Origin of the sequence: Pedobacter sp., from assembly GCF_965279535.1 — a bacterium.
Classification (GTDB): domain Bacteria; phylum Bacteroidota; class Bacteroidia; order Sphingobacteriales; family Sphingobacteriaceae; genus Pedobacter.
Genome location: NZ_OZ257244.1, coordinates 2,998,914 through 3,056,584 on the forward strand (window position 1 = coordinate 2,998,914; position 57,671 = coordinate 3,056,584).

The 57,671-nt window shown below is 38.6% G+C and carries 58 protein-coding genes and 1 pseudogene (2 of these 59 cut by a window edge); 32 read left to right on the forward strand and 27 right to left on the reverse strand.

The annotated features are described in order from the left end of the window. Positions 1-685, reverse strand: partial view of a PSP1 domain-containing protein gene (locus ACQY77_RS12040; protein WP_421941898.1) — the beginning only. Its footprint begins 827 nt before the window's first position; 685 of the gene's 1,512 nt are visible here — the first part of the coding sequence; its start codon is at positions 683-685; its stop codon lies beyond the left edge, outside the window. Between the two features lie 2 nt (positions 686-687). Beyond that, positions 688-1,836 (reverse strand): ATP-binding protein, encoded by a 1,149-nt coding sequence (locus ACQY77_RS12045; protein WP_421941897.1) that lies wholly within the window; start codon positions 1,834-1,836, stop codon positions 688-690. A 231-nt stretch (positions 1,837-2,067) separates the two neighbouring features. Between ACQY77_RS12045 and ACQY77_RS12050 the strand changes: the two genes are divergently transcribed. The 8 genes from ACQY77_RS12050 to ACQY77_RS12085 all read left to right on the forward strand — a co-directional run bounded on the left by ACQY77_RS12050 (position 2,068) and on the right by ACQY77_RS12085 (position 9,520). Further along, positions 2,068-4,485 (forward strand): outer membrane beta-barrel protein, encoded by a 2,418-nt coding sequence (locus ACQY77_RS12050; protein WP_421941896.1) that lies wholly within the window; start codon positions 2,068-2,070, stop codon positions 4,483-4,485. Between the two features lie 115 nt (positions 4,486-4,600). Then, complete coding sequence (gene ruvX / locus ACQY77_RS12055) at positions 4,601-5,017, forward strand: Holliday junction resolvase RuvX (RefSeq protein ID WP_421941895.1); 417 nt, start codon at positions 4,601-4,603, stop codon at positions 5,015-5,017. Between the two features lie 8 nt (positions 5,018-5,025). After that, entirely contained in the window at positions 5,026-5,667 is a 642-nt protein-coding gene (locus ACQY77_RS12060) for an O-methyltransferase (protein ID WP_421941894.1), read from the forward strand. 60 nt (positions 5,668-5,727) lie between these two features. Continuing rightward, complete coding sequence (locus ACQY77_RS12065; RefSeq protein ID WP_421941893.1) at positions 5,728-6,399, forward strand: glucosaminidase domain-containing protein; 672 nt, start codon at positions 5,728-5,730, stop codon at positions 6,397-6,399. 104 nt (positions 6,400-6,503) lie between these two features. Continuing rightward, a complete protein-coding gene (locus tag ACQY77_RS12070; protein ID WP_421941892.1) occupies positions 6,504-7,307 on the forward strand; it encodes a glucosaminidase domain-containing protein in 804 nt (267 codons plus the stop codon). 48 nt (positions 7,308-7,355) lie between these two features. Then, positions 7,356-8,108, forward strand: coding sequence for a hypothetical protein (locus ACQY77_RS12075; protein ID WP_421941891.1), 753 nt, complete (start codon positions 7,356-7,358; stop codon positions 8,106-8,108). Continuing rightward, positions 8,105-8,455 (forward strand): hypothetical protein, encoded by a 351-nt coding sequence (locus ACQY77_RS12080; RefSeq protein WP_421941890.1) that lies wholly within the window; start codon positions 8,105-8,107, stop codon positions 8,453-8,455. The genes ACQY77_RS12075 and ACQY77_RS12080 overlap by 4 nt, the downstream gene beginning before the upstream one ends. A gap of 42 nt (positions 8,456-8,497) precedes the next feature. Further along, positions 8,498-9,520 carry a DUF3078 domain-containing protein gene (locus ACQY77_RS12085; RefSeq protein ID WP_421941889.1) on the forward strand — a complete coding sequence of 341 codons (1,023 nt, stop codon included), beginning with the start codon at positions 8,498-8,500 and terminating at the stop codon, positions 9,518-9,520. A gap of 3 nt (positions 9,521-9,523) precedes the next feature. Here ACQY77_RS12085 and ACQY77_RS12090 read toward each other — a convergent pair whose 3' ends face one another. Further along, positions 9,524-10,255 (reverse strand): siderophore-interacting protein, encoded by a 732-nt coding sequence (locus tag ACQY77_RS12090; RefSeq protein WP_421941888.1) that lies wholly within the window; start codon positions 10,253-10,255, stop codon positions 9,524-9,526. A gap of 96 nt (positions 10,256-10,351) precedes the next feature. Between ACQY77_RS12090 and ACQY77_RS12095 the strand changes: the two genes are divergently transcribed. Next, positions 10,352-11,341 carry a helix-turn-helix transcriptional regulator gene (locus ACQY77_RS12095; RefSeq protein WP_421941887.1) on the forward strand — a complete coding sequence of 330 codons (990 nt, stop codon included), beginning with the start codon at positions 10,352-10,354 and terminating at the stop codon, positions 11,339-11,341. Between the two features lie 11 nt (positions 11,342-11,352). On the opposite strand, the gene ACQY77_RS12100 is transcribed toward ACQY77_RS12095, so the two are convergent. Next, a complete protein-coding gene (locus ACQY77_RS12100; RefSeq protein WP_421941886.1) occupies positions 11,353-13,773 on the reverse strand; it encodes a DUF5916 domain-containing protein in 2,421 nt (806 codons plus the stop codon). Positions 13,774-13,963: 190 nt separating this feature from the next. Between ACQY77_RS12100 and ffh the strand changes: the two genes are divergently transcribed. The 3 genes from ffh (at position 13,964) to ACQY77_RS12115 (ending at position 17,732) form a co-directional block, all read left to right on the forward strand. Beyond that, a complete protein-coding gene (gene ffh, locus ACQY77_RS12105) occupies positions 13,964-15,304 on the forward strand; it encodes a signal recognition particle protein (protein WP_421941885.1) in 1,341 nt (446 codons plus the stop codon). Positions 15,305-15,462: 158 nt separating this feature from the next. Continuing rightward, positions 15,463-17,001 carry a YifB family Mg chelatase-like AAA ATPase gene (locus tag ACQY77_RS12110; RefSeq protein ID WP_421941884.1) on the forward strand — a complete coding sequence of 513 codons (1,539 nt, stop codon included), beginning with the start codon at positions 15,463-15,465 and terminating at the stop codon, positions 16,999-17,001. Positions 17,002-17,357: 356 nt separating this feature from the next. Continuing rightward, a complete protein-coding gene (locus tag ACQY77_RS12115) occupies positions 17,358-17,732 on the forward strand; it encodes a hypothetical protein (protein WP_421941883.1) in 375 nt (124 codons plus the stop codon). A gap of 34 nt (positions 17,733-17,766) precedes the next feature. On the opposite strand, the gene ACQY77_RS12120 is transcribed toward ACQY77_RS12115, so the two are convergent. Next, positions 17,767-18,018 (reverse strand): hypothetical protein, encoded by a 252-nt coding sequence (locus ACQY77_RS12120; RefSeq protein WP_421941882.1) that lies wholly within the window; start codon positions 18,016-18,018, stop codon positions 17,767-17,769. Between the two features lie 136 nt (positions 18,019-18,154). Here ACQY77_RS12120 and ACQY77_RS12125 point away from each other — a divergent pair, with 136 nt between their 5' ends. Then, positions 18,155-19,537 carry an MBL fold metallo-hydrolase RNA specificity domain-containing protein gene (locus ACQY77_RS12125; protein WP_421941881.1) on the forward strand — a complete coding sequence of 461 codons (1,383 nt, stop codon included), beginning with the start codon at positions 18,155-18,157 and terminating at the stop codon, positions 19,535-19,537. Between the two features lie 54 nt (positions 19,538-19,591). Here the strand turns inward: ACQY77_RS12125 and ACQY77_RS12130 are convergent, their stop codons facing one another. Continuing rightward, positions 19,592-20,839, reverse strand: a complete 1,248-nt coding sequence (locus ACQY77_RS12130; RefSeq protein WP_421941880.1) for a glutamate-5-semialdehyde dehydrogenase — start codon at positions 20,837-20,839, stop codon at positions 19,592-19,594. A gap of 97 nt (positions 20,840-20,936) precedes the next feature. Beyond that, positions 20,937-22,016, reverse strand: a complete 1,080-nt coding sequence (gene proB, locus ACQY77_RS12135) for a glutamate 5-kinase (RefSeq protein WP_421941879.1) — start codon at positions 22,014-22,016, stop codon at positions 20,937-20,939. Positions 22,017-22,247: 231 nt separating this feature from the next. On the opposite strand from proB, the gene ACQY77_RS12140 reads away from it, so the two are divergent. The 4 genes from ACQY77_RS12140 (at position 22,248) to def (ending at position 26,890) form a co-directional block, all read left to right on the forward strand. Further along, positions 22,248-24,398 carry a S9 family peptidase gene (locus ACQY77_RS12140; RefSeq protein WP_421941878.1) on the forward strand — a complete coding sequence of 717 codons (2,151 nt, stop codon included), beginning with the start codon at positions 22,248-22,250 and terminating at the stop codon, positions 24,396-24,398. A gap of 11 nt (positions 24,399-24,409) precedes the next feature. Then, complete coding sequence (locus ACQY77_RS12145; RefSeq protein ID WP_421941877.1) at positions 24,410-24,862, forward strand: hypothetical protein; 453 nt, start codon at positions 24,410-24,412, stop codon at positions 24,860-24,862. A gap of 82 nt (positions 24,863-24,944) precedes the next feature. After that, positions 24,945-26,177 (forward strand): M16 family metallopeptidase, encoded by a 1,233-nt coding sequence (locus ACQY77_RS12150; protein ID WP_421941876.1) that lies wholly within the window; start codon positions 24,945-24,947, stop codon positions 26,175-26,177. Between the two features lie 152 nt (positions 26,178-26,329). Continuing rightward, positions 26,330-26,890, forward strand: a complete 561-nt coding sequence (gene def, locus ACQY77_RS12155; RefSeq protein WP_421941875.1) for a peptide deformylase — start codon at positions 26,330-26,332, stop codon at positions 26,888-26,890. Between the two features lie 135 nt (positions 26,891-27,025). On the opposite strand, the gene ACQY77_RS12160 is transcribed toward def, so the two are convergent. The 3 genes from ACQY77_RS12160 to ACQY77_RS12170 are packed head-to-tail and all read right to left on the reverse strand — an operon-like array spanning position 27,026 to position 29,072. Further along, a complete protein-coding gene (locus tag ACQY77_RS12160; protein WP_421941874.1) occupies positions 27,026-27,664 on the reverse strand; it encodes a hypothetical protein in 639 nt (212 codons plus the stop codon). Positions 27,665-27,715: 51 nt separating this feature from the next. Then, the gene (locus tag ACQY77_RS12165) at positions 27,716-27,961 is read right to left on the reverse strand and encodes a NifU family protein (protein WP_421941873.1); all 246 of its coding nucleotides are present in this window, start codon (positions 27,959-27,961) and stop codon (positions 27,716-27,718) included. A gap of 34 nt (positions 27,962-27,995) precedes the next feature. Then, positions 27,996-29,072 (reverse strand): Mrp/NBP35 family ATP-binding protein, encoded by a 1,077-nt coding sequence (locus ACQY77_RS12170; protein WP_421941872.1) that lies wholly within the window; start codon positions 29,070-29,072, stop codon positions 27,996-27,998. 131 nt (positions 29,073-29,203) lie between these two features. Between ACQY77_RS12170 and ACQY77_RS12175 the strand changes: the two genes are divergently transcribed. The 3 genes from ACQY77_RS12175 to ACQY77_RS12185 are packed head-to-tail and all read left to right on the forward strand — an operon-like array spanning position 29,204 to position 32,651. Next, positions 29,204-31,372 carry a transglycosylase domain-containing protein gene (locus ACQY77_RS12175; RefSeq protein ID WP_421941871.1) on the forward strand — a complete coding sequence of 723 codons (2,169 nt, stop codon included), beginning with the start codon at positions 29,204-29,206 and terminating at the stop codon, positions 31,370-31,372. Between the two features lie 21 nt (positions 31,373-31,393). Then, positions 31,394-31,936, forward strand: a complete 543-nt coding sequence (gene hpt, locus ACQY77_RS12180; protein ID WP_421941870.1) for a hypoxanthine phosphoribosyltransferase — start codon at positions 31,394-31,396, stop codon at positions 31,934-31,936. Between the two features lie 55 nt (positions 31,937-31,991). Further along, on the forward strand, positions 31,992-32,651 hold the full coding sequence (locus ACQY77_RS12185; RefSeq protein ID WP_421941869.1) for a phosphatidylserine decarboxylase family protein: 660 nt from the start codon (positions 31,992-31,994) through the stop codon (positions 32,649-32,651). Between the two features lie 83 nt (positions 32,652-32,734). Here ACQY77_RS12185 and ACQY77_RS12190 read toward each other — a convergent pair whose 3' ends face one another. From ACQY77_RS12190 to ACQY77_RS12220, 7 genes are all read right to left on the reverse strand, one after another. Further along, a complete protein-coding gene (locus tag ACQY77_RS12190; RefSeq protein WP_421941868.1) occupies positions 32,735-33,910 on the reverse strand; it encodes a mechanosensitive ion channel family protein in 1,176 nt (391 codons plus the stop codon). Between the two features lie 88 nt (positions 33,911-33,998). Next, on the reverse strand, positions 33,999-34,346 hold the full coding sequence (gene rplS / locus ACQY77_RS12195) for a 50S ribosomal protein L19 (RefSeq protein WP_090879585.1): 348 nt from the start codon (positions 34,344-34,346) through the stop codon (positions 33,999-34,001). A gap of 138 nt (positions 34,347-34,484) precedes the next feature. Next, positions 34,485-35,159 carry a tRNA (guanosine(37)-N1)-methyltransferase TrmD gene (gene trmD / locus ACQY77_RS12200; protein WP_421941867.1) on the reverse strand — a complete coding sequence of 225 codons (675 nt, stop codon included), beginning with the start codon at positions 35,157-35,159 and terminating at the stop codon, positions 34,485-34,487. 62 nt (positions 35,160-35,221) lie between these two features. Further along, positions 35,222-35,422 (reverse strand): helix-turn-helix transcriptional regulator, encoded by a 201-nt coding sequence (locus ACQY77_RS12205; protein ID WP_421941866.1) that lies wholly within the window; start codon positions 35,420-35,422, stop codon positions 35,222-35,224. After that, positions 35,412-35,876, reverse strand: coding sequence for a hypothetical protein (locus tag ACQY77_RS12210; RefSeq protein WP_421941865.1), 465 nt, complete (start codon positions 35,874-35,876; stop codon positions 35,412-35,414). The genes ACQY77_RS12205 and ACQY77_RS12210 overlap by 11 nt, the downstream gene beginning before the upstream one ends. 121 nt (positions 35,877-35,997) lie before the next feature. After that, positions 35,998-36,525, reverse strand: coding sequence for a ribosome maturation factor RimM (gene rimM, locus ACQY77_RS12215; protein WP_421941864.1), 528 nt, complete (start codon positions 36,523-36,525; stop codon positions 35,998-36,000). A 175-nt stretch (positions 36,526-36,700) separates the two neighbouring features. After that, a complete protein-coding gene (locus ACQY77_RS12220; RefSeq protein WP_421941863.1) occupies positions 36,701-37,261 on the reverse strand; it encodes a 30S ribosomal protein S16 in 561 nt (186 codons plus the stop codon). A 146-nt stretch (positions 37,262-37,407) separates the two neighbouring features. Between ACQY77_RS12220 and ACQY77_RS12225 the strand changes: the two genes are divergently transcribed. Both ACQY77_RS12225 and ACQY77_RS12230 read left to right on the forward strand, forming a co-directional pair. Then, on the forward strand, positions 37,408-37,929 hold the full coding sequence (locus tag ACQY77_RS12225; RefSeq protein WP_421941862.1) for a 5' nucleotidase, NT5C type: 522 nt from the start codon (positions 37,408-37,410) through the stop codon (positions 37,927-37,929). Between the two features lie 104 nt (positions 37,930-38,033). After that, entirely contained in the window at positions 38,034-38,360 is a 327-nt protein-coding gene (locus tag ACQY77_RS12230; protein ID WP_090879621.1) for a heavy metal-binding domain-containing protein, read from the forward strand. Positions 38,361-38,729: 369 nt separating this feature from the next. Here the strand turns inward: ACQY77_RS12230 and pfkA are convergent, their stop codons facing one another. From pfkA to ACQY77_RS12250, 4 genes are all read right to left on the reverse strand, one after another. Beyond that, a complete protein-coding gene (gene pfkA / locus ACQY77_RS12235; protein ID WP_421941861.1) occupies positions 38,730-39,713 on the reverse strand; it encodes a 6-phosphofructokinase in 984 nt (327 codons plus the stop codon). Further along, a complete protein-coding gene (locus ACQY77_RS12240) occupies positions 39,706-41,400 on the reverse strand; it encodes a protein-disulfide reductase DsbD family protein (protein ID WP_421941860.1) in 1,695 nt (564 codons plus the stop codon). The genes pfkA and ACQY77_RS12240 overlap by 8 nt, the downstream gene beginning before the upstream one ends. Before the next feature lie 147 nt (positions 41,401-41,547). Next, positions 41,548-41,997 (reverse strand): protein-disulfide reductase DsbD domain-containing protein, encoded by a 450-nt coding sequence (locus ACQY77_RS12245; RefSeq protein WP_421941859.1) that lies wholly within the window; start codon positions 41,995-41,997, stop codon positions 41,548-41,550. 7 nt (positions 41,998-42,004) lie between these two features. After that, positions 42,005-42,781, reverse strand: a complete 777-nt coding sequence (locus ACQY77_RS12250) for a biotin--[acetyl-CoA-carboxylase] ligase (RefSeq protein WP_421941858.1) — start codon at positions 42,779-42,781, stop codon at positions 42,005-42,007. A gap of 44 nt (positions 42,782-42,825) precedes the next feature. On the opposite strand from ACQY77_RS12250, the gene rsfS reads away from it, so the two are divergent. The 7 genes and pseudogenes from rsfS (at position 42,826) to ACQY77_RS12285 (ending at position 48,225) form a co-directional block, all read left to right on the forward strand. Beyond that, positions 42,826-43,200 (forward strand): ribosome silencing factor, encoded by a 375-nt coding sequence (gene rsfS / locus ACQY77_RS12255; RefSeq protein WP_421941857.1) that lies wholly within the window; start codon positions 42,826-42,828, stop codon positions 43,198-43,200. Positions 43,201-43,228: 28 nt separating this feature from the next. Then, positions 43,229-45,328 (forward strand): ATP-dependent zinc metalloprotease FtsH, encoded by a 2,100-nt coding sequence (ftsH, locus tag ACQY77_RS12260; RefSeq protein WP_421941856.1) that lies wholly within the window; start codon positions 43,229-43,231, stop codon positions 45,326-45,328. An 84-nt stretch (positions 45,329-45,412) separates the two neighbouring features. Next, complete coding sequence (locus ACQY77_RS12265) at positions 45,413-46,057, forward strand: LutC/YkgG family protein (RefSeq protein WP_421941855.1); 645 nt, start codon at positions 45,413-45,415, stop codon at positions 46,055-46,057. Between the two features lie 66 nt (positions 46,058-46,123). Continuing rightward, a complete protein-coding gene (locus ACQY77_RS12270; RefSeq protein WP_421941854.1) occupies positions 46,124-46,432 on the forward strand; it encodes a nucleotidyltransferase family protein in 309 nt (102 codons plus the stop codon). Then, positions 46,419-46,760, forward strand: coding sequence for a DUF86 domain-containing protein (locus ACQY77_RS12275; protein ID WP_421941853.1), 342 nt, complete (start codon positions 46,419-46,421; stop codon positions 46,758-46,760). The genes ACQY77_RS12270 and ACQY77_RS12275 overlap by 14 nt, the downstream gene beginning before the upstream one ends. Before the next feature lie 76 nt (positions 46,761-46,836). Further along, positions 46,837-46,950, forward strand: a pseudogene (locus ACQY77_RS12280) (LUD domain-containing protein); the annotation flags it as partial. Between the two features lie 198 nt (positions 46,951-47,148). Next, entirely contained in the window at positions 47,149-48,225 is a 1,077-nt protein-coding gene (locus tag ACQY77_RS12285; protein ID WP_421941852.1) for a 3-oxoacyl-ACP synthase III family protein, read from the forward strand. Here the strand turns inward: ACQY77_RS12285 and ACQY77_RS12290 are convergent, their stop codons facing one another. From ACQY77_RS12290 to ACQY77_RS12310, 5 genes are all read right to left on the reverse strand, one after another. Continuing rightward, positions 48,226-49,710 (reverse strand): tetratricopeptide repeat protein, encoded by a 1,485-nt coding sequence (locus tag ACQY77_RS12290; protein WP_421941851.1) that lies wholly within the window; start codon positions 49,708-49,710, stop codon positions 48,226-48,228. 205 nt (positions 49,711-49,915) lie between these two features. Beyond that, a complete protein-coding gene (locus ACQY77_RS12295) occupies positions 49,916-50,662 on the reverse strand; it encodes a zinc ribbon domain-containing protein (protein ID WP_421941850.1) in 747 nt (248 codons plus the stop codon). Further along, positions 50,662-51,759 (reverse strand): Nif3-like dinuclear metal center hexameric protein, encoded by a 1,098-nt coding sequence (locus ACQY77_RS12300; RefSeq protein ID WP_421941849.1) that lies wholly within the window; start codon positions 51,757-51,759, stop codon positions 50,662-50,664. Before ACQY77_RS12300 ends, ACQY77_RS12295 begins: the two co-directional genes overlap by 1 nt. Positions 51,760-51,998: 239 nt before the next feature. Continuing rightward, positions 51,999-52,367 (reverse strand): TM2 domain-containing protein, encoded by a 369-nt coding sequence (locus tag ACQY77_RS12305; protein ID WP_421941848.1) that lies wholly within the window; start codon positions 52,365-52,367, stop codon positions 51,999-52,001. Positions 52,368-52,371: 4 nt separating this feature from the next. Then, positions 52,372-52,674: a DUF2752 domain-containing protein gene (locus ACQY77_RS12310; protein WP_421941847.1), complete on the reverse strand. Its 303-nt coding sequence runs from the start codon at positions 52,672-52,674 to the stop codon at positions 52,372-52,374. Positions 52,675-52,925: 251 nt separating this feature from the next. On the opposite strand from ACQY77_RS12310, the gene mfd reads away from it, so the two are divergent. Both mfd and ACQY77_RS12320 read left to right on the forward strand, forming a co-directional pair. Next, a complete protein-coding gene (mfd, locus tag ACQY77_RS12315; protein WP_421941846.1) occupies positions 52,926-56,264 on the forward strand; it encodes a transcription-repair coupling factor in 3,339 nt (1,112 codons plus the stop codon). Between the two features lie 105 nt (positions 56,265-56,369). Then, positions 56,370-56,582 (forward strand): DUF3820 family protein, encoded by a 213-nt coding sequence (locus ACQY77_RS12320; RefSeq protein ID WP_421941845.1) that lies wholly within the window; start codon positions 56,370-56,372, stop codon positions 56,580-56,582. 60 nt (positions 56,583-56,642) lie between these two features. Here ACQY77_RS12320 and ACQY77_RS12325 read toward each other — a convergent pair whose 3' ends face one another. After that, positions 56,643-57,359, reverse strand: a complete 717-nt coding sequence (locus ACQY77_RS12325) for a DsbA family oxidoreductase (RefSeq protein ID WP_421941844.1) — start codon at positions 57,357-57,359, stop codon at positions 56,643-56,645. A gap of 131 nt (positions 57,360-57,490) precedes the next feature. Here ACQY77_RS12325 and ACQY77_RS12330 point away from each other — a divergent pair, with 131 nt between their 5' ends. Next, on the forward strand, positions 57,491-57,671 hold the 5' portion of the coding sequence (locus ACQY77_RS12330; protein WP_421941843.1) for a hypothetical protein. The gene runs 467 nt beyond the window's last position; only the first 181 of its 648 coding nucleotides appear in the window; the start codon lies at positions 57,491-57,493; the stop codon falls past the right edge of the window.

Genomic DNA, 57,671 nt, shown 5'->3' on the forward strand with positions numbered 1-57,671 from the left:
TAAAGTTGGTTAGCCAGGTTGAGCAGCAAAGCTCGCGCCCACAAGAGCCAATTCCACCTAAACGGCCGGCTTCCTGGCGCATTCCAATCTGGCGCATTTCGATCCGAATCCGGAAACTTTCTGCCATTTTCTTAATCAGCTCCCTGAAATCGACACGTCCATCTGCTGTGTAAAAGAAAGTTGCTTTGGTTTTATCTGCCTGATAATCAACATCGCTGATTTTCATCGATAAACGTAAGTCTAATGCCAGTTTACGGGCTTTGTGCATGGTTTCCCATTCCATTCCCTTGGCTGCATTCCATTTTTCTACATCAGCTTCTGTTGCCTTACGGTATATTTTTTTGGTTACCTGCTCCAGGGTTGTTTTCCTGCGCTTCATCTGAATCCGAACCAGCTCTCCTGTTAACGACACATGACCAACGTCATAACCGCCGGTAGGACCTTCTACCGCTACCAGTTCGCCAATTTCAAGGTAAATGTTGTCGCTATTTAAGAAAAACTCTTTACGTGAGCCTTTGAATTTTACTTCGGTAACCTGAAAAGGTTTATAATTGGATGGCATATCTAAATTAGATAGCCAATCATGAACTTCCATTGTTTGACACCCGCCTGTGCCGCATGAGCCATTACTTTTGCATCCATTGGGGGTGCAACCACCGCCCGTAGAACAACTTCCACATCCCATAATTAGTTGTATATATATTGAGTCCCCGCAGGGAGCGTTTTAAACTTGATAATTTTTACCAACTGTAAAGATACATCTAAAAACAGAATTTTCGGGTTCGCGTTCCGTTCTATATGATAATGTGCCTTTTCCAGTTCGGCAATAATGGCTTCTGCCATTGGTAAGCTAAGCACGTGCTCGCTAAGCTTTTTTGCGGTTTCTAAGGTTAGTGGGGGTAGTTTTACCAGGACTTCTGCTCCGCTTAAAATGAGACAGCATTCCCTTAAATAATTAACGCCATACCTTAAAAAATTCTTTTGATTTTCTCTTCCCCATTTAGCCGCCTCATCTGTAAAATCGATCAAATCTGGCACTTTATTTCCAAATCCCATCCTTAACCAACTGGTAAATGTACCCGAGCTATCGCTTTGGGTATCGGCCGCTAAAGCCTTTGCCTCAATTAAATTCCCATCTGCCAAAAAAGCATAATCAATAGCCTGATGATCGTTCAGGCCATTATTCTCCATTAAGTAGCCGGAAATTTCCTCACCCGTGAGTTTTGGGATTTTAACAATTTGGGTCCTGGATAAGATTGTACTGAGTATTTGGTCCTGACTCTGCGCAATTAACAGGAAGAGCGTATTTGCAGGCGGCTCTTCGATAAGCTTCAACAGGGCATTACCCGCTTTATCTAAATATTCGGGCAACCACATAATTAAAACTTTTGTACCAGCCTCAAATGCTTTATAACTTAGTTTTTTAATGATATCGTGACATTCAGCAATATTAATATTAGCCTGTTTATTTGCGGCATCCAACTTAGAACGCCAAACATCCATATCGAAATAAGGATCTTGGGTAAGCATACTCCGCCATTCTTCTAGAACATCAACTGCTGTTTTAACGCTTGCAGAGGCAAAGAAAGGGTAGGAAAAATGCAAATCGGGATGAATGTAGCGCTCGTATTTTCTGCAGCTTGCACATACACCACAGCTATCTGTTTCTCCTTTATCTAAACAATTGATGTATTGCGCATAAGCTATAGCAAGCGGTACTGCGCCTGAACCAGCAGGCGACAAAAAAAGCTGCGCATGGCTAATCCGGTTTTCCTTAACCGTTTGCACCAATTGTTGCTTTATCCTCTCTTGTCCGATGATTTCTTTAAACTGCATTTGGTGCAAAATAAGAAATACATATGATATTCATAGCTTCATATCGCAGAATCATCTTTTTTTAGACATTCGCAAGATGTAAGCTATCGCGTAACATTTCTACTCCATGCCCGGAAAAAGTGATTTTCGCATAATTTTAAGTCTGTCTGAAATTTACTTTAGGCTATTATCGCTTTGGCCTAAATATGCCAGGCGTTTGATATATTTACCCGGCATTAACTAACTGAACCAATGAACTTTCTGAAATATGCACTAAGCGTTTTACTTCTGGGCTTATCTTTTTTTGCTTTTAGCCAAAATAAGCGTATCCAGGTAACAGTTTTTGATGAGCAGCAACTCCCGGTTCCCAATGCAACCGTTCAGTTATTTTTAGCAGAAAATGAAGCACTGATTAAAACTGACATAACCGATAAAGGAGGCAAAGTGTACTTCAATGAACCAATAAAAGGAAATTATACCTTTAAAGTTGTGGCGTTAGGATTTACAGCTTCAAAAACAACCCCAATTAAAAGTCCCTTCCAGCAAGATAGCCTGACCATCAGGCTGGTGTCGGGAAGCAAAAATTTAGGCGATGTGACCATCGCTGGGAAAAAACAGCTCATCCAGCGCACGCAGGGAAAAACAATTGTAAATGTTGATGCAGCGGTTACCAATGCAGGAACTACTGTTTTAGAAGTCTTGGAAAAATCGCCTGGCGTGATGGTCGATAGGAACGGGGGCATCAGCTTACAGGGGAAATCTAATGTGCTGGTTATGATTGATGACAAGCAAACCTATCTCTCCGGCACAGAACTTAACAACTTGCTAAGCAATATGAGTTCGTCACAAGTCAATCAAATCGAACTCATTACCAATCCTTCAGCCAAATATGATGCAAGTGGAAATGCAGGAATCATTAATATTAAAACGAAAAAGAACAAGCAGGAGGGATTTAACGGCTCTATTATGACCGCTGTAGGGCAAGGGAAATATTATAAAAACAATAACAACCTGCTGTTAAATTATCGCAGTGGGCGAATAAATGTTTTCGCTAACTATAGTTTAAACCTGAACAAGAGCTTTACAGATATTTATGCCTATCGACAATATTTTTCTGGAAATGGTGCTGTTGACGCCATTCTGGATCAACCCACTTCATTTTTCAGCAAAAACAACGGGCATCTGCTTAAAACCGGACTTGATATTTATGCATCAGACAAAACCACTATCGGTTTAACCCTCACCGGAAACCTGGCTGGCCGCTTAGGAAGCAGCGAAGCTACGGCGACCTGGAAAAACGCTTCAGCCCAGGTTGATTCGGCTATTGCTACTTACAGCAACACGGATTTCGAACTTAAAAATGGTGCGATCAATTTAAACCTCAGACAATCCTTAAGCAAAATGCAGGATTTATCCATTGATCTGGACGCCTTGAAATATGACATTAACAACGATCAGGTGTTTACCAATAAACTTTTAGCTGCGGGCGGTTACAGCAGAGGGTCGGTTGCAGCCATTCCTTCATCCTTAAAAATATTTGCTGCTAAAATTGATCACACCCTTCGATTTGGCAAGAAACACAAATTAGAATCCGGCTTCAAATCTTCATCCATCAGCACCGATAACATTGCTGATTATCAACTGTTTGATGGCACGTCTTTTTCAGAAGATTTGAATAAAAGCAACCACTTTTTATACAAGGAAAATATCAATGCCGTATACAGTAGCCTCGAAACCAAGTTTGGAAAATTCAATATCCAGGCGGGCTTGCGCTATGAAAACACTTATTATGATGCACACCAGCTTGGGAATAGCATTAAACCTGATTCTGCATTTTCAAGAACTTATAGCAACCTGTTTCCTTCCGGCTACATCAGCTATGAAGTGGATTCTTTAAATACATTCAGTTTCACAGCCAGCAGAAGAATAGACCGGCCTGCCTACCAAAAACTCAATCCTTTTGTCTTTATCATTAACAAATACACTTATCAGCGTGGAAATCCATTTTTTCTGCCTCAATACAGCTGGAATTTAGAGTTAAGCCACCAGTTTAAACAACTGCTCAGCACCACCATTGCCTATAGCCGGATTAACAATTATTTTTCTCAGCTTTTCTTGTCTGAAGGGACTGACATTTTGGTTTACACAGAAGGAAATGTTGGAAAAGTTCACAACTTAAGTTTATCAGTAGCACTCCAGGTGTCGCCATTATCCTGGTGGTCTATCAATGCCCAGAGTACTTTTAACCACAAAGAACTAAAAGGCTATCAAAATGTTAACTATTCATCTTCCATAAATCAATTGCAATCAAGCCTGAATAATCAGTTTACCATTAATAAAAGTTTAAGTGCCGAACTTTCTGGCTATTATATTACCAAAGCAAGAAATGATCTTCAGGAATTACTTTATCCTACAGGACAGGTTTCTGTTGGGCTTGCACAAACCATATTTAAGGGCAAGGGTAGTTTAAAGCTAAGCGCGCGCGATATTTTCTACACACAGGCCATGGAAGGATTAACGGATTTTCCGGGAGCCAATGAATATTTTATCCTAACCCGTGATAGCCGCGTAATCAATCTTGCCTTTACTTATCGCTTTGGAAAACCACTTAAAGCAGCTAAACGCTCAAGCGGAAGTGCTACAGATGAAATGAACAGGGCTGGCAGTTAACAACCCAATAATCAACCACTTCAACTCACACAAAAGATATAAAACCAAAAACCTTACCTTTGTACCTTTTAATTTTATGCGATTAATTTCAAACCTTATCGCTTAACCCTTTGATATGGCCCGAATTTTAGCTTTTGATTATGGTACCAAACGTATCGGTATTGCAGTAACAGATCCTTTGCAGATCATCGCAACTGGATTAGATACCATCCATCCAAAGGACATTATCGAATACCTTAAAAAGTACCTCTCCGAAGAATCAGTTGAAGCTTTTGTATTGGGTGATCCTAAACAAATGGATGGTTCTCCATCAGATTCTGCGCAGCACGTTAAAGGATTTTCAACCACATTGAAAAAAACTTTTCCAGGTATTCCACAACATTGGGTAGATGAGCGTTTTACTTCCAAAATGGCTCATCAAACCATCATGCAAAGCGGGTTAAAAAAATCCGACCGACAGAATAAAGAACGTGTTGATACCATATCGGCTACGATCATTTTACAATATTTTATGGAAAGCAACCGTTTATAATCCGACACATGAGCCTGATAAACGACGATTTACAACAATTACTCCTTCGCTACTGTGAGCCAGAAAGTGAGCTCCTGCAACAAATAGACAGAGAAACCAATTTAAAAGTATTGATGCCCCGGATGCTCTCCGGGCATTACCAGGGGCGTGTATTAAGCTTCCTGAGTAAAATGGTTTCCCCAAAAAGAATTCTTGAAATTGGAACCTTTACCGGCTACGCTACTTTATGCCTGGCAGAAGGTTTAACAAAGGATGGCATCCTTTATACTTTAGATATTAACCTGGAGCTTGAAGACATGGTGCGAAGCAATTTTGCCCAATCTCCTCACAACAGTCAAATCAATTATATTCTTGGAGATGCAACGCAAACCATAAATGAGTTGGATGAAGTTTTTGATCTGGTTTTTATCGATGCAGACAAGAAAAATAACGGCACTTATTACGATTTGATTTTTGATCGTGTTCGCCCGGGTGGAATCATCATTGTGGATAATGTACTATGGAGTGGAAAAGTACTTCATAATCAACAAGATAAAGACACCAGGAATATTACTAATTTTAATGATAAGATCGCGGCAGACGATCGGGTAGAGAAAATGATTCTACCCGTAAGAGATGGCTTATTTGTAATCAGGAAAATTGATAGCTGAGATTGGAGAGGAGAGATATGAGCGGCAAACAACCAATCGTACCAAATAACACTAATTCGAATGAAAATATTTACCCTTTGCCTTTTACTTTTGGCAGCAACTTTAGCAAAAGCACAAGACACAGCAGAATACATTGAAGAACATGCTGATTATGCTCAGGATTTAATGCGCGATCATAAAATACCAGCGAGTGTTATTTTAGCAGTAGCCATTCATGAATCGGCATCGGGGAATAGCCGCATTGCCCAACATTTAAACAATCATTTTGGGGTAAAAGGCCCTAATAACAACGAAGAAATCCGGTCTGCTTACCGCGATTATTCAAATGCGGATGAATCTTACAGCCATTTTGTAGAGATTATGGAAACCCGCTCACCATTTAACAACCTCTTCGAAAAATACGACCAATACGACTATCAAGGCTGGACAAGGGGCATTCAAAGATGTGGCTATGCACATAGCCGCAGCTGGGCAAGTCAGGTAATTGCACTCATTAAAAAGTACGAACTTTACCAGTATGATGAACGCCCTGAGGGATACGAAGAGCCGGTTTATACAAAACCTGTTTATCATAAAAAAAGCCGCAGCAGAACTTCTAAAACTTATACCGTTAAAACCGGGGATAATTTGAGTATTATTGCCAAAAAGAAAGGCACAACAGTTAAATCGTTAATGCAAAAGAACAACCTGAAAAAAGCCAATCTTAAAATCGGGCAGAAACTTCGTTTTTAGTTTGCTGCTTAAAATCAATACCATTGCTATATTTTAAAAAAATGTCTTCAACTCGCCATTCTATTCTCCGATCTTCCATTTCGTTAACTTGTTTAGCTTTTCTAATGTTTTTTTTCAGTGCTTGCTCCACCCGCAAGTTTTCAAAAAACAATAAACAAATAGAAAAAGAAGCTAATAAAGCCAACAATAACAACTATAAAAGCTACAACACGCTCAGCTATATAGATGAGTTTAAGGCCGTAGCCATAGAAGAAATGAATGCATATGGAATTCCTGCAAGTATAACATTAGCCCAGGGAATTTTGGAATCAGGCAGCGGTAACAGTGATCTGGCCAAGTATGCTAACAACCATTTCGGCATTAAATGTACATCTGATTGGAAAGGAAAAAACTATTTCCGCGATGATGACCAAAAAAATGATTGCTTTCGTGTTTATAAAGATGCCCGGGAATCTTTTAAAGACCACTCAGAATTTTTAAAACGCAAACGTTACAGCTTTCTTTTTCAATTAGATAAAAACGACTACAAGAGCTGGGCGCAAGGGCTTAAAACCGCCGGATATGCAACCAATCCCCGCTATCCCGATTTGTTAATCAACATGATTGAAAAATACCAGCTTTATCAATATGATCAATCGGAAAGCGAAAAGCAAAAAATTGCACGGGAAGATCGCGTATTTACAGAAATTAATCAAAACATCGGCCAGGAAACCAAAAAATTTACACCAGTAGCCACTCCTCCGGCAGGAGCAAAACCCATTACGGCAGATGGCACCTATACCGTTGTAAAAGGCGATACGCTTTATAACATTGCAAAGCGATTTAATTTAAGTGTTGATGAACTTAAAATGTTAAACGAAATCGCAGGTGACGGAATTAAACTTGGGCAGGTATTGAAGGTTAAATAATGTTAATCTGAAACCTAAACCTGCGGTTATTTGTAGCTTTGTAGCCTGATGAAATTTTTTATAGCGATTATTGTTTTCCTGGGCTCCACATCGATGCTCTTTGCACAAACTAAATCTGTGCAGGGTATTGTTATTGATAAGGAAACTAAACAAAGATTGGCTAAGGTTTACATTTACAATTTGCGTACCCGCGATGGTTTATATAACAATACCAAAGGGGAATTCAGTACTGTAGCCATACCAGGCGACACCTTAGTTGCGGCACTTACCGGTTACGGAGTAGATACAATCGTATTTAAAGGTCAGTCAGCAGCATATTTTCAACTAAAATCGCTGGGTATCAGGCTTCGTGATGTAGTGATTCAACAAAAAAGATTATCGCCCCAGCAGCAATATGAAAAAAATGTAAAGGAATTCAGGTACCAAACCCAAAAGGGAAGTAGTAAAGATTTGCTTAGCCTGGGTAATGGAGGTGTAGGCTTGGGCATTGATGCCATTTATAATTTACTGAGCAGGCAGGGGAGAAATGCACGTCATCTTCAAAAAATATTGGAAAAAGACTATCGTGAAGATTTAATCGATTATAGATTTAATGCCAATCTGGTCAGGCAAATATTAGGCATTAAAGATGATGAACTCGTAGACTTTATGCAGCAGTACCGTCCAACTTATCAGTTCGTACTGGATGCCACAGATTATTCTTTCAATACCTTTATCCGCAATGCTTATAAAAGTTATCGGCTAAATCCAAAGGCATTGCAACTCCCTCCACTGCCTAAATTAACGATAGAGAAACTGTGAAAGCGCCAGTATTTATTATCAAGAAATTACCGGCTGCCGGAATGGCAATCTTTCCGTTTATCCTGCTTAAATCTGCCCGATTTAAAAACGACAAGGAAATTATTAATCATGAGAAAATACATTTAAGACAACAGCTTGAGCTGCTCATAGTACCTTTTTATATCCTCTATTTTCTGCTGTATCTCATCAACCTCATCCGATATAAAAAACATTATCTGGCTTATAAAAACATTGCTTTTGAAAGGGAAGCTTACCGCCACGAACACAACCTCAATTACCTGAAACAAAGAAATTGGTACGCCTGGCTTAAAGAATTCGGCAGCATAAAAAAGACTGATACACAATAGAAAACTTTTATCTCTAACTAATTTTCTTTTTCTTTGTAGGTAATGAAAAACTGTTTAGCTGCCATAATCATAGTTCTAACTTATTGCTCAACAAAATCACAAGCGCAGGAAATTGATACCCTACCCATCAATACCAAAGGCTTAGAAATTAAGTTAAAACGCAGTCCGCTACCCAGCAGACAGGGCCCTTTAAACTTCGAGCCGGTTAAGCTTAAGCCTTACGTGGTGAATGCCAAAGTTAATTATTGGAAAACCAGAACCAATATCGGTATTAACGTTAACCAGGCCCAGTTTAGTAACAACTGGAAAGGTGGTGGTGTAAACTCGATTGCAGTAGGTGGGTTATTGAATTGGAAAGCAGAATACAATAAAAACAGCTACAGCTACGTAACAGAGCTTATTTTGCAATACGGGAAAATCAAGAATAAAGATCAGATTCAAAAGAAAACCAACGACCGCATTTTCTGGGATCACAAAGCTTCTTTTCAATTGTCTAAAAACTGGTTTTTCTTCGGTTCCTTAAACTTCGAGTCTCAATTTGATAACGGTTACTCCTACAAAACCGTAAATGGTGCTGAAGAAGCAACCTTAATTTCAAAATTTATGGGTCCCGGTTATTTAACAGAGTCAATAGGTTTCGAATATAAGCCTGTTAAATACTTCTCTACCCGTATTGGTACAGGTACAGCCCGTCAAACTTTTGTGTTAGACAAAGACCTTTTTAATGACCCCGACCCGAATAAACCACCAAAAGCGAGTGTTTATGGCGTAGAATATGGCAAAAAGGTTAAAAATGAGCTGGCATTCCAGGTGGTAAGTGCATTTGATAAAGACATTTTTACCAACACGAACCTTAAAGCCAGGTACCAGATGTTCATTCCTTACGAAGACTTTGAATGGTCGAGAATTGACCATCGTTTAGATGTTGCTTTAACGGCTAAAATCAATCGTTTTATGAACACCAGCTTAACGGGCGTAATGCTGTTCGATAAAGATACCGGAACAGATAAGGTACAAGCCAGTCAAACACTGGCTCTGGGTTTTGCTTTTACTTTCCCAAGATAGTTTTTAAGCGCCGCCAATTCTTCCCAATTCCCAGTAAGGCATGCTTACAATTTGTTTAAAGCTTACGCCTCTTTGCTTGAGGTATTTTTTAAACTGGCGTACAGATTTTGCCCTGCCTGTGAGGTAAAATGTAGCATCTTTCCACATTTCCCAGCATTTGGGATGCATGTTTTCCATCCAGGTTATAGCGTTTTGGGCAGGGGCATCAACATCTGCTGGTACAGCATCAATTAACAACTTTAACTTAGCTACCGAATCCAGGTTTTCGGCTTTCATCTCTAAAATTCCGAAGTATTCGGCGTCTTCGTCTAATGCCTTTTTCCCCAGCCACTCATACAAACCCATGCTGGTTTCATCTCCAAAGAAGAAATGCTGATTCGAGTCGTTTTGATAGCCTACCTTAGCATGATCTGCTATAAGTTTAAGTTGATCTCCGGTTTGCATGTTAACTGCAAAGTTGTGGCCCGGACCCTGGCTGTTGAGATAAAAAATAATCTGGCAGGTGCTCGCTGCCTGATCAAAATCTGCAAGGGTATAATGCCTGTATTCATTCGCATTTACCCTAAACAACACCTCATTTCCAGGTTCAAAATTAGTACTGCTAAAATCGCCCCTAAGTGTAACAGATTTCACATTGCTACTGAGCATTTTTGTTCCGATAACTTCTACGGTATGTATTTTATTGCTGATGATTTTTTCCATTGTATCCGCCAGCCATGTGGGTAATTTGGGCATAGTATGATATTCTTTAGTAACTTTGGCCAAAAGTAAGGGTCTAATGCTGAGTTCATTTTACATCAAAAGGATTAAAATTTACATGAAAGGGATTTTATGGCACTAAGCATTTACGACGAGTCTAATCAGCGCTATGACGTGGGTAACCACATTACCAGTTTAGAGTTAAACCAGACAATGGTTACCGAAAGAAGGGAAAAATACAGCTTCCCTTTTGGTGATGCAGAACTGGTGCAGATTGCCTTTTCGGGTGTTTTTATTGTTTATGGTGATATGCTGGTAAAAAAGAGTCGCCTGAGAATAAAATCTTTTGATGAGCCGGAGTTGGTAGAACTTCATTTTTCACTTACCGGAGGCGGGATAATGGAGAACTACTTAACACAGAAAAAAGTTGCCATTAAAGCCAATCAGCACAACATTATTTATACCCCGGATTTTGATGGCGTTGCCGAATTCCCAACAGACCAGCAGTGTAAATTTTTTGAGGTACATTTTCAACGTGAAAAATTTATTGACCTAACCAGCGAAAGCAGCGCTTTACTTAAAAAGTTTGCCGAAGATATCATGAGTAACCATGCAGTAGAACTTTCGGCCGAAAATCTGCCCATAAGCCTGTCCATGCACAGCTGCATCAGAGACATTATGAATTGCCATTTTACAGGCAGTTTAAAGCTCTTATTTCTACAATCCAAATGCCTTGAGCTTCTGGCCTTACAAGCACAGGCTTTTGAACTGGCTGCCAAAAAACCAGTAAAAGCCTGCCTCAAATCTGCTTATGATAAGGATAGGGTTTATTATGCCAAAGAATATTTAATAGAACACGCTAACCAGCCACCTTCTTTATCCGCATTGGCAAAAATTGCAGGGATTAACGAATTTAAACTCAAACAGGGTTTCAAAGAAATTTTTCAGAATACTGTTTTTGGCTATCTGAGTGATTATAAACTTATGAAGGCCAAAGAATTATTGGAAGAAAGCGCTTTAGACATTAAACACATTTCTGATGATCTGGGTTATTCTTCAGTACAACATTTTAGTACCGCTTTTAGTAAAAAATTTGGCATCAGTCCAGGCAAAGCGAGGTAATTTTAGTTTACTTAAGCTTTTTTCTTTCGCTTTAAATTCAAATAATCAATATAGTATAAAACCTTTACTGATAAGCTATTATTTTGCGGTGCTGCTAAAATTCCCTGAAGATTTTTGTTGTAGCGCTCGGTATAATAATTATGGCTGGTTTCTGCAGCATCTTTATAAGATAATGATAACTCGCTACCTGGTGCAAACTGCCACACGTAAATCAAATCGATATTAAAAACGTTATAGTTTCTATCCAGTCCGGATAAGGTTGGCCCACTATAATTGGTTAAATCTCCATCTGGTTTTAATACAAAGAACTCTTTATTTCGCCTGTCACTCCAATAATGTCTTAATACAACTGTAACCCCCATTTTATTGGTAAAAGTATATTTGGCGTCAAAAGAGTTTTCTACGGTGCGCCTGTCATAACGGGAAAAAATAGATTGGTTACCTTGTGTAGTTACCCAATTCACATAATTATAATTGGGATTGAAGTTTAAATCCAGGCCAAAGGCCACCTTATCATTCAACCTGAAATTCTGGAACAAATAGAAGTTATATTCCTTCCCTTTAAAAAGCATTTGTTGCCAAAACCGGATGTTCCCGCCAAAATTATAGGCCTTTGCCCGGTTAGGATTCACATATAAAGCTACCCCATAACTTTCCGGCGCTTTATAAACCTGCCCGTTTCTTGCTTCATAGAAATCGTTTCGCTTTGCATTGTAACTTGCATCGAACTCTGCCGACCAAAGATTTTTAAACTGCATCCAGGAACCAATATTTGTGGTGAAACTTTGGTAAGCACCCGGTGTAGCTCTCCGGGAATAAATCATATTAAACCAGTTTTCCCATTGGTTATAAAACTTGCTTGGCTTGTAAATATTATAGCCAAAACCAAGCCGTTGATCGAGGAAGTTATTATTGGTAAAAAAACCCATATCTGATGGATCAAACTGATCATCAGCATATTTCTGCTGATAGTTCCACGTGAAATTACCACTTTGCTTCCCAAATCTGAAAGCATAACTATATCCGGTATGACTTTCTTCTCCGCTCAAATAACTCATTTTTGCCTCCCCATTCACGAAATAAACATTTTTCTTATTGTTTAAGTTGAATAAAAGGGCTGTAACATTGGCATCATATGCACTTCCTTGCCTTAAAACATTGGTATTAATGAAGGTGGCCGAGCTATTGTTCTTTAAAGATTGATCGAAGACCAGAATGTTGTAATTGGTTAAGGGCTGGGTTTCTTCCATTCTCAAATTACCTTGGGCATCTTCAACTTCAGTTCCCATCCCATTGGTTATGGCGTTGAAAATACCGATCCCCAGGCCCCTGGCTGTTCGCCCTGAGATCTTTGTTGCATTTAACACCTTGGCCTCTTTCTGGTCCTTCACAATCGTTTCACCATCCTTAATTCCTGCATAGTCATAATAAGAAGGAATAGATCCAATCCTTTTAGAATAAAAAAGATCTCCTTTATTAAAAAGTTCTGTACCCTCTGTAAAAAACTGCCTGTTTTCATTAAATTTCACCTCAAAAGGAGTGAGGTTAAGAATGCGATTATCCGACTGAACCTGTCCAAAATCAGGCACCAGGGTCATATCCAGGGTAAAACTGTTATTGATTCCATATTTTACATCCATACCACCATTAAACCGGGCAGTAGTATTTTTAATTCCCGGCTGGTTAATGGGATAATGGTTTACGTAGGCAGAAACATATGGCGAAAAGGATAATCTTAAAGGTGGTTTAATATTTTTAACGCCCATCCATAATCCTTCCTGATTGATAAAGCCGCTTACTTTTGGGTCAACAAAATTCCAAAAGGTTTGCGTATTGCTTCTTTGTATTCTTCTGCTAAAATTAAGGCCCCAGTTTTGAACATCTTTACCAGAAAAACGTAAGGCCGAATAAGGAATCTTCATTTCGCAGGTCCAACCTTTATCATCCAGTTTTACCGCGCTCTCCCAAACGGCATTCCAATTGGGATCTTCATCTCCAACCTGAGAATATTTGGCATCAAATTGCACACCCGCAGCTGTAACGAAAAATCCATTCCCATTCATTTTATCATAAAATGGATCTACAATGATTGAAATGAAATCAGCATTCCCGATATTATCCCGGGAAACCAGTTCATGGGATACGCTGTCCGGGTGATCGTACATTCTGGCGTAAACATAAACCGCGATATCATCGTAAACTACTTTCATTTCTGTGCGCCTGTCTTTGGTTTCGACTCTGCCGGGAACAGGCCTGATTTCAAAAAAGTCAGTCGCTAAAGGCACGTTCATCCAACAGGCATCATCCAATAGACCATCTATTTTTGGTGTTTCGGTTATCCGTACAGCAATTAATTGCTTTTGTTTGGCCGGATCCTGTGCATGGCAGAAGGAGTAAATAAATACAAAAATTAAGAATGCGCCGCCTTTCATTTGTTTAGGTTAATAAGCATAAGACCCTAAGCATAGAGATATGTTGCACAACAAGAAAAATATAATCTGTATAAGATTTAAAGTTTTGATTTGAGCAGCAAAGATTTACAATCAAAATTTGATACATTTGCCTTTTATTAAAAACAAGAAGCTTTTTGCAATGGGCAACAGGCTTTTAGCTTAAAAAAAGATGTTTGATAATTTACAGGACAAGCTAGACAGAGCGTTTAAAGTATTAAAAGGACAAGGCAGCATTACGGAAATCAACGTGGCAGAAACCATGAAAGAAATCCGTAAAGCATTATTAGATGCCGATGTTAACTATAAAACAGCCAAATCATTTACTGATGAGGTAAGGCAAAAAGCTTTAGGGCAAAACGTATTAACAGCGGTTTCTCCAGGGCAATTGCTCACAAAAATTATGAACGATGAGCTTGCTGCCCTGATGGGTGGTGAAGTTACTGAGTTAGATACCAAAGCCAACCCAACAGTTATCTTAATTGCAGGTTTAAATGGTGCGGGTAAAACCACTTTTGCAGGTAAATTAGCCCTTCATTTAAAAGGAAAAGGCAAAAAACCTTTATTGGTTGCCGGTGATATGTATCGCCCTGCAGCTGTTGATCAGTTAGAAGTTTTAGGTACTTCTGTAGGCGTTTCGGTATATGCAAACCGCGATTCTAAGGATCCTGTTGGCATTGCATTAGAAGGTATTGCCCACGGTAAACAAAACGGAAATAATGTAATCATTATCGATACCGCCGGTCGTTTAGCCATTGACGAATCTTTAATGAATGAGATTTCTGAGGTTAAGGCGCAAACCAACCCGAACGAGATTTTATTCGTGGTTGATGCCATGACGGGACAAGATGCAGTAAACACAGCCAAAGTATTTAACGATCGTTTAGATTTTACAGGTGTTGTATTAACTAAACTTGATGGTGATACCCGTGGTGGTGCCGCCCTTTCAATTAAGTCAGTAGTTAATAAACCCATTAAGTTTATTGGTACCGGAGAGAAAATGGAAGCACTGGATGTTTTTTATCCAGACCGTATGGCTTCGCGTATTTTGGGAATGGGTGATGTGGTTTCCCTTGTTGAACGTGCTCAAATGCAGTTTGATGAGAAAGAAGCCGCTGAATTACAGAAGAAAATCCGTAAAAACAAGTTTGATTTTAACGACTTCTATAATCAGATCCAACAAATCAAAAAAATGGGTAACATGAAAGATTTGATGGGCATGATTCCGGGAGTGGGCAAAATGATGAAAAACGTTGATGTTCCTGATGATGCTTTTAAATCAATTGAAGCCATTATCAGCTCCATGACGCAATACGAAAAAGAAAATCCGGATGTTATTCAACAAAGCCGTCGTTTGCGTATTGCAAAAGGCTCAGGCACTAAAATCGAAGAGGTTACCAAGTTGCTCAAGCAGTTTGAAGATATGCGTAAAATGATGAAACAATTCTCTAATCCGGCTGCGGCTGCAGCCATGATGAAAGGAATGCCAAAAATGCCTTTTGGAAAGCGCTAGTCCATTCAAAAAATATATAAATCCCGGTCATTTATGATCGGGATTTTTTTTGCACTAAAATAACGGATTTGTCACTTTAATTATACCAAACAATTTCTATATTCGTAAATCAATCTCCCCTAAAAACCAAACATCCCGTTTTATTTTAGCTTAAATTAATGCTTGTAAAAACATACGGGAGTGCCGTTTATGGCGTAAATGCCCTCACCATAACCATTGAGGTTAACATTAGCAAGGGAAACAAATACTTTATGGTGGGCCTGCCTGATAATGCCGTGAAAGAGAGTCTTCAAAGAGTTGAAAGTGCTATTCATGCTGCCGGTTATCGCATGCCCAGACAAAAAATTGTCGTTAATTTTGCGCCAGCAGATATCCGTAAAGAGGGCTCCGCCTACGATCTTCCCATTGCAATATCAGTACTCGCCGCATCTGGTCAGATTCCCTCCGCCGAGTTAGCCAGTTATTTTATTATGGGAGAACTCTCCCTTGATGGCAATATACAACCGATTAAAGGCGCTTTACCCATTGCTATACAAGCCCGGCAGGAGGGTATGAAGGGTTTTATCCTTCCAAAACAAAACGTTAGAGAGGCAGCAATAGTAGAGCAACTGCATGCTTATGGTGTAGAAAACCTGGCTCAGGTAATCTCATTTTTTAACCAAACTGAAACGTTAACACCGGTTAAAGTAAATACACATGAGGAATTCTTAAAAAATATCAGCAACTATGATCACGATTTTGCAGATGTAAAGGGACAGGAAAACATTAAAAGAGCTTTAGAAATAGCTGCTGCAGGTGGACATAATGTAATCCTGATTGGCCCGCCCGGCGCCGGAAAAACAATGTTAGCTAAACGTCTTCCCACCATACTTCCGCCGTTAAATTTAAACGAGGCCCTTGAAACCACTAAGATTCATTCTGTAGCAGGAAAACTTACTGCTGCAGATGCTTTGATGACAGTAAGGCCATACCGGAGCCCACACCATACCATCAGCGATGTAGCACTGGTTGGAGGAGGGGTAAATCCTCAACCTGGTGAAATATCTCTGGCCCATAACGGCGTCCTGTTTTTAGATGAGCTTCCTGAGTTTAAAAGAACAGTATTGGAAGTAATGCGACAACCCCTTGAAGATCGTCAGGTGTCCATATCCAGAGCCAAATTTTCTGTTGAGTATCCAGCCAGCTTTATGCTTGTGGCCTCCATGAACCCCTGCCCATGCGGTTTTTTTAACCATCCGGAAAAAGAATGTGTTTGTGCACCTGGGGTAGTTCAAAAGTACCTCAGTAAGATATCCGGACCACTCCTGGATCGAATTGACTTGCATGTGGAGGTAACTCCGGTAAATTTTACTGAACTGGCTTCGACACAAGATGCAGAAAAAAGTGAATCCATCAGAGAAAGGGTTATTGTTGCCCGGGAAATCCAGGACCTTAGGTTTGCGACGAATAACAACCTGCATTACAATGCACAAATGAACCCCAAAATGGTACGGAAAGTATGTGCCATCGATGAATCTGGTATTGTGCTCTTGAAAACTGCTATGGAAAAATTAGGATTATCGGCAAGGGCATATGACCGGATATTAAAAGTAGCCCGAACGATTGCCGATTTAGCCAACAGTGAGCAAATAGCACTGGAGCATCTAGCAGAGGCCATCAATTACCGAAGCTTAGACCGCTCGGGATGGGCTGGATAATAATCAATATTAAAATAAGTCAGCAAATTCATCATTAAAATTTCGCTTCTATAACCTCAAATATGATTGCTTTTTGGGTCTATTTCTTTGCTTCTTAAATGCACGTTTCATTTAAAAAACACTTTTCGTTTCTTAGCCAAAGAAAATAACATAAATAACTGTATATCAATTAATTAAAATTAACATATTCGTTACAAAGCTTGTGGCTAATGCGAAAAGTTGTGGTTTTTGGCACAACCTTTGTCATTCCCTTGTCACATCAAAACTACCTCTGATGGAAATAAGTCAATTGATTTGTCCGGAAAAACGGTTGACTGAATTTCATCAAAAAATTGAAAAACATAAAAGATAAAGAGATGAAAAAGACAGTTCAAATTTTCAGTATGCTATTAATAGCATTAACAGTTATGGTATCATGTAAAAAAGATACGGATCCTGCAGACAGAGATTTTTTCGTGGGGACTTACAAAGGAACGGTTTCTTACAAAAACAGTGAAACAACCATTAACAGTTCTGATGGGAAAGTGACAGTGAGTAAAGTGGGTGAAACTTACAACTTCTACTTTGGTAGCGGTATTCCGGACATTACAGGTGTAAAATTCGAGCAATCAGGTGATAACACTTATGTGAGTGTTGGAACGGGTGTTACGGGAATTACAATTAATGCCAGTACATTAAAAATGCTAGTAGTACGGGGCGGCGAAACATGGACCGCAGATTGTACCAGATAATTAAAAAAAGGGTTCCGAAATCGGAACCCTTTTTTTAATCCTCTAAATCATCCTCTTCTTCATCAGGCACATATTCGTTAATCGCCTTTCCAATGGCATTAACCTCTTCATCTTCTTCAAAAATCGGAAGCTCGGTTTTATAATCCATTTTTAACCAGATAGATGAAGTATCTTTAATTATTTGGATATATTCTTTACCATTCTTAAAAATGGTGTAAGTATCGTTTCCCTCTGGAAATACGGCATAGGTTTCGTTTCCAACTTCTACATCAAAAGGTTCTTGCATGACAATAAATTTTGGATAAAGATAAAACTATCTTTTTGAAGTAGATATAAAGTTAATCGCTAAAAAATTACTTGCGACTGTTTCAAAATACCGCTAATTGTATTACTTTACGGGGTATTTACCTAACAAATTGAAGATGAAGTTAACGTTTTGGGGTGCGGCACAACAGGTAACCGGAAGTATGCATTTGCTCGAAGTTGGGCATTATAAAATATTAATCGACTGCGGTTTAGATTACGAAAAGGAAACTTACCAGGAAGAGAATCAATTCTTTCCATTTGATCCCGCAACCATTAACCTGGTTATCCTCACCCATGCGCATATCGATCATTCAGGAAACCTGCCAACACTGGTTCGCTCTGGCTTTGATGGCCAGGTGCTCTGTACTCCACCAACAGCAGACTTAACCTCCATTCTTCTTTTTGATTCTGTGGAACTTTTTTTACGTAAGCAGAGCCGTAAACCACGCACTAAACGAGGTCACTTCAACGGACCAAAACCTTTGTATCTCCATAAACATGTGATGGATACCATTGATCGTTTTGTGACCATAGCCTTTAACAAGCCTTTTCAGATTACCGGAGATATTAGTTTAACTTTTGTCCCGGTGGGGCATTTGCTTGGCGCAGCGGCTGCTGTACTCAGCATCAATGATCAGGGCACTGAAAAGAAAATTGCTTTTACCGGAGATATTGGCCGACAAAATTATCCTGTTTTAGTAAACCCTGAGCCTTTACCTCCGGTAGATTATCTGGTCAGTGAGGCAACATATGGCGGAAGATATCACTCCAAAAATGAAACCCTCGAAGAAAGATTAATCAAAGAGATAACCGAGGCTTGCATTAAAACTCCCGGGCGGTTAATTATCCCCGCCTTTAGTATAGGTCGCACGCAGTCCCTCGTTTTTGCACTCAATCAGATTTTCAGTAAAAAGCTTTTACCACCCATTCAAATTTTTGTGGATAGCCCAATGGCTATTCAGGCAACAGATGTATACCGCAAGCACCACAATTTGGTTAATCAGGAAGCTAAAGACTTTTACCAAACCATGGGAGATGAATTTGAGTTTGAGCACCTGGCGTATGTTCAAACCATGAAAGAAAGTAAGGATGTTTCCAACTACTTTGATCCCTGTATCATCATCTCTTCTGCCGGAATGCTAGAAGGCGGTAGAATCCAGGATCATTTATACTATAATATCCAAAATTACTATTGTACCATTCTTTTCATAGGCTACTGCGCAAAAGGAACACTGGGTTACAAACTTTTAAGTGGCGCACCCATTGTGCGGATTAAAGATCGTGAGTTAATGGTTTATGCAACAATCAGGCAAACTGATTTACTTAGCGGTCATGGCGACCACGATGACCTGATCAAAACGATCAGGCAAACTGGACAACCTAAACAGGTTTTTCTTGTTCATGGAGAAGATAAAAGCCTGCAAAGCCTGAGCGCTGCCATACAGGAAGAAGGTTTTAATGCGACAGTTCCCGAAAGAGGAGAAACCTTCGACTTGTAGGAAGCCTGTGATTCTTCGCTACGATACAGATCAATCTTTGAAACGCTATCTAATTTACTTCCTAATCTGCCCATCACCCTGAACTACCCATTTATAGCTGGTTAATTCATCTAAACCCATTGGTCCGCGGGCATGTAGCTTTTGTGTACTGATCCCTATTTCGGCACCAAGCCCAAATTGTGCCCCATCCGTAAACCCTGTGGAGGCATTGGCATAAACCGCCGCAGCATCTACCTGATTTAAAAATTTCGCTATATGATCGGCATCCTCAGAAATAATGGCCTCGCTATGCTTAGAGCTGTAATCTGCAATGTGATTTAAAGCTTCTTCTAAATCACTTACAGTTTTTACAGCTAACTTTAATGATAGAAATTCTGTTCCAAAATGCTCGGGCTTAGCTCGGTTTAACAGCGTAGAAGGATAAGTATGTTTTAAAATTTCGTAACTCTTCTCGTCGGCAAAAAGTTCTACTTGTCCATCCGCCAACGGTGATAAAAGTGCTGGTAAATCCGCTAAACGATTTTGATTGATCAATAAACAATCCAGCGAGTTACAAACACTCACTCTTCTGGTTTTGGCATTGAAAACGATGGCCTTTCCTTTTTCCAGATCCCCCGATTCATCAAAATAAGTATGTACAATTCCTGCTCCCGTTTCTATTACAGGAATTTTGCTTTCTGCCCTTACATAGCTAATTAACGACTGACTTCCCCGTGGAATGAGTACATCAACAAAACCAACTGCATGTAATAAGGCTTCAGTTGCCGCCCTTTCAGCTGGCAATAAGGTTAAAACATCGGGATTAATTTCATGCTTGCTTAATACCGACTGGATTACCTTAGTAATGGCTAAATTTGAAAACTCGGCATCACTTCCGCCTTTTAAAACGGCAACATTCCCGGTTTTAAAGCATAGAGAAAATACATCGGCTGTAACGTTCGGGCGAGCTTCATAAATCACACCAATAACCCCGAGCGGAACCCTGATTTTCTGAATATGCAGTTGATTTTCTAAAGTCTTATCGGAAAGAATTTCACCTAAAGGACTGGTTAAGCCTGCAACGCTTTTAATATCATTTGCAATACCCTGAATACGTTCCTGGCTTAATTTTAATCTATCATATTTAGGATCTTCGATGGGCATTCTGGCCAAATCCTTAAGGTTTTCAGCTAAAATTTCGGCACTGTGAAGCACTAAGGCTTCTGCCAGCTCCTTTAATACTAAATCGGTCTGTTCTTTGCCTATACCGGCCATTGAACGACTTGCTTTTTGTGCTTTCTCGAAGTATGATATATAACTCATTTTATAATTTTCTTTCTACTTTGTATCTCTAACTACTTTAGCCCGCTACCACAGCTTGCATTTCTCTTTATTCCTTATTCGCCCCATCCATGCGACTTTATATTGCTGAATAAAAATAATCGTAGTGTACCAAAGCCTTTTGTTTTTTCTGGCCTATCCGCTCTCTGGCCTTATCCGAACCATATTCTGCTATCCCTAAACCAATAAGGTTGTTTTCTTCATCAACAATTTTTATAATATCGCCCTTTAAAAAATCAGATTCGATTTTGACGATCCCTACCGGCAGTAAGCTGGTTGCCTTTCCAGAAGTTAATACCGCTTTTGCACCCTCATTGAGTTTTACTATTCCCGTAGCTGAATTTTCAGAATGCGCAATCCATTTCTTTTTCCCCGATTTACTCTTTTCGGGTACAAAACGGGTATGCACAATTTGCTGATTCAGCAAGTTGAGTAACACATCATCTGTTGTACCATTTGCAATGTGCACATTAATACCAAGCTTGGCTACCTTATTGGCCATGGTTGATTTAGTTATCATTCCTCCACGACCAAACTGTGATTTACCTGTACTGATAAAATTAGCCAGGTTTGAAACAGAGCCGGAAATTTCCTGAATAACTTCTGATCCCGATGCTTTAGGGTCTCCATTATAAATACCGTTAACGTTTGAAAGAATAATTAAGGCATCAGCATTCAGCATGGAAGCAATTAATCCGGCCAACTCATCATTATCCGTAAACATCAACTCTGTTACCGATACCACATCATTTTCATTTACCACCGGAATTACTTCATTTTGAAGCAGGATTTCCATGCAGTTTTTCATGTTCAGATAATGTGCCCGGTCACGAAAATCCTCCTTAGTAACCAATACCTGGGCACATTGTATCGCATGTGCATTAAAAAAATTAGAATAAGTATTAATCAGTTTAACCTGCCCTATAGCGGCCAATAATTGTCTGGTAGTAACTGCATCTTGTTTTTCAGAAACTTTGATCAAACTCCGGCCAGAAGCAACGGCACCTGAAGAAACTAAAATAACTTCGATTCCTTGTTTTTTAATTTCAGCCAATTGATTAACCAGGTGTTGAATTCTTTTCTCATCTGGTAATCCATTTGCCTGTGTAATTACATTGGATCCAACTTTAACAACAATTTTTTTATACCCTAATTTCATTATTATACGCGTATCAGTTTGGTTTTGCAATTTACCACCTTTTGTTCTAAATTGTTAATATTCTGGCCATTCAGCCACTTTTTTACGAAAAACGCAAATTTCAAACCCATTTCTTTAAAATCCATTCTATTTTGATGGTGTAGCATCTGTTTTGATGGAAAATTCCAAGCAAACCTATTGCTGTTTATTGACACAGTTTTTATAAATTGCAATTACCTAAATCCAACTGAGATGAAACGCATTCTCTGTACACTGGTTATTTGTGGCGCAATCAGTGCCTGCAATAACCCCAAAAGAAAAACAATGGAACCTTATAAGTGGCCCAAGGCCAAAGCACCGATAGCCGACATCATCCCTCACCAAAGAGTTATTCATGGCGATACGGTAACAGACAACTATTATTGGATGATAGATTATTTTAAACAAGGGCCAGATAGCACCAAAGTAGTAAACTATCTGAAAGCTGAAAATACCTATCTGGATACAATGATAAAAGGTACAGACCAATTTCAGGCCAACCTTTTTAAAGAAATGAAGGGCAGAATTAAAGAAAAAGACGAGTCTGTGCCTGTTTTTAAAAATGGCTATTTTTATTATTCAAGAACGGAAGATGGTAAACAGTACTTTAAATATTGCCGTAAAAAAGGTAGCCTAAGCGCAGCAGAGGAAATACTTTTAGATATAGACGACTTGGCTAAAGGGCATGCTTATTACAGCGCTACAGGCTTCAGTATCAGCCCTGATAATAAATTACTTGCTTTTGGTGTAGACAAAGTTTCGCGCCGTCAGTATACCATCCATATCAAAAACCTGGAAACCGGAGAAATCTACAAAGATGCAGTCACCAATACAAGCGGCCGGGCAGTTTGGGCAAACGATAATAAGACCTTGTTCTATACGGCCAACAATCCTTCGACGCTCCTAAGCGAAAAAATAAAAAAACATAGCCTGGGCACGGCAAGTACAGCCGATGTTGTGGTCTATAATGAAAAAGATAATACAAATTATATCGGTGTTGGCAAATCTAAAAACGGCAAATATATTTTAATCAGTTCTCAAGGCACATTAACTTCTGAAACCAGAATGATTGATGCCGATCATCCGGAAACTTCGTTTAATGTATTTACAACCCGATCAAAGGATGTACTTTACGATGTAATGCCTGTAGATGATAAATTTCTAATCTTAACCAACTGGAATGCAAAAAATTTCCGCTTAATGGAATGCCCGCTAGATCGAACATCTAAAGAGAACTGGAAAGAGGTTGTTCCACACCGTAAGGATGTATTGCTTGAAAATGCAGAAGAATTTCAGGATTACGTAGTTCTATCTGAAAGAAAAAACGGATTAACGGAACTGCGGGTACTTAAAAAAAATGGTTCCGACTACTATATTAGATTTGATGAACCTGCTTATGACGCAGGAGTAGGCGCTAACCCTGAATATAAAAGCGCAACGCTTCGTTATAGTTATACATCACTCACTACACCTGCTTCTACCTATGATTATAACCTGGAGAAAAAGGAGCAGAAGCTAATGAAGCAACAGGAAGTGCAGGGCGGATATGACCCAAAAGAATATGTAACCGAACGTATTTTCGCTACAGCGAATGATGGTGCAAAAGTTCCTATTGCACTCGTTTACAAAAAAGGATTCAAGAAAAATGGCAACAGCCCTTTGTTACTTTACGGTTACGGATCTTATGGAGCAAACATGGATGTATACTTTTCTTCTGTAAGGTTAAGCTTGTTAAACCGCGGCTTTGTATTTGCAATTGCAAATATCAGAGGAGGGCAGGAGCTGGGCCGGCATTGGTACGAAGATGGTAAGCTGATGAAAAAGAAAAACACTTTCGCCGATTTTATCGCCTGTGGCGAATACCTGATTGATCAAAAATATACCAGTAAAGGACACCTCTATGCCAACGGAGGCAGTGCAGGAGGTCTTTTAATGGGAGCTGTAATTAATATGGCCCCCGATTTATGGAATGGCGTTATTGCCGATGTTCCTTTTGTGGATGTGGTTAATACCATGCTCGATGAAAGTATTCCGCTTACCACCAATGAATTTGATGAGTGGGGCAATCCTAAACAAAAGGCTGCCTATGAGTATATGAAAAGTTATTCTCCATATGAAAATATAGAGAAGAAAGCCTATCCAAATTTATTGGTTACTACAGGTTTGCACGATAGCCAGGTACAGTATTTTGAGCCGGCGAAATGGGTGGCGAAGCTCCGAACCATGAAAACAGACAACAATATACTCCTGCTTAAAACCAACATGGAATTTGGCCATGGTGGCGCATCAGGTCGGTTTGATTACCTCAAAGAGGAAGCGCTGGGCTATGCCTTTTTATTTGCACTGGAAGGCATAAATAAATAACAACAAGAAAGATGAGTACCAAAATAAAAACCACTCAGATTATACATTTTGCACTTTGCACAGCTGTATTTTTATTTGCTACAATCACAATTCTAATCAACCGCGAGGAAATGATTTTTACTGCCGATTTTCAGGAAACAGCTCCTTTTAATCCGGTTTTTCCAATCCTGTCAATCGCATCAATTGTGGCTGGCAACTTTGTTTACAAAAATATGATCGCTAAAATTGACCCCAATGCGAATTTAGACGTAAAATTTCCACTTTACCAAAGTGCATTTTTAGTGTGCTGCGCTTTGTTAGAAGGGATAGCGCTGCTCAACATTGTTGGTTTTTTAATGACCAGAAATGCATTTTTCTTGATCTTCGCAGGCCTCAATCTCTTTTTTATGATTCGTAAAAAGCCAACAAAAGAAAAATTGATTACTGAACTTAATATTCATTATCCAGAAACAGAAAACCTTTAGAATTATTAATGCAATACTCAAATCTCCAAAATTACAAAGCGAAGAAAATAGACCGTAATTTGTTGTGTATCTTTGCCCGCTAATGGAATATAATGTTCATACACTGCCTAATGGCATTCGCTTGTTACACGTGCCTTCGGCTTCTAACATCTCTCATGCTTGTATCATCATCAACTCAGGCTCAAGAGATGAGGTAGAGGGTAAGGCCGGATTGGCACATTTTATCGAGCACCTTATTTTTAAACGTACTGAAAAAAGAAGCACCAATCAGATTCTAAATCATTTAGAAAGTGTAGGGGCAGACTTAAATGCATATACAACAAAAGAATATACCTGTGTACATGCTTCATTTCTAACACCTTACCTTGAACGGACACTCGATCTTTTTAACGATATCATCTTTCACTCTACTTTTCCGGAAGAAGAGATGGACAAAGAAAAAGGTGTTATCCTGGATGAAATAGCATCATACCTGGATCAGCCTGAAGAAGCCATTAATGATGATTTCGAAGACATGCTGTTTGATGGCCATGCCCTGGGAAATAATATCCTGGGCACAAACGATACTGTAAATAACTTCACTAAAGAAGACATTATCAACTTCAGGAAAGCCAATTACAGAACAAACGAAATCGTAGTCGCGGTTTTAGGGAACTATTCTTTTAAGCGTTTGGTAACTAAAGGGGAGAAGTATTTTGCCGATGTTCCTGAGAATTCACCGATCAGAAAAAGAGAAAAGCCAATCATTCTCCCCGTACAGCATAAAACAGTTTATAAACCGATCATGCAATCGCACTGCATCCTGGGTTCTCAAAGCTATTCAACACACGAATCACAAAAAACAGGCTTAATGCTCCTGAATAATTATTTTGGTGGAAACGGGATGAGCGCTGTACTCAACCTACAGGTGAGAGAAAAGTATGGGATTGCCTATACCATTGAGTCAAATTTTTCACCTTTGAGCGATACGGGTATCTTTTCTATTTATTTTGGAACAGATAAGGAAAAGCAGGAAAAAGCACTTTCTTTAATTTATAAAGAAATCAAAAAGCTAAAAGATCATCCGCTTACCGAATTGCAATTACAAAAAGCCAAAAACAAATTTATTGGACAAATTGCTTTAGGAGAGGAGAACCGCATAGGCTTAATTATTGCCATGGCAAAAAGCCTTGTAGACCATAACAAAATTGATTCGCTTGAAAGAGTTTTTGAAAAGATTAACCAGGTTACACCAACAGAGATTGCCCAAATTGCGGAAGATGTTTTAGATGTTTCTAAACTCAGCACCTTCACATTCTGTCCAATATTGGAATAATTCCTATTTTTGCATTAATTTTTCTGTCATACTGAAACAAAGTATCCGGAAATAATATAAATCAAGGTTTGCTGTCCGTTATATTTAAGGATGTTGAGAACCTCCAAAACACAACTAAAAATTTCAGATAAGTATCTGATAAATAGAATACCATGAAATTACCTATTATAGCTTACGGAGACCCCGTTTTAAAAAAAGTTGGCACAGACATCGATCAGCAATATCCTGAACTTAAACAATTGATCAGCGACATGTTCGATACCATGTACAATGCAAGCGGTGTTGGTTTAGCTGCCCCACAAATTGGCCTGCCCATCCGTTTATTTATTGTTGACACCGGTGAAGATGAAGATGGAACTCCAGGATATAAAAAGGTTTTTATCAATGCTCAGATATTAGAAGAAACAGGCGAAGCCTGGGCTTTTAATGAAGGGTGTTTAAGTATTCCGGATATCCGCGAAAACATCATGCGTAAGCCAAATATTAAAATCAAATATTTAGACGAAAACTTTGTTGAACATATTGATGATGTAGACGGCATGCCTGCGCGCGTAATTCAACACGAATATGACCATATTGAAGGCAAATTATTCACCGATAAAGTAAGTGTTTTACGTAAAACCATGCTTAAAAGCAAGCTGGATGCCATTTCTAAGGGAAATATCAGAACAGACTATAAAATGAAGTTCCCAAATAAAAGTAAAAAACGTTAGTATTTTCGAACTGAAACAAATAGGGGAAAATGGATGACCATTTTCCCCTTTATATTTTCATGTGATGTAGGACAAGAGATGCCAGACATTGATAAATTAGAAAGGAGACTGCAGATTACGGCTTCTCCACTCAGACTAATTCTCTACCCGACTCTTATCTCCATCAAAAATTTGTTGCATCAATTTACCCCAGGCAAAAGGGTTCAGCAAAGGATTGGTCTGAACCATATTTTTATTAACCATCCGATCAAAGTTGTAACGGTAATTCTGGCTTCCGATTTCCTGCCCATCACGGGGTAATGTTTGAATTAAACCATTGATAGATGACCTGGAAAGGTTTTTTTTGGCAATGGCCAGATCGTCATCTGCCAATTTCATAGACAAGAACTCACGGGTAAATTCCTCTGTTGTAGCCCATGGAAAAACCCTTACCGAAGGAAGGTTAACCACTTCTGCCTTGAGTTTAACCATAATGGTATACTTACTATCCGGTGTACCTTCAGGAATGATGGTTGAAAATTTCTTGTACCCAATAGCCGTAAAAAGGATGGTATCACCCGGGTTTACTATAAAGGTAAAATACCCCCGGTAATCAGCCGCAACACGCCTGCTCTTGGCAGATAGGTTGGTAATGGTAACGTAAGGTATAACGTTGGTACTATCGATATCTGTAATAATCCCGGAAAATTGGATAAGTTTATCCTGAGCCGGCTTTTGTTGTGCAAAAGCGGTTACCGAAAAAAAAAGCAAAAGAAGGACAACACAATATCTCATTAAACAAAAGTAATTTTAATACTTAAAACTGCTTGTTAAATAGTGTTAAAGCTATTCTTGCTCGGCCATGTTAACCGCAACAACCGAAGTAATTTCTGGAACAGCCTTCATTATTGCCTGTTCAATCCCCGATTTCATGGTCATGAAACTCATCGGACAAGAACCACAGTTACCTAAAAGCTTAAGTTTAACCACTTTATCGTCCGTAATTTCTTCAACAGAAACATTCCCTCCATCAGCGATAAGATATGGTCTGATGGTTTCTAATGCCTGTTCTACTTGCTCTGTCAAATTCATTATATGTGATTTAATTTTTAAAAATAGTAATTTTTTAGCAATTCGCCATTTGTGCGTTGCTGATAGATATTTGCTGAGCAATTTTACTTGCAATATCCCCAAATATAACATCTAAAAGTGGGTTTTGATTTAAAGCCACGGGCTTACCGTTATCTCCGGCCTCTGCGATGCTTTGAATAATCGGAATCTCACCTAAAAACGGCACATTAAAACTTTCTGCTAATTTTCTTCCCCCACCATTTCCAAAAATGTAATACCTATTATCAGGTAGCTCTGCCGGTGTAAAATACGACATGTTTTCAATTACCCCTAAAACTGGAATATTAATCCCTGGCATTCTAAACATGGCTAAACCTTTATGTGTATCGGCCAGCGCAACCTGCTGGGGAGTGGTTACAACCACTGCACCCGAAATCGGGAAGCTTTGAGTAATGGTAATGTGAATATCTCCGGTTCCGGGTGGTAAATCCACAATTAAGTAATCCAGTTCTCCCCAATTCGTATCGTTAAACAATTGCTTTACCGCATTTGAAGCCATTGGCCCCCTCCAGGGAACTGGTTGACCAGGATCAGCAAAAAAGCCCAAAGAAAGAAGCTTAATGCCGTATTTTTCAATTGGTAAAATCTTAGTTTTCCCATCTGCTGTCTCCTCTGCAGATGGTTTCGCATCTACCAGGTCAAACATTGTTGGAACAGAAGGCCCATAAATATCGGCATCAATTAGACCCACCTTAGCTCCATCTTTTGCAAGTACAACAGCCAAATTACTGGCTACTGTAGATTTACCTACACCACCTTTTCCAGATGAAACCAAAATGATGTTTTTGATGTTATCCAGGGAGTTTGAGTGAGTAGGCTGGGTTACTCTTGAAGTAACATTAATCTCTATTTCGGCCTCTGCAAGCACAAAATGCTTAATTGCATTGGTGCATGCATTTTTGAGCATCTCCTTCATGGGACAAGCCGGAGTGGTAAGCTCTAAAGTAAAACTGATATGGTGATCAACGATTTTTAAGTCCTTAATCATGTTTAAAGTAACCAAATCCTTTTTTAAATCCGGATCTTCTACATTTTTAAGCGCTTCTAAAACTTGTTGTGGGCTAATTTGCATTGTATAAATTTAAATTCAAAATTAACAAAACATAGCCATAAATACTTTTATTTAGGCTTTTTAACTGTAATTTTAACACGAAATAAACATTTAATTGTTACGTTTAAGCATTTAACCTTTTTTACCACTATATGCGCATACCAAAAATTAACATCCCTAAAAAATATTTAAAAATCGGAGCCTGGGTTTTAGGTGTTTTTTTTATTGTTGGCCTGGCGCTGGGGGCGGTTGCATATAACAAAAGGGAGGCAATCCTCAAGAAAATGGTTGCCAAAGCCATTGCAAAAGCAGACAAAGATTATGGCCTGGAGGTAAAAATTGGGTCGGCCGGCTTCACAGGCTTAAGCACGGTAAAAATGACCAACATATCGGTGGTTCCAAAAGAGCGTGATACACTTTCAAATATTGGTCAACTTAGCGTAAGTGTACGCCTGTTCCCCTTATTGTTTGGTAATGTTAAACTATCAGAAATTATGCTAAATGATGGTTTTGTAAGCGTCGTACTTAAAGACTCAACTACTAACATTGATTTTTTACTCAAGAGAAAGAAAAAAGACAGCACAGAAACCAAAGGCAAATCCAATTTATCCGAAATTGCCAGCAATATCCTTAATCAGGTATTATATAAAATACCCAATGATATGGATGTGAAAAATATGGTTTTTAAGTTTAACGATCACGATACTGCCAAACTCAGTTTTGCCACCACTGCAACTATAGATGACGGAGATTTAAAATCGACTATCAACGTAAATAATGGTGAAGCTACCTGGCACATTGACGGTTATGTAAATCCCGGCAGCAAACAATTAAGCTTTACCGCCTACGCAGACGGTAAAAAACTCGAACTACCTTACCTGAATAATAAATTACACGCAAAGGTAAGTTTCGATACACTGCAAACAGAACTGAAAAGCGCTGGTTACAGCAGTGGCGATTATAAAATTTCCGGTTCCTGGTCAGTTAAAAACATGTTACTTAATCAGCCAAGAATAGCCAATAATGATATCATTGTACAAAGCGCCAAACTCGAAGCCGATGTATTGGTTGGCGAAAATTATATTGCTCTGGACAGCACTTCAACAGCTTATTTAAAAGATGCAGCAATCCATCCTTACATTAAGTACACCCTGGGTAAACATAAAATTTATGAACTAAAACTAAATGCTGAAGAACAAGATGCCCAAGCTGTTTTAAATGCTTTTCCACAAGGACTTTTTGAATCTTTAGAAGGGTTGAAAGTTCAGGGTAAGGTTAAATATAACCTGAATTTTTACCTGGATACCGCAATTCCAGATAGTGTTAAGTTTAGTTCTACCTTAACTCCGGTGGGCTTTAAGATTACCCAATGGGGAAAAACAAATCTTCAAAAAATTAATAACAGTTTTGTTTATACGCCATACGAATATGGAAAACCGATGCGTGACATTACCATTGGCCCATCAAATCCAAACTTCACACCGCTATCTGCAATTTCCAGCAACTTCAAAAATGCTGTATTAACTGCAGAAGATCCCTCTTTCTTTACCCATAATGGTTTTGTGGAAGAATCCATCCGAAAATCAATTGCAGTTAATTTTAAAGAAAAGAAGTTTAAACGAGGAGGCAGTACCATCAGCATGCAGTTGGTTAAAAATGTTTATTTAAGTCGCCAGAAAACACTTGCCCGCAAAGCTGAAGAAATTTTAATTGTTTGGCTCATCGAACACAATCACCTGGTTAGCAAACAGCGCATGCTGGAAGTTTATTTTAACATTATGGAGTTGGGTCAGAATATATATGGCATTGGTGAGGCCTCTAGATATTATTTTGGTAAACAACCTGCCGATTTAACCATTGGAGATGGCCTCTTCCTGGCCAGCATTGTACCTAAACCAAAGGCTGCCATGTATAAATTTATGGCCAATGGTAGTTTAAAGCCCTTTATGTTCAACTATTTCCGTTTTATGGGGAATATTATGGCCAGGAGAGGACTAACGCCATCAGACACTTCGGGCTATGGATTTTATAATGTGCGCCTGCGAGAAGGTTTACGCCAATATTTAGCTCCTGATACGGCTGTTATTGATACTACTGCTTTCGATGACGACGCTGATGTTCCTCCTGTAATTATGCAGGATGAGAGTAAAAATCTGTTTGACCGAATCTTTGGTGGCCGCTCTAAAAAAGATACGGCCAATAATAAACAAGTTAAACCTGGAGACACAACTACCAAAACCCGGAAACAGCTCAGACAAGAACGCAGAGAGCAACGCAGAAAAGAAAAAGAACTGGAAGAAAGTAAAAAAGCCAATAACTAAGTAAACCATAATCATATAAAAATGCACAAAATACAGGTAGAGGATAAAGAGTTCGAGTTATTTCTAGAGAATGATACTTTAAACAAACGTATCCGCCTGCTTGGTATACAGTTAAATGTAGATTACGAAGGCAAATGTCCGTTATTTATTGGCATTTTAAATGGGAGCTTCCTGTTTATGGCCGATCTTATTAAAGAAGTGAATGTACCTTGCGAGGTGGCTTTTATGCGCGTGGCCTCCTATGCCGGAACAGAAAGTACCGGGAAAGTTAAAGATCTTATTGGTTTGCCCGAAAATCTTGAGGGAAGAGACATCATTATTGTAGAAGATATTGTAGATACTGGCTTAACCCTCGCACATATCTTAAAAACCATTAAAGCAAAAAATCCTGCTTCAGTTAAAGTCAGCTCCCTGCTGGTTAAACCCGCTTGCTTAAAACACGAAATTGAAGGCCTGGATTACGTTGGTTTTGAGATTCCTAATGAATTTGTAGTGGGTTATGGATTAGATTATAACGGCCTTGGCAGGAACCTAACCGACATATACCGCGCTACACAATCATAATTTCTAGATCAGATTAATATATTTTTTGCACCTTTGCTGAATAAATTCTAAAGCAATGACAATACATAAAGAGGGCTATACTACCATTGCCCTAACCATTTTATTAATATTCGTACTGAACGCTGTTGTAGACTATAAATACTACGATATTACCTGGCTTCGCTGGTTTATTTACATTTTTTCTGCGGCACTCTTTATCATTGTTTTACAGTTCTTCCGCAACCCAAGCCGTAGTTTCTCAGCTGGTGAAAACCTGGTTATCTGCCCTGCCGACGGTAAAGTTGTTGTAATTGAAGAAACTACAGAAGGAGAATACTTTAAAGATAAACGTCTTCAGGTATCTATTTTTATGTCGCCGATAAACGTACACATCAATAGAAACCCGATTTCAGGTGTTGTTAAATTCTTTAAATATCATCCGGGAAAATACCTGGCAGCATGGAATCCTAAATCTTCTACCGAAAACGAACGCACCACTACAGTTGTGGAGCATAAGAATGGTCAATCTATCCTTTTCCGCCAAATTGCGGGGGCTTTGGCTCGTCGTATTGTATGGTACGTAAAAGAAGGGGATAAGGTGGTTCAAACAGAACAGTTTGGGTTTATCAAATTTGGATCAAGGGTGGATGTATTTTTACCTATCGGAACCAAAGTAAATGTAGAACTTAACCAAGTAGTTAAAGGTGGCATTACCACTTTAGCCGAACTTTCATAAAACCCAATGAATGATTTTGAATGATAGAATGACAGTGTTACACACCAGTAAACTCACTCATTCTACCATTCCTCTATTCAAAACTAGTCCATCGCATCGTTCCCTACTTCCTTCTCTGCATCATTCGCTACCGATTTATCACTAATCAAACGTTGAGTAGGATAGGCAAAGCCTGATTTATTCCGCCTAACGATATCCATAATCTCGAGATTAATTTCCTGTCTGATAGTTAAAAAAGGATCATTTTCAAGGATTTTAACAAAATAGTTAACTTCTACAATCAAGCCAGAATCCCCGAAGCTCTTAAATGAGGCTGTTCCATCATTGTATGTACCTTCATGCCCATTAATGTAGGTTTCGATCTCTGAAACGATCTTTCTCACATCGTTTGCCGAAGTTTCATATGTTAGCCCAATGGTAAATGCGACTTTTCGTGAATTTCTCAATGAAAGGTTTTCCAGCACACCGTCAATCATTCCCCGATTGGGAATGGTAGCCATTGTTTTTTCGGATGTACGGATACGCGTACTCCTAAAACCAACCTTTTCAATTGTTCCTTCAACCCCATCTACTTTCACTAAATCTCCCACTACAAAAGGCTTGTCTAAAAAGATAGTAAATGAGCCTATAAGGTTTTCAAGGCTTTCTTTAGCGGCCAGCGCAATGGCAATACCGCCAATTCCTAAACCAGTAATCAATGTTAGTACATTAACTTCAAAAACAAAGCCCAGAAGCGTAAAGAATCCAATAAAAATTACAACAGTTTTAAAAAGTTCTTTTAAAAAAGGCACCAACTGGTCGTCAGACCTGTTATCAGTTAACGAGGCTTTATAGAGTAAAACATGACTGATAAAATCGATAATCCTGAGTATAATCCAAAATACCGAAATGATAATCATAAACAAGAAGATGCGGTTGATGCACTCGCCGATGGTTATCGGGATGGATTCTTTTACTTTACCAACAAGTTTACTATAATGAAAAATCGCAACCTCCAATGGGTGGCTTAGCTGACTAATGGATAAGAATAGTGTGCTTAGCAGGATAAAAACTTCTATTGGCCTTACTAAAAGCGCAACAAAAGCATCATTATGTGACTGACTCGAAAAGCGTGCAAAAAGCTTAAACAGCAATTTGCTCAATAACCTGGATACTACACGCTTAAATATTAATCCAAGCAATAATATTCCACCAAAAAGGATGTATGCCTTTATGGTATTTCCCCAAAAAACCTGCTCCAAAAACGCTGTATCTAACATAAAACTCTGCTAATGATATAAAAAAAGGTACAAACAAAAAAACCTCCCTGATGACGAATCGGGGAGGCCAATAATATAATGATTTAAATTATACTCTTTTAGATTTGATACGAGCAGCTTTACCGGTTAAAGCACGTAGGTAGAATAATTTAGCTCTACGAACTTTACCATAGCTATTCACTTCAACTTTCTCAATATTTGGAGAACTGAAAGGGAAGATACGCTCAACACCAACACCATTGCTCATTTTACGAACAGTGAAAGTTTCGTTTGCACCTGCGCTGTTACGTTGTATAACAACACCTTGGTAAATCTGAACACGTTCTTTATTACCCTCGCGAATTTTATAGTGTACGCTCACTGTATCTCCAGACTTGAACGCAGGGAAATCTTTTTTTGCGATGGCCTGCTCTTCAACAAATTTTACTAAATCCATGATTTTAAGCTATTAAATCGATATTTCAACCCGTGAAAATCGGATTGCAATATTAGAGATTTTTTTTGATAAAAAAAAGTCTATTTTAATTTTTTCCACAATCTTTATAAATTCCACATTTAATGTCCTTAAATGCTTCTATTTCAAAAGGTCAGGACGGCGTTTCTGCGTACGCTCCAAAGCTTGTTCATGTCTCCATTCATTTACTTTGGCTTCATGCCCGCTTAATAAGATATCGGGCACTTTGTGGCCGCGCCAATCTGCCGGACGCGTATATACTGGTGCATCCAGTAATTCACCCTGAAAGCTATCAGATAGGGCAGAGGTCTCATCATTGAGTACCCCCGGAATTAATCTGACAACAGCATCGACAACGATTGCCGCAGGAAGCTCACCTCCGCTTAATACATAATCACCTACAGACAATTCTCTGGTTACATAGATATCCCGGATGCGTTGATCTATGCCCTTATAGTGCCCGCAGAGAATGATGATATTCTTTTTAATAGATAATTCATTAGCAATGCTCTGATTAAGCGTAACGCCATCAGGACTCATGAATATAATCTCATCATATTCTCTTTCAGCCTGAAGCTTCTCAATGCAATTGGCAAAAGGCTCAATCATCATCACCATCCCGCTACCTCCTCCATACTGATAATCATCTACACTCTTTTGCTTGTGTGTAGAATAATCTCTCAAATTATGAACAACAATCTCTGCTATTCCTTTCTTTTGCGCACGCTGCAAAATAGAATGGGCAAAAGGACTTTCGAGCAGACCAGGAATAACAGTTATAATATCAAAACGCATGGTGCAAAGTTAAGTCTTTCGTCGGAAGTCTTTCGTCTGAAGTAGAATTTTCTATCCAAAGCCTAATCACCTTCCTCCAGTTCAAAAATTTCATCAACCGGCTTTCCAAAAACCTTCGCCATTTTTAAGGCCAATACAGTAGAAGGAACATACTTGCCCGATTCAATGGTATTTATAGTTTGCCTTGAAACCTGAATGAGGTCAGCCAGCTCAGCCTGGGTAATATTTTTTATAGCGCGTTGTACACGGATACTATTTTTCATCAGATACTCCTTCCTTTCTAAACCGATATAAGCTATAATTAAATCTAACGAGAAAAATAATTGGAATAGTCCATATGTTATAAACCAGGATCATTAAAAATGCAATACCGTAAAAACTGAAATTTATGATTAAAAGCACAATATAACTTACCAGCACAGCCCATTGCAAACTTTTTAATCTAAGCACTCCAATATATTCGTCCTCTATCTTTTCTTTAGAGAAAACAATAATAAGCAACCCTAATGTAACACCAAAAATTGCAAGCTCATTTGTTAAATTATAATCAGCAAAACTAAACGGTGAATCTTCCCCATTATTTGGCAAACGGTAGATTTGAAAGTCAGGGATTCGAAATTCATTGTATAAGCAAAAACATCCTAAGAGTACAGATGCTAACAATACAACCCAACCCACTACTTTGTTGCGGTTTGGAATCAAAAGCGAATTTTTCATATCAAGTTTTTTTTACCAAATGTAAAGTATTTTTGATATAAATGTCAAGTATCTTTTACTAAAAGATTGTTTTATTTTACAAAAACCCTCTTAACACTACCTGCAAGCAAGAAATTATTTTTTAATTAGAGAGATAAATATCCAGCAAACCTTCTGGTAAATCCAGGCTTAACACCTTTTCCTCATCGTCAATTTCGACAATAAAGTCTTCATTTAGTGGAAAAAGAATTTCAGTTTCCCGGTACATTACAGTAGCCACAAATTGTTGTGGATATTCATTCACCTCCAGGATCTCGCCTAATTCGCCAAGTGTCTCGTCAACCGCCGTAAAACCTTTAAGATCAGTATAGAAAAACTCATCCTCATCACGTTCAGGCATTTGGGCCAACGGAAGGTAAAGTTTCTTTTTAAGAAGGGGTTGAGCCTTATCAATGTGGTCAACATCATCAAAATTAAAATAGCCTGTTTTATTGGTCTGCAGTTTCGCTGAGGCAACAAAATAAGGAACGAGTTTACCATTCATATCCGCAAAAACGACATCAAAATCCAATTGTTCGTAATCCTCAAATTCAAAGAAAATCTGAACTTCCCCTTTTAAACCCCTCGTTTTGGTAATATAACCTACGTAAAATGCTTCTTCGTGTTTCATACTGTTAGTGGGAGGAGAGGTTGTTGAATGTATTATTGTTATTGCTAAATTGTACAACTGATAACTGTAAACCGCAAACTGATAATTGCGGACAGATAACGGATAAATTTCTTTAAAATAGAAATAGCGTTCGGAAAAATCCTGAACGCTATTTACTGCGATAGAATAAAATAAATTATTCTGCGCCTTCTTCTTTAGTTGCTTCAGCTGCAGGAGCTTCTTCAGTTGCCTCAGCTTCAACAGCTGGAGCTTCTTCTTCAACAACTTCTTCTGCAACTGGTGCATTTTTAGCTGCGATAGCTGCTGCTCTGTCTTCTTTTTTCTTAGCTTCTGCTGCTAAAGCTGCTTTACGCGCCTCAGCTTTTGAAGTTGCTAAACCTTCTGTTTTACCAGAGATTTTACCAGCTTTTGCATCTAACCAAGCTGCAAATTTTTCATCTGCCTGTTCTTGAGTTAAAGCACCTTTTTTAACACCACCTTCTAAATGTTTTTTGTATAAAACACCTTTGTAAGAAAGGATAGCACGGGCTGTATCCGTTGGCTCAGCACCATTGTTAACCCAGTTTAAAGCTTTTTCGAAGTTAATTTCGATAGTAGCAGGATTGGTGTTTGGATTATAAGAACCTAAACGCTCAATGAATTTACCATCACGTGGTGAACGAGAATCTGCTACCACTACGTGGAAAAAAGGTTTACCTTTTTTACCGAATCTTTGCAATCTGATTTTAGTTGCCATTTCTTAAGTTTATTTATGTATTCAACATAGTTCCCGGAGCTTCGTACTGCGGGGCTGCAAAGATAACTAAAATACTGGAAATTAAAAACATAGTTTAATTTCTTTGTTTTCGGGATATTTGCCAGCAAAATTTTTGCTGATACAAAATGGAAAGAATTGCTATTGACATGGATGAGGTGATTGCCGATGCCCTTGCAAAATTTATTAAACTCTACAACCGCGATTACAACATTCCGCTTGATTTAAAGATAGATGCCGGAAATGAAATTTATCACCATGTTCCCGAAGAGGTAAATCAAAAATGGTTCGAGTATATTAACGAACCCGGTTTTTTCCGTGATTTAGATGTAATTCCGGATAGTCAAAGGGTGATTAAAGCCCTCCAGGAGAAATACGATGTCTACATTGTTTCTGCAGCCATGGAGTTTCGAAACTCATTAACAGATAAATACGACTGGATGGCAGAGCATTTCCCTTTTATAGACTGGCAGCACATCATGTTCTGTGGGAACAAAATTGTAAAGGCCGACATTATCATCGACGATAGAACGAAGAATTTTGTCAATTTTGAGGGCAGGCCGCTTCTATTTACCTCGCCACACAACCTGTTGGTTACCGAATTTGAACGCGTAAATACCTGGGAAGAAGTGGCCGGGCTATTGCTTTAAACCGCCGGAGTTAAAAAAATCATCAACAAACTCCGTTTAAATCTCAACCAAACCGTGTAACATTTAATGCCTTATTACTTCTAATAAGAAAAAACAATTAAGCTATGTTAGTAACCACAACGCCTTCTGTTGAAGGTAAAAAAATAGTAAAGTATATTGGCCTGGTAACGGGTGAAACCATTATTGGCGCAAACATTTTTAAAGATCTGTTTGCAGGTATTCGTGATATTGTTGGCGGAAGATCTGGTTCTTACGAACGTGTATTACGCGAAGGAAAAGACATTGCCGTAAATGAAATGCAACAGTATGCTGCAGCAATGGGCGCAAATGCTATAGTGGGGGTAGATTTAGATTACGAAACCGTTGGAACGGGTGGAAGTATGCTCATGGTAACCGCTAGTGGTACTGCTGTGGTAATTGAAGATATTTAATATAGAGACTTTCATACTTGTAATTTCGATTTAATCTGTCATGTTGAGCCTGTCAAACGCAATTATTAAATGTCCTTCGACAAGCTCAGGATGACAGCAAAACAAATAGAAAATCAAATGTCACGTTGAGCCTGTCGAAACGCAATTTAAACGTCCTTCGACAAGCTCAGGATGACAAAAAACAATAGAAAATCAAATGTCACGTTGAGCCCCTCGAAACGCAATTATTAAACGTCCTTCCACAAGCTCAGGATGACAACAAAATAAATAGAAAATCAAATGTCACGTTGAGCCCCTCGAAACGCAATTATTAAATGTCCTTCGACAAGCTCAGGATGACAATCGATATTTATTATACCATCTCTTTTATTAGAAAGAAAGAATATCCATTAGTTTTAACCACCTGGTACTTACCTTTTCTGCATCAATGTGTTTGATAGCATGCTCGAAAGGAGTAAAGGTTACTTCCTGATTAACCAAACCAGCCATTTTACCGCTTTCTCCTCTTACCAAACCCTCTACAGCTGCAACACCTAATCTGCTTGCCAACACCCTATCCATACAACTTGGTTTACCTCCGCGCTGGATATGTCCCAAAATGGAAACCTTGGTGTCGTAGTGCGGATATTTACTTTGTAAGATTTCGCCTACTTTAAAAGCCCCACCTGCATCATCACCTTCAGCTACGATAATAATTTTTGATGCTTTATCCTTACGACTATGCTCCAGTTTATGGAGTATATCATCAGCATTCATATTGGCTTCAGGAATCATGATAGCCTCTGCACCAACACCAATACCGCTTCTTAAGGCGATTAAACCAGAGTCGCGGCCCATAACCTCTACAATAAAAAGCCTGTCGTGAGATTCTGCTGTATCCCTGATCCGGTCTACAGCATCTATTACCGTATTGATTGCAGAATCATAACCAATCGTAAAATCCGTACCCACCAAATCGTTGTCAATAGTACCCGGCAATCCAATAATGGGAAAATCGTGCTCTTTTGAAAAAACGTTAGCACCGGTAAAAGTTCCGTCACCACCAATCACAACCAATGCGTCAACACCGCTTGCTTTCAGGTTTTCATAGGCCAATTGCCTTCCCTCTACAGTTCTAAAAGCTTCACTACGTGCCGTTTTTAAAATTGTTCCCCCCCTTTGTATGATGTTGGCTACAGATTTTCTATCCATAGGGATAAAATCATTGTTGATTAATCCTTCGTAGCCCCGGATAAACCCGGTTACTTCAATGTCGTAATAAATTGAGGCCCTTACAACAGCCCTGATGGCAGCATTCATGCCGGGGGAATCACCACCAGAGGTTAAAACCCCTATATGTTTTATCTTATTCATTCTTTTTTTTCTGGAAAGCTGCCTTTCCACTGTCTAAAAATTTAATGTAATTTTCAGGATTATAATCGGCTCCTTGAGGCGGTACCAAAACATTTCCCTCACCATCAACAATTACATACTGAGGCTGTGAATTGCTATTAAATGTTGAGGCCTGAAAATCACTCCATTTTTTACCAATAGTATTAATCTTCTTATTACTAAAAGTAGAAACATATTGTTCTGATTCTGGCAGTTCTGTTTTGTCGTCAACAACCAACTCTGCCATCACAAAATCATTCTTTAATCTTTGTGCTACTCCCTTATCAGACCAAACATTGTTTTCCATTTTACGGCAGTTAACGCAGTTCCAGCCTGTAAAATCGATTAATACGGGTTTTCCTAGTTCCTTTGATGCCTGCTTGGCTTGTTCAAAATCGTAATACGGATCGAACCCTTTTGGTGTAAGTCTGTGAAATATTTCAGCATATTTTTTCTCCTTGGTAGAACTGCCTCCCGAAGCTGATGGCTGAGCAGCACTAATATTATTGAGATCAAAATCTTGAGTGGCGGTAGGAGGTAGAAAAGCACTTATCGATTTTAATGGTGCGCCCCACATTCCAGGAATTAAATAAACAACCCAGGCAAAAACAATTATAGCCAAGAATGTTCTTGGAACAGATAAATAAGGCAAATCACTGTCATGAGAGAATTTAAGTTTGCCTAATAAATAAATACCCAAAAGTGCAAATATTGCAATCCAAATTGCTAAGAAAACCTCACGATCCAGCAAATTCCAGTGGTAAGCTAAATCTACATTAGATAAAAATTTAAATGCAAATGCTAATTCAATAAACCCTAGTACGACCTTAACACTATTCAACCAACCTCCTGATTTAGGAAGTGATTTTAAAAGAGAAGGGAATAAAGCAAACAATGCAAAAGGAATTGCTAAAGCCAAAGAGAAACCGAACATTCCTATCGCCGGACCTAAACGGTCCCCTTTTGATGCTGCATCTACTAAAAGTGTTCCTATTAGCGGTCCAGTACAAGAAAAAGATACTAATGCTAGACTGAAAGCCATAAAGAAAATGCCTACTAAACCTCCCTTATCTGATTTAGCATCAATTTTATTAACGAACCCGCTTGGCAAAGTAATTTCAAAAGCACCTAAGAATGATGCTGCAAAGACAACTAGCATCAGAAAAAAGAATGCGTTGAAAATACCATTTGTTGACAAGGCATTTAAGGCATCGGAACCAAAAGCAATGGTAACGAGCATACCCAAAGCAACATAAATTACAATAATTGAGATGCCGTAAATGATCGCTTGACCAACAGCCTTACTTTTACTCCCTGCCTTTTTGGTAAAAAAACTAACCGTTAAAGGAAGCATTGGAAAAATACAAGGCATAAGAATCGCTGCGAAACCAAATAACAATCCTTTGATAAAAGTTTCCCAAAGCGTTAATTTTCCTGATTCAGCTTTTGAAACCGATGCTCCAACGGCCTTTACCGAATCTTTTTTAATGGTATCCTTTACTATGTTGTTGGCAGCACTGTCTGCTGTAGATCCAACTTCTGTAAACTGGATATCATCCGGAGGGGCGGACACCGAAGTGGTGTCTTGTGCTACCAAAGCGTAGCTTTTAACCACAGGCAATGCAAAAAACAATGCTGTGATCAGTGTTAGTAATAAAACCTTTTTCATTTGTGTGTTTGTGTGTGTTTTAGGGCGTGAAAATAAGAATAATTTTATAAAGCAACCTGTTAAAAACTTCTTACCACTACAGATTTTACTTTAAACAGAAACAGCCACTCTTTTGGAGCGGCTGTTTACTAACTGTTTTATTCAGAATTACTTAACTGGTATGCTAAATTCAACTTCTTCCGGTGGAAGACATTGTCTGTCATTACAAACCATATATTCTACTTTTCCTTTAACGGTTGTTGTTCCCTTATTTAACTTAACCTTTTGCTGAAATATCACGCTTTTTTCAAAATAAGCAACATTCATTTTAAAAGTATCCTCAAACTTTACAATCGCCTTAGGCTCAGCTGTTTTACCCACCAATGAAAAATCTTTTGAAGGAGAAAATGTGAAAGTTGTTTTAACCGGCCCACCGTCTTTAACATTTTGCGAATAGATATGCCATCTGTCTTCGATGGTTGCCTTTAAATAAAGAACCGCTTCTGTTTTACTTACTTTCTTTGCTGCATATGACCAGGTAACCGGTTTTTCTATTTGAGCAAAGGCTCCGGCAACGGAAAATAATACCGTAGCCAATAATAAAGTGATTTTTTTCATTGTGTGTTTATTGTGTGTGTATAAATTCTATTTCTTTGAAATTGAAGACTTGAATGCCCGCTCTTGTTTCTACTATCAGGCGTCCATCTTCTTCTACTCCTTTTATTATGCCTTCAAAAATCTCTCCACTCCGTTGGTAAGGAGCTAATATATTGAAGTTATATAATCTTTTCAGGTAATCCTTCTGTAAAATATCGTATTTACCTGATTTCAAAATTAGGTAGTATTTTTCCATAAACACGAATATTTTCTCCATAATATCATTTAAAACGACCTCCTTATGTAAAATTTGAATTACTGATGTCGCCTTTTCAGATAATTCCGAAGGAAAATCTTCCTGATTAATGTTTAATCCAATGCCAATAACAGCTGATTTTAAAGACACGCCTGTCAGCGTATTTTCAATTAAGATGCCACCAAGTTTCTTCTTGTTATAATAGATGTCGTTTGGCCATTTTAGTTTAATCCCGTTGGAAATAAATGTCGACAAAGCTTCGCAAACAGCTATACTAACGGCCATATTTAAATAAAACTGTTTATTTAATGGCAAAAATGTGGGTCTTAAATAAATACTGGTACTGATATTTTTTCCCGGCGCAGTTACCCAAACGCTGGTTTGCTGACCTCTTCCTGCATATTGATGGTCTGCCATAATTACAGTCCCTTCTGCTAATGGCTCGGAATTTGACGCCATTTTTTTTAAAAAGTTATTAGTAGAATCAACTTCTTTTAATTTGATAAAATTTTGACCAACAAATAGTGTCGAAAAAGTGTTATTTTGCAAGGGTTGAATTTATAATATTGTAATTCCACAATTAAAGCATTTTAATGGTAAAAAAGAAAATAGTAGCCCTTTCTACATACCTTTCTGAACTTGCCGTACATGGTATTCAGGAAAAAAAGGGGGAAGATATTGTGCGGTTGGATCTTAGACAAATTCATTCATCTGTAGCAGATTATTTTATTATTTGCAGTGCCAACTCAGGTACTCAGGTGAAGGCAATTGCCGACAGTGTAGAAAAAGAGATATATAAAAATACACAGGCAGACCCTCGTCATAAGGAAGGGTTTGAAACAGCGGATTGGATTATCTTGGATTATTTTGATGTGGTTGTGCACATTTTTAAAACCGAAAAGCGCCATTTTTATGGCATTGAAGAACTGTGGGGAGATGCTGAAAGCACAAATTTTCAGAGCGCTTAACCACAAAAGAACCATTTGATCAAAAGAAATGAACGATAATCAAAATATCAACGAAAACAAAAAACAGGGGAAAAGATTACCCAACATTCCCAAAAAGCCACAAAAAGGCTCCAAGTTTAATATTTTCTGGGTTTATGCTGCAATCATTATTGCTATTGTGGCAGCACAATTCTTATTTACAGGAGATGGTGGCAAAGAAATAACCTATCCGGCATTTGAAAAAATGCTCCTTGCCGGCGATGTAGATAAGGTTATTGCCTATAAATCAGACGATCTGGTTAAAGCAGAGGTATACCTTAAAAAAGCCAGTTTAGAAAGCAAGCCAGAATATAAACAATTCAAAAGCACCAGTTCTTTTAATATGAACCAGGGACCAACGGTTTATTTTAACGCGGGTACCATGGATGGCTTAGACAAGCAATTAGTAGAATCTCAAAAAGACTTACCAACCAAACTTGTCGCAGAAAAAACAAGTAGAAGCAATCCTCTGGCAAGCTGGTTCTTAAGTATTATTTTACCGGTTTTATTACTCATCGGATTCTGGATTTTCATGATGCGCCGCATGGGTGGTGGCGCTGGCGGTGGCGGTCAGATTTTCAGTATTGGAAAATCTAAAGCGACATTATTCGATAAAGAAAGCCAGGTGAACATCACTTTCAACGATGTTGCCGGATTAGAAGAAGCGAAAACAGAAGTAATGGAAATAGTAGATTTCCTAAAAAACCCTAAAAAATACACCAATCTGGGTGGTAAAATCCCTAAAGGTGCCCTATTAGTAGGTTCTCCTGGTACAGGTAAAACCCTCTTAGCTAAAGCGGTAGCGGGTGAAGCACAAGTTCCTTTCTTTTCTCTTTCGGGATCAGATTTTGTTGAAATGTTTGTTGGGGTAGGAGCTTCACGCGTACGTGATTTATTTAAACAGGCAAAAGACAAAGCACCATGTATTATCTTTATTGATGAGGTAGATGCCATTGGGCGCGCACGTGGTAAAAATAGCGTAATGGGAGGAAATGATGAGCGTGAAAACACTTTGAACCAGTTGCTAGTAGAAATGGATGGTTTCGGAACAGATTCAGGTATTATTATTCTTGCTGCGACTAACCGTCCTGACGTATTGGATTCTGCTTTATTAAGACCAGGTCGTTTTGACAGACAAATTTCTATTGATAAGCCAGATTTAGTAGGAAGAGAGCACATTTTCAATGTTCACCTTAAGCCAATCAAAACGGCACCTGAGGTTGATGCGAAAAAATTATCGGCTCAAACACCAGGTTTTGCTGGTGCTGAAATTGCTAACGTTTGTAACGAAGCAGCCTTGATTGCTGCACGTAGAAATAAAGAAACGGTTGATATGCAGGATTTTCAAGATGCGATTGACCGTGTAATTGGTGGTTTAGAAAAGAAAAATAAAATCATCTCTCCGGAAGAGAAACGAATCGTTGCTTATCATGAGGCTGGCCATGCGATTGCTGGTTGGTTCTTAGAACATGCCGATCCATTGGTGAAAGTATCGATTGTTCCACGTGGTGTTGCGGCTTTAGGTTACGCGCAATATCTTCCAAAAGAGCAGTTTTTGTATACCACAGAGCAATTAATTGATGGAATGTGTATGACTATGGGTGGCCGTGTTGCAGAAGATATTACCTTTGGTAAAATCTCTACGGGTGCTCAAAACGATTTGGAGCGCATTACCAAGTTATCATATGCTATGGTTACCATCTATGGTATGAACAGTAATGTGGGTAACGTTTCTTTCCATGATCCTCAAAACGAATACAACTTTAACAAACCATATTCAGAAAAAACAGCTGAAATGATTGATGTTGAAGTACGTAAACTTATCGGTGATGTGTATTCAAAAACTAAAGAATTATTAATCGATAAACGTGATGGTCTGGAAAAACTTGCTCAAAAACTTTTAGAGAAAGAAATTCTATTCCAGGCAGATTTAGAAGAGATTTTAGGCAAACGCCCATTTGATAGCCGTACTACCTATGACGAGTTTGTGAATGGAACAGGCGATCAGTCTCCGGCTGCCGAAGGTTTAATTCATGATGGCGTAGGAGATGCTGATATCAATCAGGAAGTTACCGGATTAAAACCAGCTTCAGAGAAAGAGCAGAACTAAGATGTGCATCATTGCATATCAAAACAATTATATCTAAGTTTGAAACCTTGAACCTAAAAAATTCAAGGTTTCATTTTTTTTACGATGAAAGAAAATACTACGGCAAAAGAGCAGATGTTAAAGAAGATAAGGAAAGCACTCCTGGAAAAGCGAGAAAATCCCTATCCTAACTTAGAAGAAAGCCCTTTGTATATTAAAAATACGGAAGCCCTCGAAATACTATTCGCAGAACAACTCATGGCTGTTTCGGGAAACTTCATTTTTTGTGAAGATGGTATAGACTTTATTGAAAATATGCTGCATTTAGCAGATAAGTTTAAATGGAGAAAAATATATTGCTGGGAGCCTGAACTACAGAATTTCCTTTCCAAATACGAATTCCCTTTTTATCAAACCGACAAAGATTTTGAGCAGGCTGAGGTGGGTATAACGCTCTGTGAAGCACTTATTGCCCGTAATGGTAGTGTTATGGTAAGTAACCAGGGTGCGGCTGGCAGAAGGCTTAGTATTTACCCTCATCACCATATAGTGATTGCCAGAACCAGTCAGCTGGTTTTAGACCTGAAAGATGCTTTTGCATTATTGAAACAAAAGTATGGAAGCCAGATCCCGTCTATGATCAGTAACATTACCGGACCGAGCAGAACTGCCGATATTGAAAAAACATTGGTTTTGGGTGCACATGGACCTAAAGAGCTTTTTGTTTTCCTGGTGGATGATTTTAGTTAACGATGATCTTTATTTTAAGTACTATCATAAGGAGATTACTTAAATAGCAATACTTATATTTGTTGTATGGCTGCTGTAATAAATAAACAAACTTTAATAACCCGACTGAAAAGCAATAGTGGCAAACTTAAATCTTTTGGCATTGCTAAGTTGAGTATTTTTGGTTCTTTTGTTTCCGGAAAACCAATGGCTGAAAGTGATGTTGATTTCTTGATTGAGTTTCTACCTGAAAAGAAAAATTACGATAATTTCATCAATCTATCTTTTTATTTAGAAGAACTTCTTGGCCGTAAAGTAGAAATTGTAACGCCACAATCGTTAAGTAAATATATTGGTCCTCATATTTTAAGAAATGCCGAATATGTTGCCCTCTAATATAGAATTACTTAAGCATCTTTTAGACGAAACCACATTCATCTTAAATGCAGTTGTCAAAAAAAGTGATGAACAGATTGTTAACGACCCTATTTTATCTAGAGCAATTATTAGAAGCTTAGAAATAATTGGAGAAGCAAGCACTAAGATAGATGAAGAATTTAAATCAATTCATCCACACGTCGAATGGCGAAAAATGTCGGCCACAAGAAATAGATTAATTCATAATTATTTTGGAGTTGATTATGATATCGTGCTAGATATTATTAAAAACAAATTGCCAAACCTAAAGATTGATATACAGCAGATTGTGGATAATCACGTTTAGTCATAGCCGCGTGTATAAGCGTTTCTATTCAATATAATTCCAGGGAATGAGATGAAACATTTTTTTATCCATTATTGTAATCAGTAACATTACGGGACCTAGCAGAACTGCCGATATTGAAAAAACATTGGTTTTGGGTGCGCATGGACCTAAAGAGCTTTTTGTTTTCCTGGTGGATGATTTTAGTTAAAAAATAACGATAAAAGCGACAACATTTATTTTAACCATCCGGAAAATTCCTTTATCTTTTCGGGATATATCTGACGAAGGGGCTGGTTTTAATTTACAGTTCAAAATATTCTTCAGTAAAACCATTTTAAATTTCCTTTTCTGATTTTTTAACCATAGTTTTATACTACATACCGTTTTAGTATGTGGTATTATAATTATGAGCACAACAATTAATACGGTAATTAGCGGAACCGGCAGCTATATTCCCGAAAATATTATCTCTGGGAATGAATTTCTAAATTCTACCTTTTTTGAGAATGGGAACCTTCTGGAAAAGGAGAACGAAGAAATTATCAGTAAATTCTCTGAGATTACTGAAATTGTAGAACGACGCTATGCCTGTCCTGAATTATTGAGCAATCACATTGGTGCCAAAGCTGCAGAAAAAGCAATTGAGGACGCCGGTATCGATAAAGAAACCCTTGATTATATTATTTTCTGTCATAACTTCGGCGATATTCGCCTAAACAGCAACCGTACAGACATCCTTCCATCTTTAGCCGCTAAAGTGAAACAACAATTGGGCATACAGAACCCTGATTGTGTGGCTTACGATTTGATTTTCGGCTGCCCAGGTTGGGTTCAGGGCGCCATTCAGGCGGATTATTATATTAAAAGTGGTGATGCAAAGCGGGTAATGGTGATTGGTGCAGAAACACTAAGCAGAATTATCGATCCGCATGACCGGGATAGCATGATCTTTTCTGATGGTGCCGGAGCAGTTATTTTCGAAGGTAAAGAAAGCGCCGATAAAAAAGGAATCTTATCGCATAAAACCGAAACCCACGCCCTGAATTATGCCAATCTCCTCACCATGGGGAAGGGCTCTCATCCAGAAGAAACGAGTGGTAATTATTATCTTAAAATGAACGGCAGAAAGCTATATGAATTTGCCGTTGTTCAGGTTCCACAAGTAATAAAAAAAGCTATTGACAAAGCTGGTTTAAGCGTAGAGGATATAAATATTGTATTTGTTCATCAGGCGAATGGAAAAATGGATACAGCCATCATGAAGCGCTTGTTTAAACTCTATGGTAAAGATACCGTTCCGGATAACCTGGTACCCATGACCATCTCCTGGTTAGGGAACAGCTCTGTTGCTACTGTGCCTACGCTTCTAGACCTTGTTTTAAGGGCTCAGGTAGAAGGATATCAGGTTAAAGCGGGCGATGTAGCCGTTTTCGCTTCAGTGGGCGCAGGCATGCATATCAATGCTTTTATCTACCGTTTCTAGTTAGTTTAATCGCCTTAATCCGGCTTTTGCCTGGCTTTCAATACTGTTTTCATACTCATGATTTTTCATTGATATGGCCGTATTGAAAGCCTCTTTTGCTTTTGTCTTATTTCCCTTTTTCTCGTAAACCTTACCCATTTGTAATGCCGCATTGGCCGCAAAATAATATTTGAGATTTTTACCCTGATTTACCGCAGCCTGATAAGAAACCAAAGCCTGATCATCTTTACCTAAATCATCATTAATCCGGCCTAAACGATAGTTAAATTCCGTTTTGTCTTTATCGCTATCAAAATCTGTGCTTTTCTTTTCTGCTAAGAGCTGAGCAGCTCTTGTTAAATACCCACCATCAAACAAAAGCCTGGCTTTTAACAACTCTACTGGTGAGGCCGGAGCAGCAGCTTCATTTTGCGCCTGCTTATCTTTTTCATTATAGGTATATCCCGCATTCATGGTTTTGGCTATGTAAGCAGAATAGCCATTTTTATCGCCACTGAGCAGTGAAATCCAGGCCAGGTGAAGATTAGCGTCTTTGATATAATTAACGCCTTTATTGGTCTGCAAAAATCGATTAAAAGAAGTTGCGGCAGTTAAATCTAATTTATTAAGCCTGGCTACCCCTTCTAAATAATCCAAATAGGGGAATGACTGGTAAACCCCGCCTTCAGGTTTCTTATTTAAAATAGAAATGGCTTCGTCTGTGTGCCCGTTTTTGATGCAAACATAGCTCTGCAAATAACTTTTCAGCAAGCTGGTGTCAGCTATCCGCTCAGTATACTTCATGGTTTTGGCGTAAGCAGATGAGCTGTGGGCTACATCAGTAAGCACGTAAGCATAATAGAATACAACCTCTTCATAAAAAGGTTCATATGATGATTTTGGAAGATTATCTGTTAGTTTTTCCAACATATTTAAGCCGTTCTGCAGATTACCTTTTAAACCGAAGGTAGAAAGAGCACTTTTCAATCCACCATCAGGTAAATTGCCAATTACGGCATTAATTAAGCCTAAGCCTTTTAAATTCAGGTGAAAATTGGGAAATTTCTTTGTATTCTCCTGAAGCTGGTTGTTTGCTTTGCGGATTTCCATGGCTGCATTAAAATACTCTCCATACCTGCCGCGAATCAAAGCCCATTGCAAATTGATCTCTGCTTGCGCATATAAATAGTAGGGGGAGGCTTTGTCGTCATCACTGATGCGATCTAATCTGGTAGACTTATTTCCCTTTAACCTATCAAAATCGGCTTTACTTTCAGATGTAATCAGCGTAAAATAATCTACATAGTTCTCTAATAATGGAATGATGGAATTATTGGGCCTGAGCTTTTTTTCTGTAGCAATGTAGGCTTTTGCATTGCCTAACTTAAGATCGAAAATACTCCTATATGCGTTTAAGCAATTATTGTTAAAATCGAAATTAGCGAAAAGGTAATTTGGCGCAGAAAAAAGAGCAATAAGTATTAATAAACGCAGGCTTTTTATCATTAGGATGAAAGTATAATATATCCCATAACATTTGGGTAGAAATTCACATTTAACAAATATCTACATTAAACGCTTAAATCATATTCTTGTTTTGCTGAAAAAATTAAAATTTGCGGGCATTACATTCAACTGATAAAACCTCATCAGCACTAAAATAAAAAAGGCCCTATTCTTCAACAGGGCCTCCTATATTTTTCAATTTTGATTATTGTGCTTCAGCTACTTCAAGCGTTAAAGCTTCATCAACCAAAATACGTCCGCAGTGTTCGCAAACGATGATTTTTTTACGTTGACGGATATCTAACTGACGTTGAGGTGGAATCTGATTGAAACATCCTGAGCAAGAATCACGATCGATGGTTACTACAGCTAATCCGTTAATTGCATTTTTGCGTAAACGTTTGTAAGCCACCAATAAACGCTCTTCAATTTGAGGCTCTGCAGAGTCTGCTTTTTTCTGTAAAGCATCTTCTTCTTTTTCTGTTTCAGCAGTAATTACATTTAGTTCTGCTTTTTTAGCATCTAAATCTTTCTTTCTACCTTCCAAATCAGCTAAAGCTGCTTCATAAATTTCAGTTTTTGAAGTAATTTCGAAACCATGTTCTTTAATTTTCTTCTCTGAAACCTGAATATCCAGTCCTTGAATTTCGATCTCTTTAGTTAAAGCATCATACTCACGGTTGTTTTTCACTTCCTTTAACTGCGAATCATATCTTTTGATATTCGCCTGAGCATCTTTGATTGTATTTTTACGGGTTACGATTGCATCTTCCAAATCGTCAAGTTCATTCTTGATCTTCTGGATTCTGGTTTCTAAACCTTGCACATCATCCTCAAGGTCAGCTACTTCCATAGGAAGTTCACCTCTTACCTGACGTATTTTATCAATTTTAGTGTGGATATTTTGTAATTCGTATAAAGCTTTTAGCTTTTGTTCTACGGTTTGTTCCATTAAAACAAGTAATTTATGGGGTTTGTATTTTGCTCCGTTAAACGGATTGCAAAGTTAGTAAATTTTTTTTGAATAATTTCAAGCAATAAATTTGAGGTAAATTGTTCAGTTTCAAAGTGTCCGATGTCTGCAATCACTATTTTTTCTTCTGCATCAAAAAACTCATGATATTTGAAATCTGCAGTGATAAAAGCATCGGCCCCGGCAGCAAGCGCCTCCTTCAGCAGAAAACTACCCGATCCACCACAAACGGCTACCTTTTTTATCCTTTTAGGAATTAAGTCGGTATGCCTAACTACTTTCGCCTGCATTCTGTCCTTAACCAGGTGCAGGAAATCGTAACCATCCATATCATATTCCAGCCAGCCTACCATGCCCGATCCCACCATTTCATGCTTGTTTTCTAATTTATAAATGTCATAGGCAATTTCCTCGTAAGGATGATTTTCAAAGAGCGCAACCAAAATCTTTCTTTCTGCCTGCACGGGGTAAACCATCTCGATCCTAATTTCAGATTCATGGTGCTGAATACCTTTTTCTCCTACGAAAGGGTCAGAACTTTCGTTTCCTTTAAAAGTCCCAAAACCTTCGGCATTGAAACTACACTCGCTATAATTACCAATATTCCCTGCTCCTGCATAAAACAATGCCGATCGCAATTGCTCTGCCTGTGCATGCGGACAATAAGTAACCAATTTTTTAAGAATTCCGGCTTTCGGCGATAGCACCTTAACTCCCGTAAGGCCCAGGCGCTCACAAATGCGCGCATTTACACCGGTATGTACACTATCTAAATTGGTATGGATGGCGTAAAGCGCAATGTTATTTTTAATGGCTTTTAGCACCACCCGTTCTACGTAGTTCTTACCATTGAGTTTCTTAAGTCCTTTAAATACAATGGGATGGTGGGTTATAATAAGGTTACAACCTGTATTAATAGCTTCATCTACAACCCTTTCTATACAATCTAAAGCCACCAGCGCCGCCCTGATCTCCATATTTGGATCGCCTACAATTAAACCTGAATTATCGTAATCTTCCTGATAGTTAAGGGGCGCAATACTTTCTAAATAATGGGTTATCTCCGCTAATTTCATGGTATAAATATATAAAATTTGGCTTACAAAACTCTGCTAGGGGAATACAGAAGCTATCGAAAATATGATCATTTTACAGGTTTCTGCGCCGCAGACCGCTGTTTATAAACCTGATAGAAATGAAAAGCCCGCAAATCCGATTTTCATCGGGTGCGGACTTGTAATGTATAGCAGGGCTGACATTCAGAAAATGCAAGCAACCGCTTTTCTAAATAAATGGAATCACCTTTTGTTGTTGGTTACTGAAATCCACCCATTCTTACCATTTGCAAGCTTTCGAAAACCATCTTCTGGTTGTGTTCAAAAGCCAGGCTTTTATGATTAATTACATCGACAATTGAACCTATGAAACATAACCCGATTGTAAAAAGGTATAGGATTCCCATTCCCACCTGTCCAACAATGAAGCGTTGTAATCCTGGCACAACAAATAAACCTATTAAGCAGAACATTAGCATGTCTGAAGGGTTTTTACGCTTGCTGCTGTAAACCATCAAGAAGTTGCGCAATTGTTGCTCGGTTAATCCGGCTGTTGCTTGTTGTAAGTAAGAGTATTCTTCTGGCGTTATGCCTGGTAACGACATTAGGGGTGATTGAAAGATATCCATGATATTATGTGTTGATAGTTATAATTTTTAATTTATTAAAGTTTCTTACGAGTGTTATAATTCTGTGCATGATAATCAGTATTGCCGGGAAACCCAGCCAATGTTCCTTAAAGCTATTGGCAAATTCTCCATGTAAAATTAAACTGATCGACCGCCCTAAACCACATCCCGGACACCAACTTTCAAAGCCCAAATTAGCCAGCGGGCATAATGAAAAATGATGCTCATGTGCATTTGCCGTTGCCAACAACACTAAAGCCGATATCCAGAATAAAAGTTCTAGCGGAAAGGATTTAATGTATTTCATGTTTCAGTTTTTATATATTTTAGAAACTTTTGTTAAGGCTTTGTTACGGAAATAAGCTATTATTCGACGAAATGTAAAAAAAGCTCGACAAAATAACGGAATACCTCGAACAAACACCCCATGCCTTAACTTTTAATTTTTAAGATGTGGTATTGGGGGCTTCCAAACCTTTATTGCATTTTGTGGTTAAATTAATAACATGATTACAATTCTTAAAAAATCAATTAAGAAATAAACCTTAAATTTGCGCCTTGAACATCCGCGATTTAATAAACAGATACAAAACAGACGAAAGGGTAACTGAATTTACCAAAACGTTAAATGGATCCAAAAACCCTAAAATACAATTAAAGGGCCTGGTCGGATCCGCTGATGCTATTGTAGCGCTGTCATCTTATTTTTTACTGCATAAACCCATCTTATTTATTTTTCCCGACAGGGAAGAGGCGGCTTATTTCCAGTCTGACCTGGAAAGCGTTTTAGATAAGCAAGTATTGTTATTCCCTTCTTCTTATCGGAAATCATTTGATTTTACGCAGGTAGACACAGCTAATGTGCTGGCCAGAGCTGAAGTGTTAAATGAGTTGAACCACGATTCCGAATTTGGTAAGATAGTGGTATCTTATCCGGAAGCCATTGCTGAAAAAGTTATCGATCGCTCTGCGCTGGAAAAAAACACCCTGGAAATTGCAGTTGGTGCAAAATTAGGAATCGACTTCATTAACGAGTTCCTAATTGATTATGATTTCGATCGCCGTGATTTTGTTTATGAACCGGGGCAGTTTTCAATCCGGGGGGGCATTGTTGATATTTTTTCCTTTTCTTCAGATTTACCTTACCGAATCGAATTTTTTGGTGATGAAGTAGAAAGTATCCGGAGTTTTGAAATTGAAAGTCAGCTTTCTGTAGCCGATGTTAAATCATTAACCATTGTTCCCAACGTACAGGCTAAGTTTCTAACCGAAAGCAACATCAGTATCCTCGATTACATTGATCCTGATACGCAACTTTGGTTTAAGGATGTAGAATTTACTCTGGATATTGTTAAAGGAGGTTATAAAAAAGCTGTTGAGCTTTGGAAAGCATTGCCTGCAGCTGATAAGAACCAAAACCCAGAATGGATTGATCCGAAATTTGCTTTCACTGACGAGAAATTGTTGGGTGATCATCTTCAGGATTTTCCACTGGTAGAGTTCGGCAAGCAGTTTTTTTATCGAACCGATAATTATTTTGAGTTTGAAACTAAACCTCAACCTTCGTTTAATAAGGATTTCAATCTCCTCATTCATAATTTAAAGGAAAACGAAAAAGAGGGAATTGTAAACTTTATTTTTACTGATTCGGCTAAGCAAATCGAACGCTTATACGCCATTCTTGATGACATTGATAAAACCGCCAAGTTTACTCCTGTAAACAGCATGCTTCGCGAAGGCTTTATTGATCCAAAGATTAATATTGCTTTCTATACCGATCATCAGATCTTTGATCGTTATTATAAATACAAACTTAAAAAAGGTTATCAACGCAGTCAGGCCATTACTTTAAAAGAGCTTCGCGAGCTCAAACCGGGCGATTTTGTAACCCATATTGATCATGGTATAGGTAAATATGCTGGTTTAGAAAAGGTAGAAGTAAACGGCAAAACACAAGAGATGATTCGATTGGTGTATGCCGACAATGACCTGCTTTATGTAAATATTAACTCTTTAAACCGTATTGCCAAGTACAGCGGAAAAGAGGGCGGACCGCCAAAAATGAACAAACTGGGCACTGATGCCTGGGATAAACTCAAAAAAACTACTAAAAAAAAAGTTAAGGACATTGCCCGGGACTTAATCAAATTATATGCCCTGAGGAAAACCCAGGCGGGTACCGCTTTTTCTCCTGACGGCTATTTACAGACCGAACTCGAGGCATCTTTTATATATGAAGATACTCCCGATCAGTTAAAAGCAACACAGGATGTTAAAAAGGATATGGAATCGCCGCATCCTATGGACCGCCTGGTTTGTGGTGATGTAGGTTTTGGGAAGACTGAAATTGCCGTTAGGGCTGCTTTCAAGGCTGTTGCCGAGGGGAAACAAGCTGCCGTTTTGGTCCCAACAACCATTTTAGCGCTGCAGCATTTTAAAACTTTCTCTTCTCGGTTAAAGGAATTTCCGGTTAAAGTAGATTACATTAACCGTTTTAAAACCAGCAAGCAAATTAAAGATACGTTGGCCGAAGCTGCTGATGGAAAGGTAGACATCCTGATTGGTACGCACCGGTTATTGAGTAAAGATGTAAAGTTTAAAGATCTGGGCATCATGATTATTGATGAGGAACAGAAATTTGGTGTAACAGCTAAGGAAAAACTTAAAGCCCTGCGGGTTAACGTAGATACACTTACTTTAACTGCAACTCCAATTCCAAGAACACTGCATTTCTCTTTGATGGGCGCACGCGATTTATCAATCATCAGTACACCACCTCCCAATCGTCAACCGGTTAACACTGAGCTCCATGTTTTTAATGATAAGTTGATACAGGAAGCCGTTCAGTTTGAATTAGATAGAGGCGGTCAGGTCTTTTTTATCCATAACCGGGTAAACGATCTGATGCAGTTAGGCGGATTAATCCAAAAACTGGTTCCAAAAGCAAGAATTGGTATTGCCCATGGGCAGCTAGACGGAGATGCCCTCGAAGATGTAATGCTCGATTTCATCAATGGAGAGAAAGATGTGCTGGTAGCCACAACGATCATTGAAGCAGGGTTAGACATTCCAAATGCGAATACCATCATCATCAATCACGCGCATATGTTTGGCCTGAGCGACTTACACCAAATGCGCGGACGTGTTGGCCGAAGCAATAAAAAAGCTTTCTGTTACCTGCTTTCGCCGCCACTTTCTACGCTTACATCCGAAGCCAGAAAAAGACTTAGCGCTATTGAAGAGTTTTCAGATCTTGGAAGCGGGTTTAATGTAGCCATGCGTGACTTAGATATCCGCGGTAGCGGAAATTTATTGGGAGCTGAACAAAGTGGTTTTATTGCAGAGATTGGATTTGAAATGTACCACAAGATTTTAGACGAGGCCATACAGGAGCTTAAAGAGGCAGAATTTAAAGGCTTGTTTGAAAATGAACCAGCCAGACCTTTTGTAGGCTTTACCCAAGTAGATACCGACCTTGAACTGTATATTCCCGATGCCTACATTACCAATATTACTGAACGATACAACCTTTATACAGAACTCTCCAAACTGGAAAACGAATCTGAGCTGGCTGTTTTTGAAAAGCACCTTGCTGATCGGTTTGGTCCGGTTCCTCCACAGGTTAAAACTATGTTAAGTGTGGTTAGGCTGCAATGGTTAGGAAAAAAATTAGGGTTCGAAAAAATCAGTTTCAAGAAAAACAACCTGCGTGGTTATTTCTTAAGTGACAAACAATCTGCTTACTTCGATTCAAATACCTTTACCAAAATTTTAACTTTTGCGCAAAATCATCCTAGAATGTGTAACCTTAAAGAGGTTAAAAATACTTTAAGAATCGCCTTTGATCACATTAATACTGTAGAAGAAGCCATTCAGACTTTAGAATTGATAGATTAAAAAACGTTAATTCGGTCAGTTCGCTGACTGAATTAATGTTTTTAGGTTATGTTAAAGCCACATCACCTTTTAATTGACTAGAAACGCCCTAACCTTTATAGCCGAATGAATCCAGAATTATTACTCGAATTGGTGCGCATGCCCATGCCTTATGGCAAATATAAAGGTTGGTTAATTTGCAATTTACCTGAAAACTATCTCTTATGGTACAAAGATAAAGGCTTCCCAAAAGGAAAATTAGGTGATTTAATGGCCACCATGTTCGAGATTAAAGTTAACGGCTTGGAATATCTCTTAACACCTTTAAAAGGAAAATAGCTTTATCCAATTGACTGAAAAATCAAGTGGGCGTGATCCGCGTAATCTGCCGAAACCAGTTTATATCTCACAGCCATGCTCATCACAAACGGCATCATCATTTTTGTTTAAAGAAGTAATCGTGGTTTTTGGCTGGCTAGCCTTCCATTCCTGGAAACTTTGGGTCAATGCCTCTGTAAATGCCTGAACTGGCTGAGCACCTGAAACGCCATACTTTCTGTCCATTACAAAGTAGGGCACACCACGAATACCTAAATTCTGACTTTCATAAATATCATAACGAACGGCTTCTGCATACTGGTCACTATTTAGCATAACCGCCGCTTCGGTGGCATCTAAACCAATTTCTTTGGCAACTTCAAGCAATACGGCATCTTCACCAATATTTTTGCCCTGAACAAAGTGTGCCTCGAACAATTTCTCTTCGCCAGTATTTTGAAGGTTATGTTTTGCAGCCAAATGAATAAGGCGATGGGCATTAAAGGTATTGGCCGGTATATTGTTGTCAAAATTAATGGTTAAGCCCGCATTTGTAGCCATATCTGCCACTTGCTGGATCATTTGTTTTGCATGTTCAACAGATATCCCCTTACTGCGTGATAAATAATCGTAAACCTTTTCGTTGCTGGTATTATGGTATTCCGGATTAAGTTGATAACTCTTCCAGTCTATTTCAATTTCATTTTTAAAAGGCAGCTTTTCCAGCGCTTGTTCAAAATGATGTTTTCCGATATAGCAAAACGGACACATCACGTCCGACCAAATTTCTACTTTCATTGTACAAAGGTAAGGCTAACAGGCTCAAGCAAAGTAAATCAAAAGTAAAAAGGCTTAGTTAAAATTTATCGTAAATTTTTTCAACTTCGTCGAAATAACTTATTTTTGAATTTATCAAACAAAAATTTATAATGAAAAAAATCTTATTAATGCTCTTCATTGCTGGTATCGGCATGACCGCACATGCGCAACTCGAAGGATCGAAACAGATATTCGAGAGTCCTAAGCTCAATGCAGAAAAAACAAATCACAAACTGGTTGCCATCTTACCTTTTAACACCAGAATTTCTTACAAGAAAATGCCTAAAAACT

Excerpts from the sequence above, each read along its gene's own strand:
- ACQY77_RS12075 (WP_421941891.1), top strand. The coding sequence starts at position 7,356 with ATGAAATTTTTTATAGCGATTATTGTTTTCCTGGGCTCCACATCGATG.
- ACQY77_RS12115 (WP_421941883.1), top strand. The coding sequence starts at position 17,358 with ATGAAAAAGACAGTTCAAATTTTCAGTATGCTATTAATAGCATTAACA.
- rimM (WP_421941864.1), bottom strand. The coding sequence starts at position 36,525 with ATGAAACACGAAGAAGCATTTTACGTAGGTTATATTACCAAAACGAGG.
- ACQY77_RS12120 (WP_421941882.1), bottom strand. The coding sequence starts at position 18,018 with ATGCAAGAACCTTTTGATGTAGAAGTTGGAAACGAAACCTATGCCGTA.
- def (WP_421941875.1), top strand. The coding sequence starts at position 26,330 with ATGAAATTACCTATTATAGCTTACGGAGACCCCGTTTTAAAAAAAGTT.
- ACQY77_RS12220 (WP_421941863.1), bottom strand. The coding sequence starts at position 37,261 with ATGGCAACTAAAATCAGATTGCAAAGATTCGGTAAAAAAGGTAAACCT.
- ACQY77_RS12225 (WP_421941862.1), top strand. The coding sequence starts at position 37,408 with ATGGAAAGAATTGCTATTGACATGGATGAGGTGATTGCCGATGCCCTT.
- rsfS (WP_421941857.1), top strand. The coding sequence starts at position 42,826 with ATGGTAAAAAAGAAAATAGTAGCCCTTTCTACATACCTTTCTGAACTT.
- ACQY77_RS12175 (WP_421941871.1), top strand. The coding sequence starts at position 29,204 with ATGCGCATACCAAAAATTAACATCCCTAAAAAATATTTAAAAATCGGA.
- ACQY77_RS12185 (WP_421941869.1), top strand. The coding sequence starts at position 31,992 with ATGACAATACATAAAGAGGGCTATACTACCATTGCCCTAACCATTTTA.
- ACQY77_RS12245 (WP_421941859.1), bottom strand. The coding sequence starts at position 41,997 with ATGAAAAAAATCACTTTATTATTGGCTACGGTATTATTTTCCGTTGCC.
- ACQY77_RS12240 (WP_421941860.1), bottom strand. The coding sequence starts at position 41,400 with ATGAAAAAGGTTTTATTACTAACACTGATCACAGCATTGTTTTTTGCA.
- ACQY77_RS12165 (WP_421941873.1), bottom strand. The coding sequence starts at position 27,961 with ATGAATTTGACAGAGCAAGTAGAACAGGCATTAGAAACCATCAGACCA.
- pfkA (WP_421941861.1), bottom strand. The coding sequence starts at position 39,713 with ATGAATAAGATAAAACATATAGGGGTTTTAACCTCTGGTGGTGATTCC.
- ACQY77_RS12270 (WP_421941854.1), top strand. The coding sequence starts at position 46,124 with ATGGCTGCTGTAATAAATAAACAAACTTTAATAACCCGACTGAAAAGC.
- ACQY77_RS12090 (WP_421941888.1), bottom strand. The coding sequence starts at position 10,255 with ATGCCCAAATTACCCACATGGCTGGCGGATACAATGGAAAAAATCATC.
- ACQY77_RS12305 (WP_421941848.1), bottom strand. The coding sequence starts at position 52,367 with ATGGATATCTTTCAATCACCCCTAATGTCGTTACCAGGCATAACGCCA.
- ftsH (WP_421941856.1), top strand. The coding sequence starts at position 43,229 with ATGAACGATAATCAAAATATCAACGAAAACAAAAAACAGGGGAAAAGA.
- ACQY77_RS12210 (WP_421941865.1), bottom strand. The coding sequence starts at position 35,876 with ATGAAAAATTCGCTTTTGATTCCAAACCGCAACAAAGTAGTGGGTTGG.
- ACQY77_RS12300 (WP_421941849.1), bottom strand. The coding sequence starts at position 51,759 with ATGAAATTAGCGGAGATAACCCATTATTTAGAAAGTATTGCGCCCCTT.
- ACQY77_RS12265 (WP_421941855.1), top strand. The coding sequence starts at position 45,413 with ATGAAAGAAAATACTACGGCAAAAGAGCAGATGTTAAAGAAGATAAGG.
- ACQY77_RS12060 (WP_421941894.1), top strand. The coding sequence starts at position 5,026 with ATGAGCCTGATAAACGACGATTTACAACAATTACTCCTTCGCTACTGT.
- ACQY77_RS12310 (WP_421941847.1), bottom strand. The coding sequence starts at position 52,674 with ATGAAATACATTAAATCCTTTCCGCTAGAACTTTTATTCTGGATATCG.
- ruvX (WP_421941895.1), top strand. The coding sequence starts at position 4,601 with ATGGCCCGAATTTTAGCTTTTGATTATGGTACCAAACGTATCGGTATT.
- ACQY77_RS12045 (WP_421941897.1), bottom strand. The coding sequence starts at position 1,836 with ATGCAGTTTAAAGAAATCATCGGACAAGAGAGGATAAAGCAACAATTG.
- ACQY77_RS12290 (WP_421941851.1), bottom strand. The coding sequence starts at position 49,710 with ATGATAAAAAGCCTGCGTTTATTAATACTTATTGCTCTTTTTTCTGCG.
- ACQY77_RS12150 (WP_421941876.1), top strand. The coding sequence starts at position 24,945 with ATGGAATATAATGTTCATACACTGCCTAATGGCATTCGCTTGTTACAC.
- trmD (WP_421941867.1), bottom strand. The coding sequence starts at position 35,159 with ATGCGTTTTGATATTATAACTGTTATTCCTGGTCTGCTCGAAAGTCCT.
- ACQY77_RS12170 (WP_421941872.1), bottom strand. The coding sequence starts at position 29,072 with ATGCAAATTAGCCCACAACAAGTTTTAGAAGCGCTTAAAAATGTAGAA.
- ACQY77_RS12275 (WP_421941853.1), top strand. The coding sequence starts at position 46,419 with ATGTTGCCCTCTAATATAGAATTACTTAAGCATCTTTTAGACGAAACC.
- ACQY77_RS12065 (WP_421941893.1), top strand. The coding sequence starts at position 5,728 with ATGAAAATATTTACCCTTTGCCTTTTACTTTTGGCAGCAACTTTAGCA.
- rplS (WP_090879585.1), bottom strand. The coding sequence starts at position 34,346 with ATGGATTTAGTAAAATTTGTTGAAGAGCAGGCCATCGCAAAAAAAGAT.
- ACQY77_RS12230 (WP_090879621.1), top strand. The coding sequence starts at position 38,034 with ATGTTAGTAACCACAACGCCTTCTGTTGAAGGTAAAAAAATAGTAAAG.
- ACQY77_RS12095 (WP_421941887.1), top strand. The coding sequence starts at position 10,352 with ATGGCACTAAGCATTTACGACGAGTCTAATCAGCGCTATGACGTGGGT.
- ACQY77_RS12130 (WP_421941880.1), bottom strand. The coding sequence starts at position 20,839 with ATGAGTTATATATCATACTTCGAGAAAGCACAAAAAGCAAGTCGTTCA.
- ACQY77_RS12070 (WP_421941892.1), top strand. The coding sequence starts at position 6,504 with ATGTTTTTTTTCAGTGCTTGCTCCACCCGCAAGTTTTCAAAAAACAAT.
- ACQY77_RS12190 (WP_421941868.1), bottom strand. The coding sequence starts at position 33,910 with ATGTTAGATACAGCGTTTTTGGAGCAGGTTTTTTGGGGAAATACCATA.
- ACQY77_RS12145 (WP_421941877.1), top strand. The coding sequence starts at position 24,410 with ATGAGTACCAAAATAAAAACCACTCAGATTATACATTTTGCACTTTGC.
- ACQY77_RS12325 (WP_421941844.1), bottom strand. The coding sequence starts at position 57,359 with ATGAAAGTAGAAATTTGGTCGGACGTGATGTGTCCGTTTTGCTATATC.
- ACQY77_RS12085 (WP_421941889.1), top strand. The coding sequence starts at position 8,498 with ATGAAAAACTGTTTAGCTGCCATAATCATAGTTCTAACTTATTGCTCA.
- ACQY77_RS12205 (WP_421941866.1), bottom strand. The coding sequence starts at position 35,422 with ATGAAAAATAGTATCCGTGTACAACGCGCTATAAAAAATATTACCCAG.
- ACQY77_RS12140 (WP_421941878.1), top strand. The coding sequence starts at position 22,248 with ATGAAACGCATTCTCTGTACACTGGTTATTTGTGGCGCAATCAGTGCC.
- ffh (WP_421941885.1), top strand. The coding sequence starts at position 13,964 with ATGTTTGATAATTTACAGGACAAGCTAGACAGAGCGTTTAAAGTATTA.
- ACQY77_RS12110 (WP_421941884.1), top strand. The coding sequence starts at position 15,463 with ATGCTTGTAAAAACATACGGGAGTGCCGTTTATGGCGTAAATGCCCTC.
- ACQY77_RS12050 (WP_421941896.1), top strand. The coding sequence starts at position 2,068 with ATGAACTTTCTGAAATATGCACTAAGCGTTTTACTTCTGGGCTTATCT.
- ACQY77_RS12285 (WP_421941852.1), top strand. The coding sequence starts at position 47,149 with ATGAGCACAACAATTAATACGGTAATTAGCGGAACCGGCAGCTATATT.
- proB (WP_421941879.1), bottom strand. The coding sequence starts at position 22,016 with ATGAAATTAGGGTATAAAAAAATTGTTGTTAAAGTTGGATCCAATGTA.
- ACQY77_RS12100 (WP_421941886.1), bottom strand. The coding sequence starts at position 13,773 with ATGAAAGGCGGCGCATTCTTAATTTTTGTATTTATTTACTCCTTCTGC.
- hpt (WP_421941870.1), top strand. The coding sequence starts at position 31,394 with ATGCACAAAATACAGGTAGAGGATAAAGAGTTCGAGTTATTTCTAGAG.
- ACQY77_RS12125 (WP_421941881.1), top strand. The coding sequence starts at position 18,155 with ATGAAGTTAACGTTTTGGGGTGCGGCACAACAGGTAACCGGAAGTATG.
- ACQY77_RS12160 (WP_421941874.1), bottom strand. The coding sequence starts at position 27,664 with ATGAGATATTGTGTTGTCCTTCTTTTGCTTTTTTTTTCGGTAACCGCT.
- ACQY77_RS12320 (WP_421941845.1), top strand. The coding sequence starts at position 56,370 with ATGAATCCAGAATTATTACTCGAATTGGTGCGCATGCCCATGCCTTAT.
- ACQY77_RS12295 (WP_421941850.1), bottom strand. The coding sequence starts at position 50,662 with ATGGAACAAACCGTAGAACAAAAGCTAAAAGCTTTATACGAATTACAA.